Source organism: Saccharothrix sp. NRRL B-16348 (assembly GCF_001280085.1).
In the GTDB taxonomy this organism is placed as follows: domain Bacteria; phylum Actinomycetota; class Actinomycetes; order Mycobacteriales; family Pseudonocardiaceae; genus Actinosynnema.
Window position 1 is genome coordinate 1 of sequence record NZ_LGED01000210.1, and the last position, 57,671, is coordinate 57,671.

A 57,671-nucleotide genomic window follows, 5' to 3' on the forward strand; every position below is an offset into this window, starting at 1 on the left:
CAGCTGGTCGACGGCCGACCACGCCGCCATCCACCAGTGGACCGACCACAACGGCACCAACCAGCAGTTCCGGCTGGCCGACTCCGACGGCGGCTACGTCCGGCTGGTCAACCGCAACAGCAACAAGGTCGTCGAGGTGCAGGGCGCGTCCACCGCCGACGGCGCGGCCGTGGTGCAGTACAGCGACTGGGGCGGCAGCAACCAGCAGTGGCAACTCGTCCGGGTCGACGGGGGCAACGGCACCTGCGCGCTGCCGTCGACGTACCGCTGGACGTCGACCGGCCCGCTGGCGAACCCGAAGGCGGGGTGGGCCTCGCTCAAGGACTTCACCACCGTGAAGTACAACGGCCAGAACCTCGTCTATGCCACGACGCACAACACCCTCGACGGTGAGCAGGGGCGTTGGGGATTGATGAGCTTCAGCCCCTTCACGAACTGGTCCGACATGGCCACCGCCACCCAGAACACGATCCCCTTCGACGGCATCGCGCCGACGCTGTTCTACTTCGCCCCGAAGAACCTCTGGGTGCTCGCCTACAACGGGGCTTGGCCGTACAGCTTCGGCTACCGCACCTCGAGCGACCCCACCAACCCCAACGGCTGGGGCCCGCAGCAGGAACTCTTCACGACCACCCTCCCGGACGTTGTGGAGCCCGACGGCACGCGCCGGAAGGTCGGCCCCCTCGACGTGACCCTCATCGGCGACGACGCGAACATGTACATGTTCTTCGCCGACGATGAGGGCGGCATCTACCGCGCCGACATGCCCATCGGCAACTTCCCGGGCACCTTCGGTTCGTTCACGAAGATCATGAGCGACACGGCGCTCAACCTGTTCGAGGCGGTCGAGGTCTACAAGGTCCAGGGTCAGAACCAGTACCACATGATCGTCGAGGCCCAGAATTACACGGGGTACGGTCGCTACTTCCGCTCGTTCACGGCCACCAGCCTCGGCGGCACGTGGACACCGCAGCCGCAGGCCGACACCGTCACCAGCCCCTTCGCCGGCAGTGTCAACAGCGGCGCGACGGCCTGGACCAGGGACATCAGCCACGGCGATCTGGTTCGCGCCAACCCCGACCAGACCAAGACCATCGACCCCTGCAACCTCCAGTTCCTCTACCAGGGGCGCGACCCCAGCACCGACGGCTCGCCCTACGGCACCCTGCCTTACCGGCCGGGGGTGCTGACACTGCAGCGCTGACCGGTGGCGTGACGCAGGCCCGGCTCCGGTGTTCCTGACGTTCGCGGGCGACGACGTACGCCGAACCGGGTGAGCGTCACAGCGAGCGATCAGGAACGGTGGCGCTTCCGCGGGCGGGCTCGGTGCAAGGCCGAGCCCGCCCGCCACGTCCCGTCCGCCGTTTCGCCGATGTGGTGACCAGGGACCCCAATTCAGCCCCCGGGCCTCCGCCGACGCCTGCCGGGCCGCCCAATCCATGGGCGCGGTCGGCAGCTCGGCCGAGCGATCACCGGCCGGACACGGCCTGACGTCGCCTCGACACGGGGTGCGATACCGCGTCAGCGGACGGGTCCAGCCTGGTCAGTCGTGCCACACCCGGACGACGGCCGCGCGGTTCGAACCCTGGAGGTGCTCGGTGTAGAGCCGGGCGACCAGCTCGCCGCGGCTGGTCACGCCGGTCTTGCCGAAGATCGCCTTCACGTGGTCGCGGACGGTGTGCGGCGAGAGGTGCAGGCGACGGGCCAACTGCGCGGTGGACAGGCCGCGGGCGACGAGTTGGGTGATCTCCAGTTCCCGCTCGGTCAGGCCGTAGGCGGCGGTCAGCAGTGGTGCGATGTCGGCGGCCTTGGCGGGTTCCACGACGACGGCGGCCTGGGTCGGCGTCCCGTCCGCGTCGCGCAGGCAGGAGGAGTGGAACAGGAGCCACCGGCCGGCGCGGTCGCGTGCGCGGACCCGCGTGCCGTCCTCGACCAGGGCACGGGCGGCCGTGCTGTGCACCCAGGCCGGGACGTGGATGCCCAACCGGGTGGGCGCCGACGGGCCGGCCGGCAGGTCCCGCAGGAAGGCGCGGGCCTCGTCGTTGATCGACAGCAGCGCACCGGACGCGTCGAACAGCAGCAGACCGGGACCTCCCGCGTGGTCGGCCACGGGTTGCGGCGCGGGCACGGCGAACGACCGGAGCCGCTTGCCCAGCACCGGGCTCAGGCCGGCGACCGTGGCGACGTCACGCGCGGTGAAGCTATCGCGGTGGCGTTCGCGGAAGAGGCTGACCTGGCCCCACCACTGACCGTCCACGCGCAACACGGCCCGCAGCTCGTCCGCCAGACCCCGCGGCCGCAGGAACCGCCGGAAGGTGGCGCTGTGCTCGGGCTCGTCGCCGGTGCTCTCGCGCAACGCGGCGACCGGCACCGGCGCGCGGGCGAGGTCGCGGAAGAGGTTGACCTCCTCCGACAGCAGCTCGCAGTCCCAGTAGGTTTCACAGCCGTCCTCGCCCAGGTTCTCCGCGCGCATCGGCGCGGTCGGCAGGCCCGTGGCCGGGTCGGTCGCCTGCCAGACCGCCGCGTCGAACGGCACGACCCGGCGCAGCGCGGCGGACGTCCCCTCGAACAGCGCGAGCGCGTTCGACGCCCTGGCCACGGTCGGCGACAGCGTCCCGTTCCCCCTCGTCATGATCGTGATCCTCGTCCTCGTCCGGCCGACGCGACAACCCCGAGAACGAGGGATGGTCCCGGCTGTCCGGGCCGGGCAGCGTGACGGGACATGGAGATCGGAATCATCGGAGCCGGCGCGGCCGGCGTGAGCGTGCTCGACGCGCTGTCCCTGGCCGACGCGGAACCCGGCGGCGTCACCGTGTTCGAGGGTTCGCCGCGGTGGTGGCGCGGACGGGCGTACCAGCCGGACCTGGACGCGGTGCGGGTGAACGCGCCGCCGGTGATCATGTCGATCCGGCACGGCGACCGGTCGCACTACCCGCGTTGGTTGGCGCGGCGTGACGGGGACGCGGACGCGCACCAGGACGAGCTGCTCGGCGTGCCGATCGTGCCGCGGGCGGTCTACGGCGAGTACCTCGAAGCAACCGCGCTGGAGGCGATCACGCGGTTGCGGCAGCGTGGCTGGCGGGTCGACCTGGTCGGCGACCGGGTGACCGGCCACTCCCCGCCGCGCACCCCTGGCGGCGAGCACCCGGTGGACCACGCCGTGCTGTGCGTGGGCGGCGGAACCCCGGTGGACCACTACGGCCTCGCCGGCAGCCGCGGTTTCGTGCTCGACCCCTACCCGCTCGCCCGCACGCTGGCCGACGTGCCCACGGGCGGTCACGTCCTGGTGATCGGTAGCGGTCTGACCGCTGTCGACATCGTCGCCGCGCTCGCGGCCGACGGGCACACGGGGCCGATCACGATGGTGTCGCGCGGCGGCGTGCTGCCGGACGTGCAGCAGACCCCGGTCCAGCTGGATTTCCGACACCTCACCCGCGAGAACCTGCCGTCCACGCTCACCGGCCTGGTGTCCCTGATGAACGCCGAACTGGCGGAGGCGGGCCAGGACATCGCACCGCTGACCGCCGAGATCACCACCCGCGAACGCCCGGTCGACCGGCTGCGCCGCCAACTGGCCGAGGTCGACTCGCCCTACCTGGGACGGCGTATGTTCGCGGCGGCCGTCCACATGCTCGGCCCGGCCGCGTGGCGCCTGCTCTCCCTCGCCGAACGCACCGTGCTGCGCACCGAGCACTTCCGCACGATCACGAGCCTGGCCTCACCCATGGTGCCGGGCAACGCGCGAACCCTCCTGGCGCTGTTCGACTCCGGCCAACTGCGGCTGGTGCCGGGTGTGCCGAAGATCGAGCCCGGCCCGCGCGGCTTCCGGGTCAGCTCGTCGGACGACCTGACCGCGGACGTGGTGCTGAACGCGACCAACCCACCGACCGGCGGGCTGCACACCGTCGGCGCCACCACCACCGACACGTTCTTCGTCACCCCGAGCGTGCCGACCCTGGCCGCCGTCGCCGCCACGACGGTGGCGGAGATCCTCTCCACCCGACCGCCCGCGCGATAGGCCCGGGACCACGCGCGGAACGGCCCGGCGCCGGCGGTCGCTGACGCCGGGCCGGGCGCCTGCCCGGCATCGTGCGCGAGACAGTGATCCGCCTGCGGGTTCGCCACACGTGCCGGTCGTCAGGACGCGACGCAGCTGACCATCGGGGTGTACGGGTGCGGGCCGCCGGACACGGTGAAGCCGATGGTCGCGGTGTCCTGTGGCGCGAGCACGCCGTTCCAGTCGGCGTTGCGCACGTTCGCCGTCCGGCCGAGGTCGTAGGCGGCGCCGCCCCAGAGGTTGGTGACCACCTGCTCGGGCGCGAGCGTCCACTGCACGTCCCAGGTGGTGATCGGCGAGCCGGCCGTGACGACGACCTCGCCGAGCAGCCCTCCCGGCCACGTGCTGACCAGACGGTAGACGGCGGTGCACCGACCGGTCGGTGCCGGTGTGGTGGTGGAGGGCGGGTAGTCCGTCGGGTGGGTGATCGAGGAGGTGTTCGTCGGCGTGGGTTGCGCCGTGGCGCCGGACTGGCCGGCGACGACGAGTAAGCCGGCGAGAGCCGCCAGCAGCGTCAGCACGAGGCCGGCCGCTGTCGACCCGCGTCTCGGACGAGCGGAGGTGGTCATGTCGGGAGGTCCTTCCTCCGGTGGGGGATGCCGGCGGCGCATCCGAGGCGACTGTGGACCACGCTCAGGATCAAGGTGAAGTCCCGACGTCGTCAAGGGACGGGCGCGCCGAGGTCCGACGCCCTCGACTGGACCTTCGTCCGGCCCGCACGCATCGTCGACGACCGGCGAGCGGTGCCGGCATCGGCGAGAACCCAGGGCCGCCGCGGTCAGGAGCGCCGAATCAGGTCGGCCAGGCGGGCGCGGTCGATCTTGCCGTTGGCGTCGTTCACCGGCAGGACCTCGAAGTGGTGCAGCTCGGCGGGCACCACGTGGGCGGGCAGCTTGGTGCGCAGCCACAGCTCGAAGTCGGCCACCTTGGTGCCCGTGTACGCCGCCACGAGCTGGGTCCGGTCGTTCTCGGTGACCGCGATCACGGCGGCCTCGACGACGTCCGGGTGGCGTCGCAGGGCGGCTTCGACCTCGCCGAGCTCGATGCGGTGACCCATGACCTTCACCTGGTTGTCCAACCGGCCCTGGTGGACCAGGACGCCGTGCTCGCGGCGGACCCGGTCGCCGGTGCGGTACCAGTGCTCGGGGGTCACCTCGGTCTCACCGGTGTGCGGCACGATCGGGCCGCCCGGCTCCCACGACACGAACGCGCCCGCGTTCTGCGTCGGGTTCAGGTAGCCGTCGAAGCGCTGCGGTCCGCGGAAGAGCAGCTCGCCGTCGTCGGTCGGACGGCCGTCCTCGTCCAGCACGACCAGCTCCATGTGGGGGTACGGCACGCCGATCGGCACGGCGCCGTTCGAGCCGACCACCCACCGCTCCCGGTCGAGGGGCAGCCCGTGCTCGGTCACCGTGATGGTGCCCTCGGTCGGGCCGTAGAGGTCGTGGATCTCCGAGTTCGGCGCGACCTGCCGCCACAGCTCGGCGTGCTTCACGGTCACCTGCTCGGCCGCGAAGATGCTGTGCCGCAACGTCGTCGCGCGCCCGAACGGCAGGTTGCCGAAGTGCTGCGCGACGGTGATGACCGACGGCGCGGAGTACCAGTGCGTGAGGCCGCGCGAGACGATGAAGTCGACCGGCGCGTACAGGTCGGCCTTGCCCGCCACCACGACGGTCCCGCCGGTGCCCCACGGCAGGAACATGTCGATCACGGACGGGTCGAAGGTCAGCCCGAACACCTGCGACACCCGGCTGCCGGGACCGCCGGTGAAGCGGGCGATGTTGTGCGGCAGGTACCGCGCGAGGTTGCGGTGTCTGATCGGCACGCCTTTGGGCTGCCCGGTCGAGCCCGACGTGAACAGCAGGTACGCCTCCCGCTCCAGGTCCGTCGGAACCCTCGGCAGCTGCGCGGTCGAAGCGGACTCGCCCAGTTCGACCACGGTCGGCCGCAGCCGTGCGGGCAGCGCGTCGAACAGGCCCGCGACCTCCGGGGCCACCAGTGCCACGTCGACGCTCGCCCGGGTGGTGATGTCGAGGTTGCGGTCGTCCGGGTGGTCGGGCGACAGCGGCACGACGGACGCGCCGAGCCGCTGCACGGCCAGGTAGCCCACGTAGGCGTGGACCGTGCGCGGGGTGACCAGGGCGACGCGGCCCGGCGGCCGGCCGTGCCCGGCCAGGATCGCCGCCGCCTGCCCGAGCGCCGCGTCACGCAGGGCGCGGTAGGTCAGCACCTCGTCGCCGACCTCCAGGGCGGGCAGGTCGGGATACCGTTCGGCGGTGTCGGCGAACCACTCGTAGAGGGTGCGGTCCCGCATGGCCATCTCCTTGTCCGTGTGGAGCGCCCTAGCTGTCGAGCGCGTAGCCGCCGTCGATCTCCAGGCACCGGCCGGTGAAGTAGCCGCACTCCGCGACGAACCGCACCCCGGCGAAGATCTCCCGCGGTGTGCCCAGGCGGCGCAGGGGAACCCGGGTGACGTGCTCGTCGAGCCGCCGGGGGTCCATCGCGGCGAGGATGGGCGTGTCGATGAAGCCGGGTGCGATGGCGGCGGCGCGGATGCCGTGCTCCGCCAGTTCGAGCGCGAGGGAACGGGTGAAGGCGACCACGCCCGCCTTGGCCGCGGCGTAGTTGCCCTGCCCGGCGTTCCCGGCCCGGGACACCGACGAGATGGTGACGATCACGCCCCGCACACCGCCCCGCACCATGCGCACCGCGACCTCGCGCGACACCAGGAACGTCCCGGTGAGGTCCACGTCCACCACCGTCCGCCACTGGGCCAGCGGCATGGTGACGTAGTCGTCGTCCAAGGGCTTGACCACCAGCCCGTCCCGGTAGATGCCCGCGCTGTTGACCAGCAGGTCGACGTACCCGAGGTCGTCGACCGCGCGCGACACCGCGTCGGACACCTCGTCCTGCCGCGACACGTCGACCTGGTACGTGGTGAGGGCGCCGTCGCTGTCGGCGAGCAGCCGTGCCAGCCCGGCGGCGTCCTTGTCCAGCGCCGCCACGGCCGCGCCCTCCGCCAGGAGCCCGAGGCAGATCTCCCGGCCGAGCCCGCTCGCGGCGCCCGTCACGACGGCCCTGCTCTCGCCGATGTCCACCGCGCTCACCGCTTCCCACGCCGGGCCAGCGCCGCGCGCCGCGCCTGCGCCCGGTCGGCCGCGTCGGTGCGCGCCGGTTCCGCCGCCGCGCCGCCGACCAGCTCGGACATGGCCCGCACGGTGGGGCGGCGGAACAGTTCGGCCACCGCGAGGTCCAGGCCGAACGCGCTGTTGAGCGCGTCGCGCAGCCGCACGATGAGCAGCGAGTTGCCGCCCGCCTCGAAGAAGTTCCGGTCCACGTCCACGGTCCGGCCCAACAGCGCCGACCACACCTCGGCCACCCGCTGCTCGGCCTCGGTGGCCGGCGGCACGTGCCGCGGCCGCGCGGGCGCCGCCTTCGCCGCCGACCGGGCCAGCGCGTGCCGGTCCACGGTCCCGTCGGGTCGCAGCGGCAGGTCCGGCACGACCACGACCCGGCTCGGCACGAGGTAACCGGGCAGGTGCGCCCGCAGGTGCGTCTCGACGTCCGGCGGCGAGGCGGTCGAGACGACCGCCACCACCCCGTCGGTCAACGCGCACGCCTGCGTCACCGCCGGGTGGTCGAGCACCGCCGCCTCGACCACCACGGCGTCGCCGACCAGCTCCAGCCGCCCGTCGGCGGTGTGCCGCGCGCGGTCGCCGGTCGCGACGCCGTCCAGGTGCAACGCCCCTGCGACACCCGGCGGGACGGGCTGCGAGCGCTCGTCCAGCACTCGCGCCACGACCGCGCGCAGCGGCCGTCCGATCGTGACCGGCTCGTCCGGGCTCACCCGGCCGCCCACGGCGAAGACGCCCGCGACGCCGTAGACGTTGTGCACCGCCTCGGCTCCGGCGTCGTAAAGCGACCGCACCAGCGACGGGTGCAGCACGTCGCCGGTGGACAGGACCACCGGCGCGACGTCGCCCAGCCGACCGAGCAGCGCGGGCGTTCCGCAGACCAGCGTGGCCGCCTTGACGTCGTCGGTCACCCGGCCGCCCGCGGCGAGCGCGGCGAACACCTCGAACAGCGCCGTCCCGGAGGCCAGGGAGCTGATCGGCGCGGCGCACGCGACCGGCGGCAGGTCCCGCCGCGCCCACTCCAGCAGGTCGCCGAGCACCCGGTGGTCGAACTCCACGCCGCGCGACTCGCTGGTGTGCGCCACGAACGCCGCGCCGGCCGCACCGCCCACCCGGTCGTCCGGTCCGACGAGGGATGACACGAGCGTCACGGGCAGGTCCTCGAAGACGCCGCCGGAGTGGGCGTCGGACAGCACCAGTGCCGCGCCCGAGTCCCGGGCCATCGTCCGCAGCAGGTACGGCGGCAGGTCCGGGTCCAGCAGCACGCAGGTGCCGCCCGCCTTGAACACGCCGAGGACCGCCGCCACGAACTCGCCGGACAACGGCAGGCACACCGCCACGCGTGACGCCGCCGCGTGCCGTGCGACCCGGTTGGCCAGCGCCTCCACCTCGGCGTAGGTCCACACCCGCCCGCGCGCCTCGACCGCCACGGCGTCGGGGGAGCGGTCGACCTGCTCCTCGACCAGCCGGTGCGGCTCGACGCCGCGCGGGAGGTCGGGTTCTGCCCAGCTCCGCAGCTGCGCCGACTCCGCCTCGTCCGGCCGCACCAGCCGTGACACGGGCGCGTCCGGGTCGCGGCCGATCCGGCGCAGCACGGTCTCCAGCCGCGACAGCATCCGGTGGACGGTGTGCTCGTCGAACAGGTCCACCCGGTAGTCGAAGTGGGCGGCCAGGCCGTGCTCCGCCTCGGACAGCAGGACGTCCAGGTCCGCCTTGGCCGAGTCGAGCGACAGGTACGACGGTGTGAACCGCACGCCGCCGCCCCGCCGCGTGACCGGCGCGGTCTCGTAGCCGAACAGCACCTGGTAGATCGGGTCGTGCCCGGCCTCGCGCGGGATGCCCAGCGCCTGGGCCACGTCCTCGAACGGCAGGTCGGCGTGCTCCTGCGCGTCCAGCACGTCGTCGCGCACGTGCGCGAGCACCTCGGTGAACGTCGGGTCACCGGTGAACCGGGTCCGCGTGACCACGGTCTTGACCAGGTACCCGATCTGCCGCGCGCTCTCCACGGTGTCCCGGCCGGAGGTGGGCATGCCCAGCACGACGTCCGACGCGCCGTGCTGGTGCAGCAGCACCGCGCACGCGGCCTTGAGGAGCATGAACATCGACGCCCGCCGCTCCCGCGCGACCAGCCGCAGCGGTGCCACCACCTCGGGCGGGATCAGCCGCGTCGCCCGAGCCGTGCGGTAGTCGCTGGTGACCGGCCGCGGCCCCTTGAGCGGCAACGGGATCACCGGTGGGATGCCCTCCAGCCGCCGCACCCAGTGGTCCAGCGAGTCCGTCGAGTGCGGTACGTGCGGCGGCAGCGCGGGCAACGGCGACGCCTCACCGCGGGTGAACGCGTCGTACAGGGCCGTGAGCTCGTCGAGGAACAGGTCGTGGGACGCGCCGTCGAACACGACGTGGTGCACGTTGACCAGCAGCCGGTGCGCCTGGTCGCCGTCGCGCACGAGCCCGACCCGCAACAGCGGACCGCGCGACAGGTCGGACGGCTCCCGCGCGAACGCGTCCACGTCGATCGGACCGGGCGCGAGCGTGATCGGCGACGGCGGCGCCACCACCCGCACCAGGTCGCCGTCGACCTGCTGAAGGGTGGTGCGCAGCGCCGGGTGCCGCCGCACGACCTCGGTCAACGCCCGCGCCAACGCCTCCCGGTCCAGCGGGCCGTCCAGCCGCACGGAGAACGGGACGTTGTAGAACGGGTCGTTCGGCCGCAGGTGGGCCAGTGCCCACAGCCGCCGCTGGGTCGGAGTCGCCGGACCGTTCACCGCTCCACCTCGCTCAACCGGGGCCGTCGGGCCGACGCGGTGAACGCCGCCGCGGCCAGCACCAGGAACACACCCGCCACCACGATCGACACGGCCACGCCCCACAGCGAGGCCGTCACACCACCCAGCGCCACGCCGATCACCATGAAGTTGGTCATGATCGCGTTCAGCAGGCCGATACCGCGACCGCGCAGGTCGTCGGGCAGGTCACGCAGCATCGTGTTCGCCGCGGGCACCTGGAACAGCCCCGCGCCGATCCCGGTGAGCGCGCACCACGACGCGACCGCGACCAGGCCGAGGTCGGCGTGCACCCATTCGGTCGGCGCGAGCAGCACGAGCGTCGCGCCGAACAGCGCGACCGACGCCACGAGCGCCGTGCTGAACGAGCTGAACCGCCGGAGCATCGCCGGACCCACCATCGCGGCCACCACGGAACCGCCCCCGAACACCGCCTGGGCGAACCCGTACTGCTCGGCGGGCAGCTCGAACACGGTCAGCAACTGCGCGTTGAGGTTCGTGGTGAACAGCCCGAACACCAGCATGATCGGCACCATGAAGGCGCTCATGAACCGCAGTGACGGGATGGCCAGCACGCGGCGGAACCCGTCGCGCAGCGCCTGCCAGTAGCGCTCGCCGCCCTCCCGGTGGACCGGTGCGCCCTTCAGCACGGCGAGGCTGCCCAGCAGCAGCGCGGAGACCACGAACGTGCTCGCGTCCAGCACCAGGACCACCGGCACGCTGCCGACCGCCACCAGCACACCGCCCAGCGCCGGACCGAGCAGGTTGAGGGTGTGCGCGGTGCTCTGGAACAACGCCACCGCCGTCGGCAGGCTGTGCCCGCCGACGAACAGGGGGAGGGCCGCGATCCGGGCGTTCTCGAAGACCGTCTTGCCCACGCCCTGGAGCAGGATCAGCACGAGCAGCAGCCACACCGAGTCCAGCGCCGGGATCATGGCCAGTACGATCACCAGCCGGGCCAGGTCGGAGCCGATCAGCAGGGTCCGCTTGGGCAGCCGGTCGATGACCGGGCCGATGAACGCGCCCAGCACGCCCATCGGCAGCAGTTGCGCCATGACGACCAGCGCGATGACCACCGGGTTGCGGGTCAGCGTGGCGACCACGTAGATCAGCACGATCCGCGTCATCGCGTCGCCCAGGAACGACACGACGCAGGCGATGTAGTACCTGATGTACGTGGCGTCCTTCAGCAGCTCGATCACGACGAGGCCCCTCGTCGCGCGTAGCGGTCCTTCAGCTCGGTGAGGTGCTCCAGGCCGCCCAGCACGGCGTCGGGAGCCGGCCCGAAGTCGACCAGGCAGGCGATCTCGTCCACGCCGATGTCCACCAGGTCCTCGACCAGGGACTCGCACTTGTCCGGTGTGCCCAGCAGCGCGGAGTTGTCGAAGTACCGCTCGAACGCGGAGGACAGCATCGCCTCCCGCCCGGCGTCGTCGAGTAGGGCGAAGGCGCTGTCGACGTTGTCCTGCTGGGACAGGAACGTCCTCAGGTAGCCGATCAGCGGTTCCCGCACGGCCCGCTTGACGGTGTCGTCGTCGGTGCCGAGGAAGGTGTGCGCCATGACGGCGACGCGGCCGGTGTGGTCGTCGGGCAGCGCCCGCCGGTACGCGGCGATCTTGTCCGCGAGGTCGCGTGGCCGTCCGCCGACGAGCGCGGTGAGCACGTTCGCGCCGATCCGACCCGCCCGCACGAACGTGTCGACGCTGCCCTGCGACGAGATCCACACCGGCAGCCGCGGCTGGAGCGGTCGGGGCAGGGTGCGGACCTCGACGGTCACGCCGTCCGGTCGGGCCATCGGCACGGACTCGCCCGCCCACAGCCGCTGGACGGTGTCCAGGGACTCGAACATGACGTCCTTGCGACGCCGGTGCCGGTCCGGGTCGCCGCCCGGGGCGAGCAGGAAGTCGTCCGGGTGCCAGCCGGACGCGGCGGAGATCGCGACCCGGCCGCCGGACAGGTTGTCCACGACCGCCCACTCCTCGGCGATCCGGACCGGGTGGTGCAGCGGCACGGCGACGCTGCCTGCCCGGATCTCGACCCGCTCGGTGACCGCGGCGATCGCCGCCGCGACCACCGACGGGTTCGGGTACAGCCCGCCGAAGTCGACGAAGTGCCGCTCGGGCACCCAGATCGCGGTGAACCCGAGCCGGTCGGCGTGCCGGGCGCAGTCGAGCAGGAGGTCGTACTTGCCGGGGCCTTCGGCCGAGCCGTCGCCGGAGAAGAAGAACAGGCTGAAGTCCATCGCGCTGGTCTCCCGGCGGGGCCGGCGTGGCGTCGCGGCGACCGCCGGGGGAGCTGGCGGCTTCAACTCGCGCTCCCGCATCGCCCGCTCCAGCACGGCGCGTTGTCCGGGTGCGAGGGCGGCGATGCGCGCTCGGATTTCTTGCTGGTCAGCCATCGTGTCCTCGCAACCGTGCCTCGGCCTCCTCCGGCGACAGGCTCTCGACCTCGCGCAGCAGGGCTTCGAACTCGTCGGGACCACCGTCCACGGCCTGGTGCGCGCGGATGGCCGCGGCCAGGGCCGACACGGTCGGGGCCTCGAAGATCACGCTCGCCGGCATGTCCCCGTGGACCTGCCGCAGCCGCGCCATGACCTGGATCGCGAACAGCGAGTTGCCGCCCAGGTCGTGGAAATCGTCGTCCGGGCCGATCGACGGCACGCCGAGCACCTCGCGCCACACCGCACCCACACCCCGCGCCACCTCGTCGTCAGGCCACACGGCCACCGGATCCCAGTCGCCCGCCGGGGCGCGCGGCACGTCCGCGAACACCGCCGCGGTCTGCTCCGCCTGGTCGGCCACCAGGTCCTCGAAGTCCACAGTGGACACCAGGACCTGGGTGAGCCGGCTGTGCAGCACCGATTCGGCGATCGCGAGGCCGTCGGCGGCCGGGATGCCGTGGTCGCGCCGGGTGCGCTCGAACCGCTCGCGCAGCTCCGGCATCCCCGCGACCTGCCGCTCCAGCCAGTCGTCCCGGTCCCACTGACCCCAGTCGACCGACACCGCGCCGGTGGCGTGCGCGAACGCGTCGAGGAACGCGGCCGCCGCGCAGTTCTCCAACTGGCCGATGCCGCCCACCACACCGGTCGTGGACGAGGCCAGCAGGAAGAAGTCCGGTTCGTCGTCGGCCACCAGCTCGTGCAGCGCCAGCGTGGACACCACGCGCCCGGCCAGCACCGGCAGGGCCTCGGCGCGGGTCTTCACCACGGACAGGCCTGAACCGCGGGCCCCGTCGGCGTGCACGACACCCCGGATGCGGCCGAGCTCGGCACGTGCGACGGCGACGGCGCGCGCCGCCTGCCCGCGGTCGGTCAGGTCCGCGCGCACGAACGAGCCCACGCCCGGCGGCTCCTCGTCGTCCCCGACGAGCACGACCCGGGCACCCGCCCGCGCCAGGTGCTCGGCGAACACCGGGCCCGCCGTCCCCGAACCCCCCGTGACCAGGTAGCCGCCACCCGGCCGCCACGGGCTCTGCGCCGCCTCCAGCCGCACCGGCGTGAACGACCTGGTCCAGCGGCGGCCCGCTCGGTGGGCGACCAGGGGTTCGCGCTGGTCGTGCGTCAGTTCGGCGACCAGGTCCGCGGTGTCGGCGTCCAGCGGCACGTCCACGCACCGGTAGGTCGAGCCCGCGAATTCCTGGGTCAGCACGGTCGCGGCGTGGACCGTGGCGCGCTCCGGCAGCCGCACCCGGTCGCCGACCACGTCGTGCAGGTCGTTGACCAGCACGTCGCAGCGCACCGCCGCGGCGTCACCCGCCTCGGCCAGCGCCTGCGCCAGGTGCAGGAGCGTGAACAGCCCCGCGTCCTGCACGTCCTCGAACGGCGCGCGGTCGGCGTCGGTCACGCTCCACGCGTGCACGACCCGCTGCGGCAACCCGCCGTCCCGGCGCAACTCGTCCACCAGGCGGGTGAAGTGCTCGCGTCGGCCGCCGTCCAGCACGAACCCCTCCGCGTCGCGGGAGAACTCGCGACCCCGGCGCACGGCCGTCACGACGTGACCCCCTGCCCGCAAGGCTTCGGTCAGGCGTCGCGCCAGGCCGGTCGCGTCCTCGAACACCAGCCACGCCGCCCGCGGCACCGGCTCGCCGGTGAGCGGGGCCGGTCGCCACGCCGGCACGTACGTCCACCGCGCCGGGTCGTGCCGCCGCGTCCGCTCAACCTCCTCGGTTCGGGGCAGCAGGTACTCGCGCCGCTCGAACGGGTAGGTCGGCAGGGGCGTCCGGCGCCGCCGCTCACCGCCGCGCACCGCCGCCCAGTCGACCGGCACACCGTGCCGCCACAGGTCGGCCAGGCCGCGCGCCAGCGCCTCGCTCTCGGTGAACCCCTTCGGCAGCAGCGTCACGACCGGGTTGCCGTTGCGGCGCGCCGGCCCGCTCAACGCCCGTCCCGGTCCGACCTCGACCATCAGCCGGTCGGTCGCCAGCAACGTGGTGACGCCGTCGGCGAACCGGACCGGCTGCCGGGCGTGCGAGACCCAGTAGTCGGGATCGGTGGCCTGCTCGTCGGTGATCCACGTGCCCGTCACGTTGGACAGGAACGGCACCGCCGGCTCGTCCAGCGCGATCCCGCGCACCACCTCGGCCAGGCCGGGCAGCGCGGGGTCGACCATCGGCGAGTGGAAGGCGTGCGAGGTCTCCACCGCCGTGTGCGCGATGCCGCGCGCGTCGAGCCGCCGCGCCACCTCGGCGATCTCCTCGTCCGTGCCCGCGACGACGCAGGCGTTCGGCGCGTTGACGCCGGCGATCGTGCCGTGCCCGTCGAGCACGTCGGCCAGCCCGGCCTCGTCCAGCGCGACGCTGATCATCCGGCCGGGCGGCAGGTCCTGCATGAGCCCGGCCCTGGCCTCGACCACGCGCAGCGCGTCGCGCAGCGTGAAGACACCCGCCAGGCACGCCGCGACGAACTCGCCGAGGCTGTGCCCGAGCATCGCGTCCGGCCGCACGCCCCACGACCCGAGCAGCCGCGCCAACGAGTAGTCCAGGCAGAACATCGCCGGTTGCGTGTGCGCGGTCCGGCGCAGCCGCTCGCGGCTGCCCTCGTCGCGGGCGAACGCGACCTGCCGGACGTCCCAGCCGAGCAGCTCCGCGCACTCGTCCATCGCGGCGCGGAACACCGGCTCGCGCTCGTACAGCTCCGCGCCCATGCCCGGGTACTGGCTGCCCTGGCCGGGGAACAGGAACACCACCGACGGCGGCCCGTCGGTCCGCGTGGCGGGCGAGGACGCCTCCAACGCCTCGACCGCGCCGTCCAGGTCCCGGCACACGACCGCCCGGCGGTGGGCGAACGCCGTCCGGCCCACCTGGAGGGTGTGCGCCACGTCGGCCAGCTCGCCGTGGGCGCGCAGGCGTTCGGCGGCCGCCTCCGCCACGTCGACGCGCGAGGAGAGGTGGCGCACGATGGTCGCCGCCTCGGCCAGCTCGCCCCGCGTCCGCAGGTGCTCGGCGAGCCGGGCCGTGGCCGCGTCCAGGGCGGCCGGCGTGCGCGCCGACAGCGGCAGGACCCGCCACTCCCGGCCCGGGTCGGCGGCCGGGACGTCGGGCGCGGCCTCCAGCACGACGTGCGCGTTCGTGCCGCCGATGCCGAACGAGCTGACGCCGGCCCGCGGCGGGTGGTCGGACGCGGGCCAGTCCTGGCCACGCGCGCTGACCCGGAACGGGCTCGCGGCCAGGCCGGTCTCCGGGTTGGGCCGCTCGAAGTGCAGCGTGCCGGGGATGTGGCGGTGCTCCAGCGCGAGCACCGCCTTGATCAGCCCGGCCACGCCCGCCGCGGCGTCCAGGTGCCCGATGGAGGACTTCACCGAGCCCAGCACCGCCGACGCGCCCGGACCGAACGCGTCGGTCAGCGCGCGGACCTCGATCGGGTCGCCCAACGACGTGCCTGTGCCGTGCGCCTCGACGTACCCGACCGTCGCCGGGTCCACCTCGGCCACCGCGAGCGCCTCGGCGATCGCGGCCGCCTGGCCGTCCGGTGACGGCGCGGTGAACCCGACCTTGGCCGCGCCGTCGTTGTTGACCGTCGAACCGAGGATCACCGCGCGGACGTGGTCGCCGTCGGCCAGCGCGTCCTCCAGGCGCCGCAGCACGACCACGCCCACGCCGTCGCCCACGACCGTGCCACCGGCCGCGGCGTCGAACGGGCGGCAGCGGCCGTCCCGGGACAGGATGCCGCCCTCGTCGTACCGGTAGCCGCGCCGGTCGAGCAGCCGCACGGCCGCGCCGCCCGCCAGGGCCAGGTCGCACTCGTCCAGCAACAGGCTCTGGCACGCCATGTGCACGGCCACCAGGGACGACGAGCACGCCGTCTGGATCGTCATGCTCGGTCCGGTCAGGTCGAGCTTGTAGGACACCCGCAGCGCGGGCATGTCCGGGTCGTTGCCGACCGCGACCTGCAACGGGTGGAACAGCTCGCCCGCCCGCGGGTGGCGCGCGATCCGGTCGAAGCGGTAGCCGCTGGTGGCGGTGCCCGCGAACACGCCGACCCGGCCGCCGAAGTCCGCGGGCACGTGGCCCGCGTCCTCCAGCGCCTGCCACGAGGACTCCAGCAGCAACCGGTGCGCCGGGTCGGTCGTCTCCGCCTCGGCCCGGGTGAAGCCGAAGAAGTCCGCGTCGAACAGGGCCGGACCGTCGATCACCCCGGCGGAGCGGACGTAGTCCGGGTCGGCGAGCTGGTCGGCGGACACGCCCGCCTCCGCCAACTCGGCTTCGGTGAAGTGCGTGATGCCCTCACGCCCCGCCACCAGCGCCGCCCAGAACTCGTCGAGGTCGCGGGCGCCGGGGAACCGGCCGCTCATGCCGACGACCGCGATGCCCCTGGCTGGTTCGGTCACCGCTCCTCCAGGACCTTGGCGAACCCGCGCAGCGTCGGCTCGTCGAACACCATGCGCAGCGTCGCGTTCACCCCGAGCCTGGCCTTCGCCTCGGCCACGACCCGGGTCGCGAGCAGCGAGTGGCCGCCCAACTCGAAGAAGTCGTCGTCCAAGCCGACCCGGTCGACCTCCAGCGCCTCCGCCCAGATCTCGGCGAGCGCCTTCTCCAACGCGGTGCCCGGTTCGGCGAACCCCTCGACCTGCTCGGGACGCGCCCACTCGGGTTCGGGCAGCGCCCGCTTGTCGACCTTCCCGTTGGCGGTCAGCGGCAGGTGCCCCAGTGGCACGAACGCCGTCGGCAGCATGTAGTCCGGCAGCGTGCGGCGCAGGTGGTCGAGCAGGTCGCGCACGGCGAGCCGGTGGTCGCCCACCCAGTAGGCCACCAGCCTCGGCGAGTCGCCGTCGGTGCGCGCGACCACGGCGGCCGACTCGACCAGCGGGTGCCGCGCCAGCGCCACCTCGACCTCGCCGGGCTCCACCCGGTGGCCGCGGATCTGCACCTGGTCGTCCACCCGGCCCAGGTACTCCAGGTCGCCGTCGGGGTGGCGGCGGACCCGGTCACCCGTCCGGTACACCCGGGCATCCGGGGCGGTGGCGAACGGGTCGCGGACGAACCGCTGCGCGGTCAGCTCGGGCCGGCCGAGGTACCCGCGCGCCACGCCCGCGCCGCCGACGTAGAGCTCGCCGACCTCGGCCGCCCGGCCCTCGTCGTCCAGCACGTGCGCGGTGAGGTCGGGCAGCGGCCCGCCGATCATGCTGCCCGGCGCGGTGTCCGGGTCGTCGGCCGTCACGCGCCGGTAGGTCACGTGGACGGTGGTCTCGGTGATCCCGTACATGTTCACGAGCTCGGGTCGGTCCGCGCCGTGCCGGTCCAGCCACGGCCGCAGCATCCCCGGCGCGAGCGCCTCGCCGCCGAACACCACCACGCGCAACGCCAGGTCCGCACCCTGCTCCTCGTCGACCCGCATCAGGCCGCGGAACGCGGACGGGGTCTGGTTGAGCACGGTGACCCGCTCGCGGTCGAGCAGCCGGTAGAAGTCCTCCGGCGAGCGGGCGACGTCCCGGGGCACCACGACGAGCCTGCCGCCGTGCAGCAGCGCTCCCCAGATCTCCCACACCGAGAAGTCGAACGCGGTGGAGTGGAACAGCGTCCACACGTCGTGCTCGTCGAACCGGAACAGCTCGTGCGACGCGGTGAACAGCCGCGTGACGTTGCGGTGCTCGACCACCACGCCCTTCGGCGCGCCCGTCGAGCCCGACGTGAAGATGACGTACGCGACCGAATCGGGCCGCGTGCCCACGTCGCCGACCGGGACGTCCGGGTAGGCGGAGAGGTCCAGCAAGTCCACCGCGTCGTCGGTGAGGAGCACGGTCACGCCGGCGTCGGCCAGCATGTGCGCGGTGCGTTCCTCCGGGTGCGCCGGGTCCACCGGCACGTAAGCGCCCCCCGCCTTGAGCACCGCGAGCATCGCGACCACCGGCCACGGCGAGGTCCGCTCCAGCCGCAGTCCGACGAGCGTCTCCGGACCCACGCCCAAGCCGCGCAGGTGGTGGGCCAGCCGGTTGGCGAGGCGGTCGAGCCGCGCGTAGGTCAACCGCTGCGCGCCCGCGACCACCGCGACGGCGTCACCGCGCGCCGCCGCCTGTTCCTCGAACCAGTGGTGGACGAGTCCAGAGGTCAACGGTCTTCTCCTCCCACTGGCGAACCCGGTCGTTCCGCTATCCGCCGCAGTGTTCGCGCGTAGTCGTCCAGGAGCGCGCCGGCGGTGGCCGGCTCGAACAGATCGGTGTCGTACTGGAGGGTCAGGGCGAGCCCACCGCCGGACTCCTCGATGACCAGGCTCAGGTCGAACTTCGCAGTGTCCGGCGGCGAGAGCAGCCTCAGCCCGGAGGTGTCCACACCGTCGAGCACGGGCGGCGCGGTCGGGTCGAGCACGCTGAACATCACCCGGAACAACGGCATGAAGTCGCTGCTCCGCCGGGACAGCACCGCCTCGACCAGCTTGTCGAACGGCAGGTCCTGGTGCGCGAACGCGCCGAGGGTCACCCGGCGCACCCGCGAGGCGAGCTCGTGGAAGTCCGGTGCCCCGGACACGTCCGTGCGCAGCGGCACCATGTTGATCAGGCACCCGACGACGTCCTGCGACCCGGCGTGCGTGCGACCGCCGACCGGTGTGCCGACCGTGACCTCGTCCGCGCCCGCCCGCGCGCCCAGCAACGCCTGGAACCCGGCCAGCAGCGTCATGTAGAACGTCACGCCCGCACGCCTGCTCAGCGCCCGCAGCGCGCCCACCAGCTCCGCCGGCACCTCGCGGGTCACCACCGCGCCCCGGAAGCGGCGTGCCGTCGGTCGCGGCCGGTCGGTCGGCAGGTCGAGCACCGGCGGGTCCGTGCCGAGTGCCGCCCGCCAGTACGCGAGCAGGTCGTCGAGCACCTCGCCGCGCAACCACTCCCGTTGCCACACCGAGTAGTCCGCGTTCTGCACCGGCACCTCGGGCAGCGGCCGGCGGTGGTAGAGAGCGCCCAGCTCGTGGAACAGCACGTCCAGCGACCGGCCGTCGACCACGATGTGGTGCAGCACGAGCACCAGCTGGTGCTCCACGTCGGACAGCCGCAGCAGCCGGGCACGCAGCAACGGGCCCGTCGCCAGGTCGAACGGCCGCAGCGCCTCCTGCTCGACGATCGCCTCGACCTCGTGCGGCCGGGCGGCCAGGTCGGTGACGGGCAGGGGGACGGGCGCGGGCGGCGCGATCTCCTGGCGCGGTCGGCCGCGCGTCGCGGGGAACGTCGTGCGCAGCGCCTCGTGCCGGCTCACCAGGCCGTCGAGAGCCTCGCTCAGCGCCTTGAGGTCGAGCGGACCGCGCAGCGGCAGCACGACCGGCACGTTGTACAGCGACGTGCCGGGTTCGAGCTGCTCGAAGAACCACAAGCGCTGCTGCGCGAACGAGAGCGGGATCGGCCCTACCGCGCTTGACGCGGGTAGTGCTGCCGCGCTTGACGCCGGTAGCACTGCCGCGCTCGGTGGGGGCGGCAGTGCCGCGCTTCGCAAGGGTCCTCCCCAGGGGACCCCTGTTCTTATTCTACCGGCGGGGTCCGACAATTCCGGTGGCCCGCCGACGGACGCCAGGTGCGCGGCGACCGCGCGCGGTGTCGGCTGTGCCAGCAGCACGCCGAGCCGCAGGTCCGCGTCCAGCACCTCGTTCAGCCGCCCCACCAGCCGCACGGCCAGCAGCGAATGCCCGCCCAGCACGAAGAAGTCGTCGTCCAACCCCACCCGCGGCACACCGAGCACGTCCGCCCAGATCGTCGCCACCAGTTCCGCCAGCGGCGAGCCGGGTGCGGTGGCCGCGGCGATCGGCTCGTCGTCCGGCACGAGCAACGCACGACGGTCCACCTTGCCGTTCGGCGTGACCGGCAGCGCGTCGAGCACGACGAACCGCGACGGCACCATGTACTCCGGCAGCACGAGCCGCAGGTCCGCGCCGAGGTCGGCGGGCGCCGCGATCACGACGAAGGCGACGAGCCGCTTCTCGCCGTCGTCACGGGTGTCGAGCACGACCGCCGCGTCCACGACCGCGTGGTGCGCGCGCAACGCCGCCTCGATCTCACCCGGCTCGACCCGGAACCCGCGGATCTTGACCTGCGCGTCGAGGCGGCCGAGGAACTCGATCGCGCCGTCTGCCCGCCGCCGCGCCAGGTCGCCGGTCCGGTACAGCCGCGCGCCCGGCTCGGCCGCGAACGGGTCCGCCACGAACTTCGCCGCGGTCGCCGCGGGCCGGCCGAGGTAGCCGGTGGCCACCCCGGGGCCGCCGATGTGCAGCTCGCCCGGCACGCCGATCGGCACCGGCTCCAAGTGCGCGTCGAGGACGTGAACCGCGGTGTTGGCGATCGGACCGCCGATGGGCGCGGTCCTCGCCTCCGGCGGCAGGTCGGTGATCTCGAACCAGGTGGCGAACGTGGTGGTCTCGGTCGGCCCGTACACGTGGACCAGCCGCTCGGGTCGACCGTTCGCCAGGACGTCCCGGACGAACCGAGCCTCCAGCGCCTCGCCGCCCATGAGCAGCGTGTGCAGCCCGGCGAACGCGTCGGGGCGCTCGCGGGCGATCGCGTTCACCGCCGCGGTGGTCAGGAACATCGTGGTGATGCCCTTGGCGCGGATGGCGTCGGCCAGCGCGTCCGGGTCGAGCACCACCTCCTTCGGCAGGATCACCGCACGGCCGCCGTTGGCCAGCGCGCCCCACAGCTCGAACGTGAAGGCGTCGAAGGAGGCGTTGGACGCCTGCGCGACGCGGTCGTCCGGTCCGAGCCGGACGTAATCGGTGTCGCGGACCAGCCGCGTGATCGACCGGTGGGCGACCATCACGCCCTTGGGCACGCCGGTGGAGCCGGAGGTGTAGATCACGTACGCCGTGTCGCCCGCCGCGGCGGGGTTGTCCGGGCGGACCGCCGGCCGCGCGTCCACCTCCGCCGAGCCGAGCAGCACTTCCCTCGGCCCGGTGACGCGCCCCGCGGTGTTCCCGTGGGCCACCAGCACTTCCACGCCCGCGTCACCGACCATGTGCGCCAGCCGTGCGGTCGGGTAGTCCGGGTCCAGCGGCACGTACGCGCCGCCCGCCTTGAAGATGCCGAGCAGCGCCACGGCCAGGACCGGTGAGCGCTCCACGCAGACACCGACCCGGGTGCCCGGACCCACGCCCAGGTCGCGCAGGTGGTGCGCGAGCCGGTTCGCGCCCGCTTCCAGGTCCCGGTAGGACAGCCGGTGGTCACCGAGCTCGACGGCCGTCGCGTCGGAGTTCGCGTGCTCCTCCACCAGCTCGTGCACGCACCGCGTCGCCGGGAACGGGGTCGGCCCGGGGTTCCAGGCGTGCAGCACGCGGTGGCGTTCGTCCGCGCTCAGCAACGGCAGTCGCGAGACCGGCGTGGTGTCCGACCCGACCACCGCCCGCACGAGCACCTCGAAGTGCCCGGCCAGGCGCGCGATCGTGGCGGCGTCGAAGAGGTCGCCGTTGTACTCGACCAGCCCGGTCAGGCCGTCGGAGGTCTCCTCCAGGGTGACGGAGAGGTCGAACTTGGCCGTGCCGGTGTCGACCAGCGCGGGTGCGAGGCTGTGCCCGAGCACCCGGAGCGGGCGCATCGTGCCCTCGGTGACCTGGAAGACCACCTGCACCACGGACGTGTGGCCCGGGTCGCGCTCGGGGCGCAGCCGTTCGACGATCCGCTCCAACGGCACGTCCTGGTGCTCGTAGGCGGCGTGCGCGACCGCGCGCACGCGGGCGAGCAGCGCGTCGAACCCGAGGTCGCCCGCGAGGTCGACCCGCAGCGGCAGCGTGTTGACGAAGAAGCCGACCAGCGGCTCCAGGTCGCGGTGGGTCCGGTTGGCCACCGGCGTGCCCACCACGAGGTCGGTCTGCCCGGTGCAGCGGTGCAGCAGCGTCGTGAACGCCGCCAGCAGCACCATGTACAGCGTCACGTCGTGTCGGCGCGCCACGTCGGCCAGGTCGCGGCGCAGGGCGTCGTCCCAGTGGAAGCGGTGCAGCCCGCCCCGGAACGTCCGCACGGCGGGCCGACCGCGGTCGGCGGGCAGCTCCAGCAGGGGCGGCGCGCCCGCGAGGCGGTCGAGCCAGTGGCCCACGTCGTGCCGGTCGCCGTGCTCCCGCTGCCAGGCGGCGTAGTCGGCGTAGCGCAGACCCGGCTCCGCGGTCACCGCGGGCGAACCCTCGACCTCCGCCTGGTACCCGCTCTCCAGCTCGCGGAACAGGATCTCCAGCGACCAGGCGTCGATGACGATGTGGTGCGTGGTCAGCACCAGCACCCGGCTGCCGCCCCGCAGGAGCGTCGCCCGCAGCAAGCGGCCCGAAGCGAGGTCGAACGGCGCCCTCGCCGCCGCCGTGACCCGGTCGTCGAGCCGGTCGTCCGGCACGTCCTCGACCTCGACCTCCACCGGCCAGGGCGCCCGCACGACCTGCCGCGGCTCGCCACCGACCTCCAAGAACGCCGTGCGCAGCGCGGCGTGCCGGACCACCAGCGCGGTCAGCACCCGCTGGAGCACGCCGACGTCGAGGTCCTCGTTCCACGGCAACGCGTAGCCGACGTTGTAGACGGGGGAGTCGGGCAGGAGCTTCGCGAAGTACCACAGCTGTTCCTGGCCGAACGACAGCGGTGCGAGCTCGTCGTCGCGCCTGCTCGGCGGTGGGACGTCCGGGGTCGACCGCTCGGCGAGGGCGCGGCCGGCCCGAGCCACCATCGCGCCCAGCGTGTCGGCGGCCAGCAGCTCACCGAGCGGCAGCCGCACGCCCAGCGCCTCGTGCAGCCGGGACACCACGCGCATGGCCTTGAGCGAGTGGCCGCCCAGGTCGGCGAACCGGTCCTCCAGCACCACGTCGGCGACGCCGAGGACCTCGCGCCACGCCTCGGCGAGCAGCTCCGCCAGCTCCCCCGCGGGCTTCGTGCCCGCGGTGGCACGGGCGGGCGGCCGCCTGCGCGTCAGCTCGGCGCGGTCCACCTTCCCGTTGGGGCTCAACGGGAGCCGGTCCAGCACGGCCACCACGTCCGGCACCATGTACCCGGGCAGCGTCGCGGCGAGGCGGGCCCGCGCCAGGTCGGTGTCCAGCCCGCCGTCCTCGGCGACGAGGTAGCCGACCAGCTGGGTGTCCCCGGTGTCGTCGCGCCTGCCGACCACGACCGCGTCCGCCACACCCGGTTGCGCGCGCAGCGCCGACTCCACCTCGCCCAGCTCGATGCGCAGGCCGCGGACCTTCACCTGGAGGTCCATCCGGCCGAGCAGCTCGATCAGGCCGTCACCGCGCCACCGCGCCAAGTCGCCCGTGCGGTACAGGCGTTCACCGCGCACCGGGCCGTGCGACCACTCGAAGAACCGCTCCGCGGTGAGCTCCGGGCGGTCGAGATAGCCCTCGGCGAGGCCGATGCCCGCCAGGTGCAGCTCACCCGGCACGCCGACCGGCACCGGGCGGCGGTCTTCGTCCAGGACGTACGTGCGCTGGTTGGCCATCGGGCGGCCGTACGGGATGCTCGTCCAGTCCGGCAGGGGCGAGCCCGCCTCGTGGATCGTGGAGTGGATCGACGACTCGGTCGCGCCGCCCATCACGATCACCCGCACGTTCGGCTGCCAGGCGCGCAGCCGGTCCGGCAGCGTGACCGGCACCCAGTCGCCGCCGAGCATCGCGAGCCGCACGCCGTCCGGCTTGCGGCCCCCGGCCTGCTCCAGGTGCGCCACGAACAGCTCCAGCAAGGCCGGCGCGGAGTTCCACACGGTGACGCCGTGCTCCAGCGCCAGGTCGCACCAGTGCTGCGGGTCCTTGAGCCGCCCGGCGTCCGGCACGACCACCGCGCCGCCCGCGATCGTGATGCCGAGGAATTCGTAGACGGACATGTCGAAGCTCGTCGACGACAGCGCGAGCACCCGGTCGCCCGGCCCGACGTCGAAGCGCGTGTTCAGATCGAGCAGGTTGTTGACCACGCCGCGGTGCCGCAGCGCGATGCCCTTGGGCGTGCCGGTCGAGCCGGACGTGTAGATCACGTAGCACAGGTCGTCGGGACCGGCGTCGGCCGGCGGGCCGTGGTCCGGGTGTCGCGCGATGCGGTCGGCGTCCCGGTCCAGCAGCACCACCGGGCCGGTCGGCTCCGGCAGCCTCGACCGGGTCGCGGAGTCGGTCACCAGGACGGCGCACTTCGCGTCGCGAAGCATGAACTCCAGACGCGCGGCGGGGTACTCGGCGTCCAGCGGCACGTACGCGCCGCCCGCCTTCAGCACGCCGAGGATCGCGACCAGCAGGTCGGGCCCGCGCTCCAGGCACAGGCCGACCCGCACGCGCCTGCGCACGCCGAGGTCCCGCAGGTGGTGGGCCAGGCGGTTCGCGGCGACGTCGATCTCGCCGAACGTCCGCACTCGGCCGCCGTGGACCACCACCGGCCGGTCCGGTGCCGCGGCGGCCCGTGCGGCGAAGTGCTCGTGCAGGCAGGTGCCGTGGTCGAGGTCCGCGGCGGTGTCGTTCCAGTCGATCAGGATGCGTCGCTCGGTGGCCTCGGTCAGCGCGTGCCGCGACACCGTTCCGGTCATCGTCGGTGCTCCGTGGGGTGTGCGGGGCTGAACAACACCACCGGGTTCGTCGATGAACAGAAGTGCGGTTGCACGTCCGAGCGCCGTGCGTCGATCGCCAACGCGAGCGTGCCGCCCTGGTGGCGCGGCTCCCGCTCCAGCAAGTCGGCCCGCTCGGGATCGTCCGAACTCAGCGAGCGAACGTCGGTGACGTGGAGCTCCTCGGTAGCTGATTCCGGCGCTGCCCCATCGGTGGCGGTGCGGTTCACAGCCACGTGCCCGGAATACGCGTGTGCACAATTTCCCCCAGTCTCGGCACACCACAAAGGACGGCACTCGCGTGCCGGAGTCAGGTGATCCCTCCCTTGGCCCCCAGGTCGTCCGGGACGCGGCGACCCCCGCCGCAGCCCGGTAGCCGCAGGCTAAGCAGAGCGATATTCGCCGGGCAAGCACGGCGGCGACGTCGATCACGTGACAATGGAGATCACTCGATCGGCGGTGTCTCATTTCCGGTGCCGCCGCCGAATCATTGACGCCAGAATCGGGCACGAGCGGCGAATCCGCCCGGCTGGTGGCCCGACACGCGGTGCGGACCACGGTCGCCACCGTCAGCCCGTTGGCCGGTGGACACTCCGGGTAGCCCAACCCGGCCACGTTCAGCATCACGAGGAGTGATCGCCGCGACCATCCGCCGCCAGGATGTCCGTCCGGTCGGGTGGCACGACGTGGCTCCTCGTCACGTAACGCGGCTTTGGGTTGATCGGCCGACTACGGGGTGCCGCATGCTCGCGACGTGGCGTGCCGCCATGTCCCGTACATCTGGTGGAGGCACTGCGCATCTTGCCGACCGGCCGACGACTGCTTCCTGCGTCTCTGCGTACCCGACCCATTGACCTCGGTTACCACGAGGCGCGCGATGTTGTCACCGACCGCGCCGCCAGCATGGGATTCCTCAAGGCATTGGCGGATGGCCACCGGCTGCGCGAACACGTGCAGGATCTGTTGCGCACCAAGGACAGCGGCCCTGAACAGATCAGACGGGCCCTGCCGTTGCTGTTCCCGGACGATCGGTGCATGCGCGTGAGTCACGAGACCATCTACGGCAGCCTCTATGTGCAAGGCCGCGGTGGGCTGCATCGGGTTCTGGTCAAGACGCTGCGCACCGGCCGGTCTCTGCGCCGAACCCGACGCACCACCGAGCGTCGAGGACGCCTCGCCGGCATGGTCAACATCGCGTTGCGGCCGCCGGAGGTCCTGGACCGTGTGGTGGCGGGGCATCGGCACGGGGACTTGATCACGGGCAAGGAGAACAAGTCCGCCATCGGCACGCTGGTGGAGCGGTCCACCGGCTTCGTGATGTTGTCGCACTTGCCGAACAACCACGGTGCCCTCTCCGTGGGGGAAGCGAGGATCGAGGCGATGAACCGGTTGCCGCGGTCTCTGCGCCGGACCCTGACCTGAGACCAGGGGCAGGAAATTGCCCACGCGGTCGTCGCCCGGACCACCCGGCTCGACATCTACTTCTGCGATCCCCACTCGCCCTGGCACAGGGTGACGACCACGGTCGCGATCGCCCACCACAACAGCTTTCACTTGATACTCATCGCATCCCGGGTCGCGTGAAGATCACCGCTGTCACGGGGTGCGGGCACGGCCGCCGCTCCATCAGAAACCGCCCGGAGATGTCGCTCGAACATGGTCCAGGCGGGCCACATCGATGGTGCCGTGCACTTCAACGAGCCTCGCACCAGGCGAAGCCCGGCCGGTGTGACGGTGGCGGCACTGGGCGTCGTCCTCATCGTCGCCGGCACGTTCGCGACGCCGTTGGCCTCGGGCGGTTTTCTCCTGCCGGACATCACGTACACCGATCTGGGGGCGCTCCTGACGCGGATGGACGCGACCGGGCTGGACGGGATGGCCGACACCATGCCGTACGCCTCCGCCTACTTCTCCTACGCCTGGGTGCTCGGGGTCGTGCTGGTGTCCGTCCTCGGGCTCGGCGCGACCTGGCCGACCGGTCACGGTGCCCGCTCCGCCGCCAGAGGCTTCGCTTTCCTGGCGGCCCTCGGTGCGATCGGCGCGCTGCTGGCCGCCATGATGGAACTGAAGAACATCGTGACGATGGCGCCGTCGATCGGGGTACCGATCGCGGGCTACGGGCTTGTCGCCATCGCGGCGCTCATCGGCCCGGGCCGGGTGCGGCGGGCGTGAACCTCCGGCTCCGAGGCCGGGAACGGGTTGGCGCGGTAGGTCAGGTCGCCGACGCACGGGGGTCGCAGCGCGGAGAAATGCACGCGAGACACAGGAAGCGGCGGACGACTCGGCGCGACCGTGTCAGGCTCCGTCGGCGCGCGGACGGACCTAATCGTCGCCGGATCAGGTACCTCAACTCGAGGCAAGCTGCTCACGGCAGGGCAGTTCGGTGTCGAGACACGACCGGGCGAGGTCTGGCCATGCACAACGAGTTCCGTAGCCGTTGACACCGGACCGCGAATCGGTGACAGGCGAAGGGTGCGCTCACATGGGCGCCGGCGATCGAACCGCTGCACGCAGAACGCGCTTCACCGGATGATGAAGGCCGCCGAGAACACCGTCCACACCCGCGACGTCATCGACCCACACCTGCTCGATGACCGCGAGCAGCGCCTGCGTGCGCATCGGGACCGCGAGCTGCGCACCAACCAGGACGCTTACCGCGCGCTGCTCTTTCCGCAGAATTGCGTATTGATGCGCGATTCGACGTGATTTGTAACGGCTCAGACTCTCGCGCGATGATCACCCGTACGGCGCGGAAGGGTGGGCGATGGGCTCCGGAACCGGTGACACCAGCAATCTGATCTCGGATGCGGGTCATGCGAACGTGGTGCAGGCCGGGACCATCGGAAGCGTCGTGCTCCAGTCGGACGCCGTGCGGCCTCCGGTCGGACTGGCTGGGCGAGCCCTGCACCTGGTGGGCGGACGGCTGCCTGCGGTCCGCGAGATCGACCTCCTCGCGCTGCGGGTGAAACCGGCCATCGAGTCCAGTGGTGACACCGACGCGGACCTGCCTCCCTACGTCGCTCGCGACGTCGACGCCAGGCTGCGGGAGACGGTGCTGATCGGCGGGATGGTGCTGCTGCACGGACGTGCCGCCGCCGGCAAGTCGCGCACGGCGCTGGAGGTTCTTCGGGCGGTCCTGCCGGACGCGCCCCTGTTGGTCCCGCGCGACGGTCAGGCGTTGCGCGAGCTGGCGGAATCCGGATCGGTGCCCGAACGGGTCGTGGTGTGGCTGGACGACCTGGAGCGGTTCCTCAGGCCCGGCGGGTTCGACCTGGCGCTGCTGCAGCGGTTGTGCCCAAGCGGCGCTGCGCCGGCGACCCGCAGGACCGTCGTGGCGACGATGCGGGATCAGGAGCTGGCGCGCTACGACCACGCCACCGGTGGTGATCGCGACGGTGCGTCGGCGATGGTCGACCGGCAAGGTGTGGAGCTGATCGAACAGCTGCGCGGACGGCGTCGGCTCCACGTGGCACAGGTGCTGTCCCGGGCCGAGCACGAGGGCGCGGCACGGCAGGCGACCAGGGACTCACGAGTGGCGCGGGCCCTCGTCGCTGACGAGGGCTTCGCGGAGTTCCTCGCGGCCGGCGTGGGCATGGTGCGGCGCTGGTCCACGGGCGACGGCCCGCTGTTCCACGTCGGTCAGGCGCTGATCAGCATCGCGGTGGACTGCCGGCGCGCGGGGCTGCACGGCCCGATCCACACGTCGATCCTGGAAGCGCTCAAGCCGGCGTACCTCCCGCCGGTCCTGCGGCACCGCGCGGACCTGCCACCGACCCATGACGCGCTCGCCTGGGCCTGTGAACGGGTGTTGGGTGCCAGTTCGTGCCTCCAACCACGCCAGGACGACTGCTATGTCGCGGCCGACTACCTCGTCGACCACGCCCAACGGGGCGGTGCCCCGGTCGGTGACGCGCAGGTGCCCGACGTGACGTGGCTGGTGCTGCTGAAGGCCGCCTCCACCGCCCAGGCCTACGACATCGGCGTGGCCGCTCGTTCGACCGAGCGGAGGGACATCGCCGAGCTCGCCTTCCGCGCGGCCGCGGCGGCCGGTCACACCGACGCGATGTTCAGCCTCGGCGCCCTGCTCGTCCGCACCCACGGTCGGGACGAGATGCTGCGCTGGTGGCGAGCGGCGGCGCAGGCCGGTGACACGATGGTGATGAACAACCTGGGCAGCTTTCTCGAGCCCGCGGGGGAGCTGGACGAGGCGGAGCACTGGTGGCGTCTCGCCGCGGCTACTGGTCACCAGGTCGCCATGGGAAACCTCGGCGGGTTGCTGTCCGATCGGGGCGATGACGAAGAAGCCGAACACTGGTTGCACGCGGCCGGTGACGAGGGCCTGTACAACCTCGCGCGCATGAAGCTGGCGCGGGGCGACGCCGAGCAGGGCGAGCGCTACCTGCGCGAGGCGGCTCTGGGCGGGCACTCCGCGGCGATGATGAACCTCGGCGTGCTGCTCAAGGACCGGGGCGAGGGGGCGGAGGCCGAGCGCTGGTGGCTGCGGGTGGTCGACGGGGTGGGCGTCAGAGGCATCATCGAGGTGGCTCGGTCCCTCTCCATGTTCAACCTGGGAGTCGTGTGCGAGGCACGTGGGGAGCGGGAGCGAGCCGAGTACTGGTGGCGCGCGGCGGCGGACTGCGGTGACGAACAGTCGATGTTCAACCTGGCGCTGGTCGCGCTGAAGCGGGATGACCCGGTGGAGGCCGAGCGCTGGTTCCTGCACGCCGCCGACGAGGACTTCGCCGACGCGATGTTCCACCTCGGTGCCCTCTACCGGAGGCGGGGCGATGTCGTCGGAGCCGAACGGTGGTGGCGTGCCGCGGCCGGGCACGGCCACCCCGACGCGATGGTCAACCTCGCCCACTTGGCCGCGGACGATCCCGACCAGGTCCGGTACTGGTACCAGGCGGCGTCCGAGGCGGGACAGGTCGACGCGATGTTCGAACTGGCTTCACTGCACTACGGGCAGGACGAGGTGCGGTCGGCTGAGCACTGGTGGCTCCGGGCCGCCGAGGCGGGCCACGGTGACGCGATGTACAACGTCGGTGCCTTGGCCTTGAACCGCGGCGACCTGGTCCAGGCACGGCACTGGTACCACAGAGCCGCCGAAGCCCGTCATCTCCAAGCGATGGCCGCTTTGAGCGACGTGTGCGACCTGGAGGGGGATTTCGCCGAGGCCGAGCAGTGGCGCGTCACTGCGGCCACCGCCGGCCATGTCCCGTCGATGACCGACCTGGGCGTTGCGTGCCTCGACCGCGAGGACGAGACGAACGCTCGACACTGGTTCCGGCTGGCCGCCGAGGCGGGGGACACGTCCGCGATGAGCCACCTGGGCGTGTTGCTCGCCAACCAAGGGGAGCTTGCGGAGGCCCTGCACTGGTGGACCACGTCGGCCGCAGGCGGTGATTCCGTTGCGATGGCCAACCTCGGTGTGTTGGCCGAGAACGGCAAGGACACCACGCACGCTCGCCAGTGGTATCGCCGTGCGGCGGATCTGGGCCACCCCGGTGCGATGGTCAGGCTCGGCGCGTTGGCCTACCGGGAGGACGACGTGGCGGGAGCTGAGCACTGGTGGAGCCTGGCCGCGCAGGAAGGTGACACCACCGCTGCCGAACTGCTGCGGGAACTCGGCGAGCGGCAGTAGCGGATGTCGGGCAGCAACGGCGCGCCTCGGCGGGCGGGGAGCGGACCCGGCGCGGTCCACGACGTACGACACCACTACGCGCACAACCGCCACCACCCGGAGCACTTCGCCGACGGGATCAACGGTTACGACTGCTGTACCTGATGTTCGTCCGGTTGGCGCTGTTCGCTCGATTGCCGGTGATCAAGGACGTGGAGTTGGCGGTGCCGCTATTCGGTGGCCGGTGGCCGGTGTGTCGTGATACATCACCGTGGTGCACAACGTTCTGGAGTTTCCCGAGGTCCTGCGGCTGATCGAAGACCGCTCGGTCGCGTTCCGCGCCGCGATCGCGTCCGCCCCCGACCTTGACGTCCAGGTCCCGACCTGCCCGGACTGGACGCTGCGCGAACTGGCGCAGCACCTCGGTGACGGTCGCCGCCGCCAGGCCGCGATCGTCGCGGCGGGTCCGGGCGTTGCGCCCCCGGAGAGGACGGACCCGAAGGGCGCCCCGACCGCGCCCCTCGACCGCGAGGCCCTGGATGCCTGGCTCGCCGAGTCGACCGGGCTCATGCTCGACGCGATGCGCGAGGCCGGCCCGGACCGCGGCTGTTGGACGTGGTGGGGCCGTTCGCAGGCCCCGCAGACCAGCGGAGCCGTGGCCCGGCACCAGATCCAGGAGATCGCCGTCCACACCTACGACGCCCAGCTCACCCAGGGTGCCGCACGGCCGTTGCCGACGGACGTCGCGGTCGAGGGCGTCGACGAGTTCCTGACGACCGTCTCGGCGACGACCGTCCCCTGGCCGTTCACGCCGGCGACCATCGACCTGCACGCGACCGAGGGCCGCTCCTGGCGCCTGACCCTCAACGCCCACGGCGTCCGCTGCGACGACCTCGCCGCCGACGCGGAGCCGGGCGACATGGCGGTGCGCGGCGCGGCGAGCGAACTGGTCCTCTACTTCTACGCGCGCGTCCCGCTCGACGGCCTGGAGACCACCGGCGACACCGAGCCGATGGAACAGCTCGCAGACTGGGACCCGAACGCGTAAACGCACACTGGCTACGCATCTGTCGGTTGTGCGCGCACTATTGCCGGCGCCACTGAGCGCGGACATGCGCGGCTGCGGGCCTGCTGTTCAAGGACGAAAGGCGCACCTGCGGGCGGCGGTGTGGCCTGCACCAGTTGCAAACGAGCGGTGGGGCACGGCGCGGAGGGATGATCTGTGCCGACCGGTCCGCCATGCCGTGAGCGGCGGAGTGGCCGAGAGCGCCTACGTCCCCGCGTGGAGGTAGGCCGCCCAGATGTGCGGACGGTCGGGTATGCGGCGTCGTAACTGTCGGACGGTGTCGTGCAGGGCGTGGGCGGCGGTGGCGGTGTCGTTGCCTGTCATGCGGCGGTAGAAATCGCGAGTGACGTGGTTGGCGTGCGTGCTGTCGATCTCCCAGAGGGTGCCGATCACGGTGGGGAATCCGGCGAGGAGGAACGAGCTGCTGATGTGGATGGCCTCGTCGGTGAGTCGCTCGGCTGTGCGGGCGGTGCCACAGGCCGCCAGGAAGGCGAGCCGCGCCGAACCCGGCCGCGCCCGGCAGATCTCGAGGACGGACACGGGCTCACCGCTCGGCAGGTGGAGCACGGCTCCGGACGGTTCCGCCGGGTCGGTGGCCGCGTGACAGCCGAAGTGCACCCACGAGGTGCTGCCGAGTGCGGCGAGCACGGCCTCGCGGGTCGCCGCGGCGCCGACCAACGGCTCGCGCGCGCCGAGGAGTTCCGCCGCGTGGCCGGCCGCCGTCGCGACGCCGGGCAGCTCGTCCTCGGGCGAGGCGACCAGCAGGGCACTGCCGTGATCGGCGGTGTCGCGGTGCCTGGCCCGGGCACGGGCGTAGGCGAGGGTCTGGAGGCCGGGGACGTAGGACGACACCACGGCGTCGAGGGCCGCGCCGCAGCCGTCGAGTCCGCAGTCGGGTGAGGTGCACTGGGCCGCGTGCAGCGGCAGGGCGCTGAAGGGACCGGTCGGGACCCACCACACCTGCGGCCACGCGCCTTCGCCGGGAACGGGGTCCGCCGCTCCGACCAGCTCGAGCACCGGCCGCACGATCCTGTGCCACGTCCACGACAGCGTCTCGCGGACGGTGGCACCGGCGGCGACGAGCTGCGCCGGGGACGGCCTTGACGTCCCGTGCGCGTTGATGGCGTCGACGGCGTCGCGCAGCCGTCGGGCCGCGTCGGCGATGTCGTCGGCCTCGGGTTCGAGGCGGAGGGCGATGATCGACCGGTGGGTGACGACGAGGGCGAAGCAGAAGCCGCGGCCGTGGTTGAGGACGATGATGGGGCCGTCGGCCGCGAGCGCACGCAATTCCTCGGCGGCGAGCGGACGCAGGAAGCCCTCGAAGCCCGGCTGGGTGCGGATGCGCTCGACCAGTGCGTCGAGGTCGCGGGAGGCGCGGAGCCCGGCGAGCCGGGCCCACTCGGCGTGCCCGGCGGGCGTCGAGTCGGACACCTCCGGCTCGGCGACGAGCTCGTCGGTCAGCCGCTCGAACTCGGCTGCCAGCGCGGGGTGCGCCGACCGCAGGTCGGCGGTGTCGGCGCGAGCCTCGATCCGCCGGGCCAGCAGCAGGCCGCGGCCGCGTTCGAGCAGCTCGGCGGCGCGGTCGACGTCGGGTCCCTCGACTGTGCGGAGGAGGAGGGCACGGAGGTCGGGCAGAGGGTCGGGAGCACGCTGCTCCGCCACAGCCGCCTCGATGCTCTGCCGGATGTTCTCCAGGTGGGCGGGTAACCGGGCGGCGGCCTCGCGGCGGAGGATCTGCACGAGGACCAGTTCGATCACCGCCCGGATGTCCCCTTCGAACGTGGACAGGCCGTGTTCGGCGGACTGCTGGTCGCTGCCCCGGTCGGTGACCTCCGCCATGGCCTCGATGGCCGCTTCGAGGTGGGACAGGCCCTGGTCGAGCCGGGGCTCCGGCTTGCCCACCGCGCCGGCCGCGGCCGCGATCTCACCGTGGGCCCGCACCCACGCCGGCATTGCGGGCCCTGTCCACGCGGCGGGGTCCTCGATGCCGGACACGAGGGCCATCAGGGACTCGGAGAAGGACTCCGAAGAGTTCGCCTGCGGGGTATGCGGTGTCCTGGGAGACGGGGTGTTCGAGGGGGAGCGCTGAGGGAGGCGGCCATGGCCCATGCGGTCGATGAAGGTGCGCGCTATGGCGGCCAGGTCGATCGGTGACCCGTGCGGTGTCTCCTCCCTGAGGATGTTGCTCAGGTCGTCGGCCTCGGCCATGAGGCGCGCCGCACGCTCCGGCTCGGTGCCGCGGAGCGCTGCGGCACGCTGGACGAGCGCCCTGGCCAGCGTGCTTGCGATCATGGGCCGCATCGGGTGTCCGGCGGCGCACGCGGCGAACGTCGCGCGGCACCGGTGGATCACGTCGTCGGTGAGGTCGGGCTTGGGGCCGCCCCCGGGTCCCAAGGTGTCGACCAGGTTGACGTAGGCGTCGCCCATGAGGTCGTACCAGGGCGGATTGCCGCCCGCCGCCCCGGCCTGCGCTTCACCCGCGAGCTCCCGCATCCGCCGGGCGATCTGGCGGGCCCTGTCGAGCTGGGCCGGTTCGTGGCCGAACAGGTAGTTCTGCAGGGCGCTGTGGAACTCGGTCTTGGCCGACAGCATCGCCCGGTCGGTGGCGGAAAGCACCGGTTCGCCGTCCGCGGGTTCCTCCCCGTCCGTCGGCAGGGCGGTGGCGGTTGCGGCCGCCGAGGCGAGGAGTGCCGCGGCCTCGCGCGCCCCTTCCGCGTCGAAGCGGACCATGGACAGGGTGGTGAGCGCGTCGGCGAGGAACTGGTTGGACTCGGCGGGCATGTCGGGCTCGTGCGAGCGCGCGTAGCGCAGCAGTTCGACGACCTCGTCGAGTTTGGTGAAGTCGCTGTGCGTGTGGTGCTGGGCGTAGAGCGCGATGCCGAGTGCGCCGGCGAGAGGCGCCCGCAGGGCGGGATCGTCGTCTCCTACGTCCGCAAGGATTTCCCGCAGGACCTCGACGTCGGAATCGATGTGTTCGGGGTCGTCCAAGACGTCGTGCATGCGGGTCAGGAGCGAGAGCGTCTTGCGCAGTTCTTCGACCAGGTTCTCGTCTTCCGCGTCGACCGGTTCGCCGGAACGGATCGCGCCGATGATCCCCGTGGGATACTCGGACCCGATGGGGGTCGACATGATGGCCACGGGCAGCGCGGCGTCGAAACTGCCCAGCCGCAGCAGGGCCGACGCCGGGAAGTCCGCCGGGGCGGTGGCCTTCACCTCCTCGGTCAGCTCCCGGGCTTCCGTCGCGAGCAGGTCCGCCCGGGCAGGTGCGGTCTGCCGCAGCCTCTGCCCTTGCAGCCCGGTGAGCGCGGCCAGCACGGCGACGTAGGCGTAACGACCCGGCGCGTCGGCAGGGAGGGCCGCGAGGGCGGCGCGGTACCGGATGATCTGCTCGTCGGAGAGCTCATCGGCGGTCGACCCGGTCGCCAGCGCGACGATTTCGAGGTGGATGTCCAGGGGGTCGCCCGTGCGTGAGGCGTGCTGCCTGAGCTGATCTACGAGGCGGGCGGTGACCGGCCCGGGATCATCGCCGCTGCCCAGTCCCTGCCATGCCAGGTACGCGGCGACGAGTTCGGCGTCCTGCCCACTCGACCCCCCGACGGAACCGAGTAGTTCGGCCGCCTCGCGGGCCGCCTCCTCGTCGTCACGCTCGTTCGCGAACGCCGCGAGCGCCTGGCCGAGTGCGGCCGCGACCTGGGGATGGGCCGGGTGGTCGGCGGGCGTGTCGTCCAAGGCGGCGCGCAGCCGTCGCACGGCGCAGGCGATCCGGCTCGCGTCGTGCTCGCGGGCGCCCGCCTCGGCGAGGGCCGCGCCGATGCGCAGCTCCCGTTCGCCCGGCCAACCGACGGGCAGGGCGTACAACGTGCGCAGCTGGCGCAGCCCTTCTTCCGTCTCCGGCATGAGCGCACCGTCCGGTGCCGCCGACACCAGTTGCTCTACGAGGGCGAGCGAGGGCTCGCCGAGCAGCCGCGCGGCGTCCACGACCGTCCGCAGGGCGGCCCCGGCGGCCGCCAGGGACCCGGCCGGGTCGAGGAGACTCGGCTCGATGGCGGCCAGGCGCTCGCACACCGCCTGCCCGTGTCGCGCCGCCACTGCCAGCGCGTCCGGGTCCGCCGCCAGCTGAGAGCGGCTCACGTTGAGCGCGAGGGCGTGCAACGCCAACTCCACGAACCCCGCGTGGTCCTCCTCCGTCACGTACTCGATCGCCGTGTCCGACCAGGCGAGCGCCCGGTCCAGCGCGGCCACCGGCTCGGGCACCTTGTCCACGGCGTCGGCGTGCGCCGAACTCACCAGGTAGGCGAACCGGGCCTCGTGCGACGGATCGGCCGGGTCGAAGCCCTCCAGCAGGGTGTCGGGAAGTCCCGCGCTCTCGGGCAAGCGCGGGTACAGGAAACCGAAGGCGCCCAGCACGACGAACATGTTCTGCCCGGCTTCCGGGTCCTCGGCTCCCTGATGGCGGAACCAGAAGGTCCAGAAGACGGCGGCGACCAGACCGAGTTCGACCGGTTCGTCCGGCAACGGCGCCGCCTCCCGCAGCAGCGCCAGCGCCTCGACCACCGCGTCCTCATCGCGCAGCGGCGCCGGATCGCGGGCGTCCTGAGCTGCCACCAGGCGGGCGACCACTCGATCCCGAAGCTCAGTCATCGCTTCCTACAGTAAACTGACCGGTCGTCAGGCGGCAGTGGTTCTCAGGACGTTCAGGAAGGCCACCGTGGGGCACGGGTCGAAGGCGCGCAGGCTGTACGAGGACGCCGTCGAATACCTGTGCCGCAACGTCGACGAGCTGCGCGAGCTGATCGACTCCCGACTCTGGGAGGCGCACTTCGCGGTGGTGCGGAGCGCCGACCCGGCAGGCTCCGAGTGGCGGGAAGCCGTGCGCGCGCTGCACGACGCGGCCGAGGCGGCGGGTATCCCCGGCGGACTCGGGCTGCCTCCCACCATGGGCGTGGGCGACTGGCCGGGCGGCCCCACACCGCGGTCCGTGGGCTGGGTCTGCCCCACGCAGCGCTGCGCCCGGGTCGACCTGCGGGACGGCGTCACACCGGAGACGCCGACGTGCGCCCTGGCCGGGGAGCCGATGCGCCTGGTGGGTGGCTGACCGCGGTGGGACTGCTCGTAGAGCTGCAGAAGCGCATACCCGACAGGTGGTTCCTGCGGCGGCTGCTGCCCGCCGCGTTGTTCGTCGTGGTCGCGCTCGTCGGCGGCGGACAACTGGGCCACCGCCGCTGGAACGACATCGCCCTCGCCCGCGAGCGGATCGCCGGCGCGTTTCGGCTGGGCGGCGGCCTGCCCGCGGCCGGGATCGCCTCGCTCGTGCTCGTCGCGGTGTCGGTGGTGGCAGCCGCGTTCGCGGTGCCGTACGCGGCGAACGCGATCGGGGCGCTGACGTCGGGCGCCTGGCCGTGGTGGCTGATGCCGCTGGGCCGGCGGCTGGCGTCATGGCGGGCACGTCGCTGGGTCGCGCCGGACGAGCTCGCCCGCCAGTCCGTGCGGGCGCGCGATGGCGGCAGGGAACTGCGCGCCGACAGGCTCGATGCCCGCCGGGCCCGAACCGGGTCGGGCAGACCCGCTTCCCCCACCTGGTCGGGCGACCGGTTCCGTGCCACCGAGGCACACATCCGAGCGAAGACGGGCGACGACATCGCGAGCGCATGGCCCGCACTCCTGCTCTCCGCGTCCGACACATCCCGTGCCGCACTGGCCGAGGCCCGCGACGCCTACGACGCGGCCTGCGAGGCCCTCGCCTGGAGCATGGCGTTCGCGCTCCTCGGCGCTTGGTGGTGGCCCGCGGCGCCGGTCGGCATCGTCCTCGGCCTGGCCTCCTGGCGGTCGCAACGCCACGCGGTCCGGGCGCTGTGCCGCACCACCGAGGCGGCCTTCACCCTGCAGCACACAGACCAGCCGCCCGGACAGCCCTTGAGCGTGGATGGTGAGAAGTCCGTCCGGTAGGACCGGGCCAACCGGTCCCGCGGCGTTGCCAGGGTGTCGGAACCTCCATCAGGGTCCGTTGAGCCGTCATTGATCGACCCCATGGGGGCGCTGACGAGTGCCTACCGCTCGCGAGCGAGGCGGTTCGATGCGTTCACCGCGGTGGTCTGCCGGCCCGTACCGATGGGAGCGGGGACAAGGTGCTCGGTGGTGGTCGCTTGCCGACGTTCGGAGTTGACGTCTCGCCGCTACCCCTGGCCGCAGGGTCGAGCGGCCAGGGGTAGCGGTCGACGCCGAGGTATCAGGCGAGAACCGGGTCGTCCGGTCAGACCCGGATCAGTTGCCACTGCTGGTTGGCCCCGCCGTTGGCGGCCCACTGCACGACCTGCGCCCCGTCGCTCGTCGCCGCACCGTAGACGTCCGCCACCAGTCCGCTGTCGTGGCTGACGATGGTGTAGTAGCCGTTGCCGGTGGACCGCAGGTACCACATCTGGTTGGTGCCGCCGTTGGCCGTCCACTGCTGCAGTTGCAGCCCGGCCGTGCTGCTGCCGCCGTTGACGTCGAGCGCCTTTCCACTCGCGACGTACCGGAGGGTGTAGGAGCCGTCGGAGGTCGTGGCGACGGTCCAGGTGCCGGTGCCACTCTGCTGGACCACCTTGGCACCGTCCGCGGTGGAGTTGCCCGCGACAGCGAGCTGCTTGCCGCTGTTGCGATTGACGATGCGGTAGTTGCCCGGTGCGGGTCCGTCTCCGCCGCCTCCGGCGAGGTTGAAGTACTCCACCGCGTCGGTGAAGACGGGCCTGCCGGACTTCGTGGTCGACAGCTGCAGGTACACGCGGTTGCCGGTGGCCGGGGTGGTGAAGGACACCGGCTGGGTGACCCGCGATCCGAGCGGGACGGTCAGGGTCGTGCTTCCGGACGCGACGACCGCCCCGTCCGGCGCGTCGAGCCGCGCCGTCCAGGTGAAGCCCACCGAAGTGTCGGCGAAGTCGTCGTTGAAGACGGTGATGTTGCGGGTGACCGTGGCGTTCCGGGCGTAGCTGGGCACGGCCTGGGGCAGGGGGAAGGTGCCGTTCGCGTCCGAGACGCCGGAGGCCGACCAGTAGGGGAGGTCGACCGCGGCCACCGGGTTGAACGCCGCCTGCACGCGCTGGAACTGAGGGTTGCTCCAGGGGTCCGGGAGGTTGTCCGCGCCGTAGACAGGGCGACCGCCCTCCTCCGGGACGAAGTCGCCGGTGCGCACGCCGGGGATGACGCTGGCCCAAGCTGACAGCAGCGTGTACGGACGCAGGTCGGTGGCGCCCTTGCCGCGCTTGGCCAGGGTTGCCGTGGCGAACCACTCGAAGCCCTGCTTGGTGTTGCATGCCGGCCAGATGTACTCGCCCTCGCCGTCGGGCCGCCCGTTCACGGTGATCAGGCCCTCCCCGTACCTGCCGAAGCCGTCGACGTAGTGCGGGATCACCGCGAAGTTGGCGTACGTCATCCCGGGATACAGGCTGACATTGTTGCCGACGCCCACCTCGACAATGATCGGCCGGGTTCCGTCGGCGCCGTTCATCGCCGCGTACAAGTCCTTCTCGAACTGTTCGGAATCCTGGCCGCTCTGGTTCGGCTCGTTGTTCTGACTCCAGCGGATGATCGCGGGGTGGTTGCGGTCGCGCAGGACCAGCGCACGGGCGTGGTTGATCATGTTGTTGCGCCCGACGGTCTCCCTCCACTCCTGCGAGGATTGGGAGCCGCGAATCGCGACCTCGCCGATGATCATCAGGCCCATCTCGTCGGCGACATCCAACATGTACGGGCTCGCGGGCTCCTGGTGGATGCGCACCACGTTGAAGTTCAGCCGCTGGTAGTTGTCCACCGCCTGCGGCCAGCCGCCGTTGCCGGGCGACGGGGGCAGGAAGCCGGGCAGGGTGTGGTACGCGTCGCCCTTGCCGCCGTTGTTGACCCGGTCGTAGTCGGCACCCTGGAGGTTGTCGCCGCGGAAGTTCACGCGCACGCCGTTGAGGTAGTAGTAGTCACCGTTCTGGGTGGCCTCCCGGAACCCGAACCGGTACGTGGCGTCGCTGGTGCGCCCGTCATCGGCGACGGCATGCACCGTCAGCCCGTGCAGCTGCGCCCGGTAACCCGACCGGTACGGCACGTTGGGCCACCAGTACGAGGTGCTGTCGAGGTTCCACGCGACCGGCCCGACGGTCACGGTCACGGTCGAGTTGGCCGCCACGGTGACCGTGCGGCTGGGCAGTTCCGGGTAGCTGAAAGCCGTTCCGTTGATGGACGACAGCGACCCGGTCAACGTCACCGACCGGGAACTGCCCGACGTGTTGCGCACCGACACGTCGTAGCTCAACGTCTTGTTCGCCACCGACGTACGCACGAATGTGTCGCTGACGTACACCGCCGGGTACACCCGCAGGAACGCGGACCCGAAGATCCCCTGCGGGATCGCCTCGGACCACGTGGCGGCGTCGGGCACCAGGTACCGGCCGTTGGACGCCTTCAGCGCTCCGCGGCCCTTCACGTTCACCGTGATCGTGTGGGTGGTGCCAGGCGCCGCGTATGCGCTGATGTCGAAGTTCGACGGGGTGAACGCCGTCGTCTGGGTGGCGACCACGCGGCCGTCGACCGACAGCGTCGCCTGGTGGTTGACCGCCCCGAACTCGATCCACGTCGACTGCGGCTGACCCGAGTCGGGCACGGTGATGGTGCGCGAGTACACCGCCTCGTTCACGTCGGTGAAGCCCTGCTTGTACCAGCCGCCGCCGGGCACGCTGATCGACGTCGTCGCCCGGCCCGCCGGGGTGAAGCTCCACGTCCCGGCCAGGTCGACCGAGGCGATCGCGGCAACGCCGGCAGTGGCGGCCGCGGCAGCCGCGGCCGTGACGGTCGGCTGTGTTGCGACGGCCGGCTGTCCTGCGGCGGCGGGTTGTACCGTGCCGATGGTCGCGAGGAGTGTGGCGCCCGCCAGCGCTACGCCGGCGAAGCGCTGGGATAGCGTGCGAGGCCTGTTCCGACGCATCAAGAAACCCCTTTCGCGGGTGTCGCCTCAACGGCGATACACCGATCATCGGACCCATCCTCACTACCGCCGGGGTCGCCAGAACAGGGAGGTCCACTGTGGACTCTTCTGCCGGCTTCATACCCGCGGAGCAGGGCATTGGTCGGTAAGCAATCGTGGGGACGGCGCGGCCTGGTGTCACACCAATGAAACTATGGCGGACAAGAAGGGTCAAAGCTAAATGTGAGCGCTAACTTTGAGCACTCCGACCAAGAAGAGTCCGACCAGGGGTCATCACCGTGGCAGGTCGCCGGACCGGTCGGGAAGTTGCCCCGTTCGGCCCACCGGGCGACCTGTGCCGGCGAGAGGGCCTCACCGTAACCAGCCGCCGATCGGCGGTCAAACGCTGTGCCGGCTAAATATTGACGCGCTTGTTTGGCGGCCGCTGAATGCCACCTGTCGAACAAGGCCGCGCTGGTCTCGACGGTGTGGCGACAAATGTTAGCGGTAACACGATTGCACTTCGGGTAGTGATCCGGCGTGCGGACATCGACGGTGTCCCGGCCACACCGCGGGTGCCCGTTACCCGTGGTGGCTGCCTGGGCAGAGGCGGGAGGGTGGCCTCGGTTGCACGAGTTGCTGTTGGCGAGGTGCGATCGACCGGGCACGACCACCGCACCGCAGCGCCCGGGTGCGGAGTTCTGGCACCCCACAGGTCCTGGCGCGCGGATTCAGGGTAAGCCCGTCCTCCCGGTCTCCACGCTGCCGGCTGTGTCCGGCTGCCCGACCGGTGCCGGGCCGAGTTCGGCGAGTTGTCGTCGCAAGCGCTCGGCGTCGGTGTGGCGGCTCTGCTGTCGGTAGAGGTCCAGCGCTTCCTGCCAGACGGCGGAGGCCTGGGCGTGGTTGCCGAGGGCACTGTGGGGGTGGCCGAGGTTGTTCAGGGTGTCGGCGGCCTCGGTGGTGTTGCCGACGGTGCGGTACAGGGCCAGCGCCTGCTGGTAGTGGTCGATGGCCCGGTGGTGGTGGCCGGTGTGGTGCTCGATCCAGCCGAAGCTGTCCAGGGTGTCCGCCTCGCCATCGGGGTCCTCGTGGTGGCGGTAGAGGTCGAGGGCGGCCTGGCAGTGCTTGCGGGCGTAGTCGTATTCGCCCACTCGGGCGGCGTGCCAGCCCACCATGTTGAGCGCGGTGGCTTCCCACACCGGCTGGGCGAGGGCGCGGAAGAGGTCCAGCGCGTGCTGGGCGTGTTCCAGGGCTTTGTGGTCGTCGCCACGCTGCCCCCAGGCCCAGGTGAGGGCGTGATGGGTGTGGGCCTGCTGGGTGAGGTCGTGGTGCTGCCGGGCGAGGGCGAGGGCCTGGTGCAGGTTGGCGATGGCGCCGTCGTGCCGCTCCAGTTCGGCGAGGGCGTGACCGAGGAGGCGGTGGGCGAGGATTCGGGCGCCGGGGTCGGGCAGGTGGGTGGCCGCGTCGGCCGCGGCTTGCCACACGGCGAGGTCGTCGTGGATGTGCCCGCGCAGCCGGTGGAAGGAGGCCAGGGCCCACGCGATCTGCCACACGATCCGGTGGCGGCGACGGCTGGCGGCGGTGTGCTGGACGGCCAGGAGGTGGAGGTGGTGGGCGTCCATCCAGGCCAGTGCGGACGCGCGGTCGGGCAGCGGGTGGGAGTGGGTTCCGGGAGCGGGCGGGTCGAGTCGGATCGGTGGGCGGTGGGGAGTCAGGAGTCGTTCGGCGGTGTGGGCGGTGTACAGGTAGAAGTCCGTCAACCGCTCCAGCGCGGCCTCCCGCTCCGGTGCGGGCAAGTGGTCGTCGGCGGTGGTGGCGTAGGCCCGCACCAGGTCGTGCATCGCGTAGCGGCCGTGAGGGTGCCGGTCGAGCAGCGAGTGGTCCTCCAGGACGCGCAGGGCTCTGCGCGCCTCGGCCGTGGTCAGCCCGGTGAGGGAGACGGCGGCGGGCAGGTCGATGTCCGGGCCGGGCGCGATCCCCAGCAGCACGAACACCATGCGCTGCCGCGCGGTGAGGTGGTGCAGGGACCAGGACAGCACGGCGGGCAGGCTGGCGGTGACGTCGGTCTCGTGGTCGAGCATGTCCAGGCCCGGCTCGTGCAGTTCCGCGGCCAGCTCGGCCAACGGGAGCCGCGGGCGGGTGGCGGCGTGCCGCGCGGTGATCGCCAGGGCCAGGGGGTGCCGACCGCACAGGCCGACCAGCTCGTCGACGGCGTCGGGTTCGGCGTCGGTGCGGTGCTCGCCCAGGCGTGACGTCAGCAGGGCACGGGCTTCGACGGGGGTGAGCACGCCCAAGGGCAGGTGGTGCGCACCGTGCCGATCGATCAACGACGGCAGGCTGGTCCGGCTGGTGACCAGCACGGTGCACGTGGGGCTGCCCGGGAGCAACGGCACGACCTGGTCGGCGTTGGCGGCGTTGTCCAGCAGCACCAGCATCCGCCGCCCGGCCATCAGGCTGCGGTACAGCGTGCCCGGGTCTGACTGGGCGCGGTCGGGGGTGACGCCCAGGGCGGCGAGGAAGCCGCGCAGCGCGTCAGCCGGATCGATCGGGTCTCCGGTGGGGCTGAACCCGTGCAGGTCCACGAACAGTTGCCCGTCGGGGAACCGGTGCAGGTTGCGGTGCGCCCAGGACAGCGCGAGCCAGGTCTTGCCGATCCCGCCCACACCACCGATCGCCGAAATCGGCGCCGGTCCGGTCGCCGGCACGACTGCCGCGCCGCTCTCCTCGTGCGGCGCCGTGAGCAGGACGCGGTCGAGTTCGGCCAGTTCGGGGACGCGTCCGGTGAACGGCCCCGGCGCGGTGGGCAGTTGGCGGGGCACCACCGGTTGGCGGTCCGCCTCCGGGGCGGTCAGGGCGAGGTCCGCGGTCAGGATCTGCTGGTGGAGTTGCCGCAGTTCCGGTCCGGGCTCGGCGCCCAGTTCCTCGGCCAGGCGGGTGCGCAGTTGCCGGTAGTGGTCCAGGGCCTCGGCCTGACGCCCGGCGCGGTAGAGCGCGAGCATGAACTGGGCGGCCACGTGTTCGTTCTGCGGGTGCGCGGTGGCGCGATCGGTGAGTTCGGGCAGCAGCACGGAATGCCGCCCGAGCCGCAGTGCCAGGTCCAGGCGGTCGACGTCGGCGGCGAACCGCTCCCGCTCCAGCCCGTTGCGCACCGCGGTGGTCCACGGTGTGTCCAGTCCCAGCAGTGCCTCGCCCCGCCACAACCCCGAGGCCTGCTCGGCCAGTTCGAGTGCGCGGGTCTGGTCCGTCTCGGCGCGTGCGAGGGCGACCAGCCGGCGGAACCGGTGCACGTCCACCGCGTCCTCGTCGACGACCATCTCGTACCCGCTCGCCCGGTGCACGATGGCGGCCTGGCGGGTGGCGCGCAGAGCCCGGCGCAGGCGCGACAGGTAGCCGTAGAGGGTGCTCCGGCCGCCGGACGGGACCCGGTCGCCCCACGCCCGGTTGAGCAGTTGGTCCGTGGACAGCCACTGGTTGGCCTCGATCAGCAGCACCGCCAGCACGCACCGCTGCCGGGCGTGGCCCAGGTCGACCGATCGCTCGCCGATCGTCGCCTGCACCGGACCCAACACGCGGAACTCCACCGCCACCGCGAAACTCCCCTCGACGACCGGCCCCCTCGATACCGGTCTAGCAGGGGCGTTCGGCGGTTGCAGGTTTCCCGCAGGTTTTCGTTCGGTAGGTCGAGCAAGGTGGAGGACGTGGCGGTGAGCGGAACGGGACGAGCTCGTGGCACCCGCCACCCGGAAACCCCTGTCGGACGGGGCAAAGCAGGTCCGCGGGTGGCACCGGTTCCCCGTCGCACCCCGTCACGGTCACGGAGGACTTCATGCGGTTGTGGCAACGAACGGCCTGCTCGGTCGCGGCGGCCCGGCACGCGCGGACCGGCGGGCTCCGCGGTTCCGCCGGCCACTACCTGGAGAACCTGACCAAGGACAGCTCTGCGGTCGGCGGGAACGCCAACGGCGAGATCGATCTCGTGCACGTGCGCTGACGGTTTCCGGCCTCGTCCGGCCCGCACCCGCCCCACTCGAAGCAGTTCACCCCTTTCATCGTGCCCGTGGGTCGCTGACCAGCGGTTTCAGTTCGTGGAAAGGAGGTGATAACCGCCGATGCCCGACATCGCTTTCGACGCCCGTGAATTGCACTTGGACGACCTGTCCGTCACCGCGATGCGTGACGCGGTCGCGCTACCGGAGGCGGGCGCGTCCGGTGCGTCGTGCTCGTGCAACAGCTCGTGCTGCTGCCAACAAGAACCCATCCCCACCTTCGGCTGAATGGGAGTTCGTCGTGGAACTGAGCTTTGAGGTCGATGACCTGGTCGTGGACGACCTGTCCGTGACCGCGATGCGTGACGCGGTGGCGCTGCCCGAGGCGGGTGCGTCCGGCGGCGGGTCCTGCTGTGGCAGCTCCTGCTGCTGCTGCCCGGACCCCAGCTTCCGCTGAAACCAACCGAGTTAGGGAGGACATCATGGAACTGAGCTTCGAGGTCGATGACCTGGTCCTGGACGACCTGTCCGTCACGGCGATGCGTGACGCGGTGGCGCTGCCCGAGGCGGGTGCGTCCGGCGGGTCCTGCAGCGGCGGCAGCTCCTGCTGCTGCAGCGTGCAGCCGCCGGAGCCGACCTTCTGAGAAGGGCTCACGTCGTGGAGCCGACCTTTGACGTCGAGGACCTGGTCCTGGACGAGTTGGCGGTGACTGCCATCGGTGGCGCGGCCTTCACCGACGGCGCCGTCCCGGCGTCGTGCTCGTGCTGCAGCGTCGAGACACGGGCCTGAGTCGGGCCCCGCCATCTCGATCCGAGGGCCTTCGCCGGGCGCGAGGTCCTGACCCGGTGTCCGTTCGCGGGGCACGTCGGGTGTTCCACGTTGGGGGCGTCGGTTGCGGCGCCCCCAACCACCACCAGTTCTCCGGAGGAACCGCGATGGCTGGTCTGACCACCGAGCTGGCGCCCTACGCGATGGTGCGCGTGGCGGCACTGCCCCATCCCGAGCCACCGGCCGGCGCGGCGGGTTTCCGGGCGGCGATGGCCGCCGCGGTCGCCGCGCAAGCCCGGGTCCGGGAGCTCGCGCCGCAGGTGGCCGACGCGCTGTACGACAGCGCGGCCGACCACCCGCCCGAGTTCCACCGACGGGTCGTGCTGCCGCTGCGGCGCGACGTGCACAACGACCGCTCGCCCCGCCCGACGCTGCTGGCCGAGCTCGGGCGGCTGCCCGACCGGGTTCCGCTGTTGGCGCGGTGGCTGGCCGAGCGAGCCGGCCTCGACACCGCCCTCGACGCGGCGCTGGCCGGGTGGCCGGACGCGCTGGCCGCCGAACGCGCCGTGCTCGCGCAGACGTGCCGGGCCGAGCCGCTGCGGCTGGCCGGGGTGGTGACCGGCGCCGACCTGCTGCACGGCCTGGCGCGCACGGCGGAGGGAGGCGGCACACCCGATCGCAAGGCACGCAAGGCGGAGGCCACGGTGCTGCGGTACGCCTTGCGCGCCACGTCCAAGACCAGCCCGCTGTCCTGGTACACCCACGTCGGGTGGGGCACCTGGGGCGACGGGCCGTTGCCACGCCAGGAGCCGGTGTCGCACACCGAGGTGAACCGCCTGCTGCTGACCCGGTTGACCACCGCCTTCCGCGACCGCCCGCACCGGCCCGCGCCGGGACTGCGCGAACAGGACGGCCGCCTGGTGTTCCGCCGGGACGTCCCGGTCGCCGCGCCGTCCGGCGGCCTGCCGTCACGGATCCACGCCACCCGCGAGGAGCAGGTGGACGTGGCGGTGACGGGCCCGCTGCGGTTCGTGGTGGCGACCGCACGGGCCGCCGGACCCGAGGGCGTCGCGCCCGGCGCGCTGGCCGACGCGCTGGCTGTCCAGCTGACCGCGCCGGACCCGGCCACCGCCGCCCGCGCCTACGTCGACCGGATGCTCGACATCGGCCTCCTGGTGCCCATCGAGCCGGTGCACCCGCAGGACCCGGACGCGCCGATGGCGTTCGCCGAGTGGCTGCGCGAGCACGGCGAGCACGACGTGGCGGACCGCCTGACCCGGCTGGCGACGACCACCGCCGCGTTCGCCGCCGCCGACCCGCCTGCCCGGGCCGCGGCCGCCACCGAGCTGGCCGACGGTTGGCGCGAGCTCGGCGAACGGGTCGGGGTCGAGCTGTCCGGGATCTCGCCGGTGTTGGAGGACGTGGTCCTGCCGGAGCCGGTGCCGGTGCCCACCACGGGCGCCGACACGTTGACCCGCTTGACCTCGCTGCTGGTCCTGTTCGACCAGCAGGTGCTGTTGCGCAGGCTGGTGCGCAACCGGTTCGTCGAGGCGGTCGGCCCCGGTGGAGCGGCCTCGCCCGCGGAGTGCGCGGTCTTCCTGTCCGGCGCCTGGCAGGACGCCACGAAGAACATCGACGCGGTCACGGACCCGGAGATCATCGCGCTGCTGGAGATCCGCGCGAAACTCGCGGCGGCGGCTCGGGCGGACGGCGTGCTGTCGGACGACCTGGTGGAGGAGGCAGCCCACCACGTGCCGGGTTGGCTGCGTCGGCCCGGTTCGTACTCGTTCTTCGGCCAGCCGACGCGGGACGGGCGGTTGGTGGTCAACCACGTCTACTCCGGCTTCGGCAAGTTCACCAGCCGGTTCCTGGGCCTGCTCCCCGGTGCGCGGGACCAGGTGGCCGCGCAGCTGCGGCGGGTGCTCGGCGCGCGGTTCGCGCAGTACCGCCCGGTGCTCGGGTTCAACGCCAACCTGCACCCGATGCTGGGCGGGCCCGAGATCGGCGAGGACCGCCGGTGGGCCGACCTGCTCGCCGACGAGCTCCAGGTCCGGCACGACCCGCGTGCCGACGAGATCAGGGTGTTCCACCGGGACGAGCCGCTGGACGTGCTCTACCTGGGGTTCCTGATGCCGCTGGTGTTGCCCGACCGGCACATCCCGCTGTACTCGGACCTGGCGTGCGGCTGGATCCAGCTAAACGCGCTGCGGTCGCGCGAGGAGGAGGACGACGGTGTGGTGGCGCGCGGCGGGCTGCGCTACCGCGACGTGGTGCTGGCGCGCCGCTCGTGGGACTTCCCCACGGCGCCGGAGCTGCCCGCCGAGGAGTCGGTCGCACCCGCCGTGGCCCGGTTGCGCGCCCGGCACGGGCTGCCGGAGCACGTGTTCGCGGGCCCTCTCCTGCCGTCCGGGGCCGTCGATTTCCTGCAGCGCATGCTCATCTCGGCCAAGCCGCAGTACGTCGACTTCGGCAACGCCCTGCACCTGCGCTGCCTGCCCCGGCTGCTGGCCCGGTTCCCCGACGGGGCGCGGCTGACCGAGGCGCTGCCCGTGCCGGGGGCGCAGTCACCCGGCGACCGGGTGCTCGAAGTGATCGCCGAAACGTACTGGAGGGCCACGTGACCGACGTCGTCTGCTACTACTACGACCCGGTGAAGATCCCGTTGCTCCGCGACGCGGTGTTGCCCGCGCTCGCGGAAGCGCAGGCGGCGGGCGCCGAAGGGCACCTGGAGCGGCACTGGCTGCACGGCCCGCACGTCCGGGTGCGCATGGACGGCCCGGACGACGTCGTGCACGCGGTGGCCGACCGGCTGCGCGCCCACCTCGCCGCGCATCCCTCCACAGTGGACGTCACGGTTGCCGAGCTGCTGGAGCGGTCGCGGCGCAACGGCGTCACCGAGCTGGTGCGGCCACCGTACGAGCCGATCCACCCGGACAACACGGTCGTCGTGGAGCCGACCGACACCACCTCGGTGCGCGAACTGCACGGCTCGGACGTGCTGGTGGACCTGCGCACCCGCACGTTGCGGCTGGGTGTGGCGGCGGTGCGGGAGGCCGTCGCCACCGACCGCACGTCGGCCGGGCGGGTCGAGCTGGCGTTGACCGCGATGGCGGCGCACGCGTCGCGGTACCCGGGCGGTCTGGTCACCGGCTACCACTCGTTCCTGTCCCACCTGGAGGACTTCCTGACGGTCAACGACCCGGACGGCGTGATGCGCGCACGGTTCGCGGAGCTGTGGCAGCGCAATGCCGAGAAGGCCGTGGCCACGGTGCGGGCCGTGCACGACGGCGCCCTGGACACCGAGTGGACGACGTGGACCGTGCGCAGCCGTGAGCTGATCGAAGAGGTCTACGACCGCGGTGAGCTGCCCACGGTGTACAACGAGAGCCACGGCGAGGTCGCGCTGGAGCTGGGCGACGAGAAGGCGATCCGCCGCTGGCACCGGGACCACCGCAAGGACTTCAGCGAGTACCACCGGGCGATGCAGCGGGTGGACCTGGACCACCCGCTGTTCCAGCGCCCGGTCACGGTCTACCGGTTCGGCACCAACATGCTCTACCAGCTGCTGGTCGTGTGCGACGTGACGCCGGTCGAGCGCTACCTGGCGGCGAAGCTGCTGGCGGAGGCGGCGCAGCGGATCACCGGCGTCGCGTGGTCGACTCAGCTCGCGGAGCTGTCCGAGGTGGGCCGGTGAAGGGGGAGCTGCTGCGCCTGCGCCCGATCGCGCACGCCAGTCCGACGGACACCGGCCTGCACGTGCGGGGCTGGGCGTCCAGCTTCAGCCTCGGCGGCGGCAAGGGCCTGTGGACGCTCTGGCAGCGGCTGGCCGGTCCGTTGACCGCGGGCGTGCCACCGGAGCAGCTGACCGTGCCGGAGCACGCGCCACCCGCGGTGGCGGCGGCGATGGAGCTGATCATCGGTCAGCTGCACGAGCACGACCTGCTGGTCCGGGTGCCCGCCTCCTGGGACGCCGACGGTCCGCCCGAGCACATCGCGCGGTGGCTGGAGTCGGTCGCCGAGAAGCCGGCGCGGACGTGGGAACTGCTGTGCGGGGGCACGGTGGCCGTCATCGGGTCCGGGGCCTTGGCGGCGGGCGCGCACCGGGCGTTGACGGCCACCGGTCTGGCGGTTCCCCCGGTCGAACCCGGGCCCGGCCTGTTGTTGGTGTGCGGTGGGCACGCGGTGGCCGCCGGGTGTGCGGCCGACGTGGGGTTCGTCGTCGCGCCCGGCACGCGTGGGGATGTGCTGGCCGATGCCGAGGCCGTCGCCCACCGCTTGAACGGGTCGGTGGGTGAGCCGCCGGAGGCGTTGGCGGTACTGGTCGGCTCGGCCGCCGCACACCGGTTGGTGTGCGCGGTCGGCGAGCTGCCCGACCCGGCTCGCGAGGTGGTGAACATGTGGCGCGACTCGGTGCCTCCCGGTCCGGTGCACCAACCGGTGTTCGTCGCGCGGATGGACCCGTTGCGGGGGGAGTACCACCCGTGGCTGTCGGCGGTGCGCCCGGTGTTGCCCGATGGGCGGATCGTCGAGGTGTTGGGTGATGCCGAACTCGGTCCGGTGCCCGCACCGGAAACCGATGACCTGCCCCAGTTGCCGGTGAAGTTGGCGATGTCCGGTGACGCGGTCGGCTTCGGCACCACCGAGCGGTCCGCCCGCCTGGACGCCGTGCTCCGCGCCGCACACCGGCTTGCCCCTGATACCGCGGTGGTCGGAGCGGACCGGGTCCACGCCCTCGGCCTTGCGCTGCGGAACGCCGCCCGGTCGCTGCCGGGCACACCGGTCGACCCGGACACCTGGCAGACGGATCCGACCGCACGGCGGTGGTGGAAGGCCGTGGTGCTGCGGTTCGCGCTGCCCGCCGAGGTGGCGGTGGAGCGGCTCGGTGACGAGGTGGTCCGGGCCGTGGTGCGGTCGGGGGGTGTCGAGCTGTCCTGGGCGATCGAGGCAAGTGCCGCCGATGCGGTGGCCTTCGCGGCGATGGCGGCGGCGGGCCGGGCGCAGGCCGGTGGCACGAAGGTGATGGCGGACCGGGCGCGGGTGGGTGGCGCGGTGGCGGGTCGTGCCGAGGTGGAGCCAGTCGTGCTGTCCGGTGCGTTTCCGGTGGAGGAGCCGAACACCGCCGGCGTCCCCTGGACCGAACGGGCCTGGTACTGGCCGTTCGGGTTGCGTGATGAGGAGGAGGCGTTGCAAGGCCGATTGCGCCGGCTCCTGGGCGTGACCGAGGTCAAGCAGGTGGCGTTGGGACCGGTGTTGCAAGCCGCCGGGCTGGTCGCGTTCGCGGTTCCGGAGGTGGGTCGGTGAGCGTGGTGGAGTTGACCGGCTACACCATCGGCGACCTGGCACGGGTCGGGACGGACGCGGCGGTGTTGCCGATCCGGCACGACGGCGCGTTGACGCTGCTCGGCCCCGTCGTCGGAGGCGGCGGGCCGGGGGTGTGCCTGGTGTGCGCGGAGGACACCCGGCTGGCCGCGCAGAGCACCGCCGTGCCGCGCCGCGACGAGGACATGCGGCTGGGTGGCGTGCCGTCCCCGGTCCACGGCCCACTGATCGCCGCCTTGACCGACCGCGTGCTGGCCGACCCGGACGCGTACCGGGACCGCGTGCTGGCCGTGCGGACCGACCTGAGCACGGTGAGCGAGCACCGGATACGCCCCCGCCCCGACGGCTGCCCGGCGTGCGCGCCGCTGCCCGAGGACACCGCCGAATCCGCCGCGGTCGTCCGCGAACCCGTGCCCGTGTCACCAGGAACGCTGCGGGGGGTTAACCCGCTGACGGACGGTCACGCGCTGTTCGACGCACTGGTGGACCAGCGGCACGGTCCCGTGGTGGGACTGTCCCACATCGGTGATCTGTCGTTGCCCGCCGTCAGCGCGCGGGTCGTGACCGATGGTGAGGGGGTGCAGGCGGGCTTCGGCCGGACCGGGACGTTCGCGGCGTCCGAGCGGGTGGCGTTGTTCGAGTCGGTCGAACGGCTCGCCGGCATGCGTCCGCGGCGCGCCAGGACCGTGCTGGAGGCGTCGTTCGCCGAGCTGGGCCCGGGCCGGGCGGTGGAGCCGACCCGCCTCGGCCTGCCGGACATGCCGTCACCGCACGTGGTGCCCTACACCCCGGACGCGCGCACGCGATGGGTGCACGGGTGGTCCTACACGAGGAGCACCGCCGTCGCGGTGCCCGAGCACGTCGTCTACTGGGGCCGCACACCCGGACCGCGATTCGTGAGCGAGACGTCCAACGGCTGCGGCACCGGCAACAGCCTCACCGAAGCCGTGCTGTACGGGCTGTTCGAGGTCGCCGAGCGGGACGCGTTCCTGATGGCCTGGTACCAGCGGACGCCGTTGCCCAGCCTCGAAGTGCGCGACGAGCTGACGTCGCACCTGTCCGACCGGCTGGAGCAACTGGGCTACCGGCTGGAGTGCTACGACGCGACCAACGACCTGGCGGTGCCCGCGGTGCTGACCATGGCCCGCTACACCGGCGCCGGTTCGGCCGCGCCACGGGTGTTCTTCGCCGCGGGCGCGGGCACGGATCCGGATGCCGCGCTGCGGTCGGCGGCGGTGGAGGTGGCGGTGGACGTCGAGTCGGCGGCCAAGCGCGCCCGCACCGACCCGGCGGAGCACGACCGGGAACGGCTGCTGCGGATGCTGCGCGAACCGGAGCTGATCCGCACGATGGAGGACCACGTCGCGGTCAACGGACTGCCCGAGGCCGCGGACCGCCACGACTTCCTGCGCCCGACCGACCCGGTGCCACCGACCCGACCGGACGTGCCGCTGGACGACCTGGACGCGCTGCTGGAGCACTACGTGACCGCGTGGGCCGCGTTGGACCTGGAGGTGATCGCGGTGGACCTGACCGACCCGGTGGAGCGCGACCGGCTCGGCCTGCACTCGGCGAAGGTCGTCGTGCCGGGCACCCTGCCGATGACGTTCGGCGAGCGCGACCGCCGCACCCACGGCATACCCCGGCTGCGCCCGACCGGTCCGCTGCTGCCCCACCCGTTCCCGTGACCGCCGCTGACGCGCTGGCCACGGCCTACCGGCACGCTCCCGGTCGGGTCATCGCGAAAGGCCCGACGCCACGCCTGCCACCTCCCGCGCCGGCAACCCTGGTCCCGCTGACCGACCTGGCGGCCGGCAGTCGGTTCGGGGCGGCGCTGGCGCACCTGCTGACGGACGTGGCCACGCCGCAGCGGTGGGAGCCGTGGAACCAGTACAACGACCACCGCGCCTACCCGTCCGCGCGGTCGGCGTTCTCGGTGGACGTGGTGCTGGTCGCGGACGGCGGTGCGTGGGCGCTGGACCCGGTGCGCCGGGCGCTCGTCGGCGGCGCGCCCGCCCGGCTGGGCACGTCCGTCCGGCTCGACCTCGTGCGCCGTCGTGAGCGGTTCTCGACGGGGTACGGCGAGTTCGCCGACGTGCTGGTCGAACTGGAGGTCGGGCACCTCATCGCGGCTCTGGCGGACCGCGCGGGACAACTGGGCCTGCGGGCGCGGGTGGACGGCGACGGCCTGGTGGTGTCCTCGGACCGCGAGACCGGAACGCCGGGGCCGCGCCCGCCGGTGCGCAGCAGCGGGTTCGGACCGCGCGGCGTCTCCGCCGATCCCCGGCCGCTGCCCGCGTCGGCGTTCCGCGCGGTGGCCGCCGCCCTCCCGCGACCCGCGAACCTGCGGCACCGGCTGGCCGTGCACAACGTCGAGGGCGTGCCCGACGGGTGGTACGACGGGCCGCGGCTGATCGCGGAAGGGCCCGCGATGGACCAGGTCCGGGGCACCTACGGACACGCGCCGAACATCGTGGACGTCGGCAGCGCGAACCTGGCGCTGGTGATCACCGGTGACCCGGCGGCCGCCGTGGCCGCCGAAGGACCCGACGGCTACCGCGGCCTGCTCCGGGCCGCCGGCGCCTGCGCCCAACGCGTCTGCGCGGCCACCGCCGAGGCAGGCCTGTTCTGCCGCCCGGTGCGCAGCCTGCACGACGAGGACCTGGAGGCGCTGGTCCGCGCCCCGGCCGGGCACACCGTGCTCTACCTGCTGGTCGCGGGCCGTCCGCGCGCGACCGGGTTCACCTACGACCTGACCCCGCTGGAGGCGCGACCATGACGTGGACTGGGCTGCACGTGCGGCTGTCGTGGCAGACCGAGCACGTCGACGCGTTCATCGCCGACGTGCTCGCGCCCGCGATAGCCGAACACCGCACCGCCGGCCGGATCGCCGACTGGTTCTTCATCCGCTACTGGCACACCGGCCCGCACCTGCGCATCCGGCTGCGTGACGGGGCCGGGCACGCGGACCTGATCGCCGAGCAGCTGCGGGCCATGGTCGCGGCGGCGGACCACCCGGAACTGGAGCTGGACCCGGACGGCTACTACGACTCCGTCGGCACGGGACGCGACACCTGGCTGCCGCACGGCGATGTGCGGGAAGTGCCCTATGAACCGGAGGTGGGGCGCTACGGCGGCCCGGACGCGTTGCCGATCGCCGAGGAGGTGTTCTGCCGCAGCACCGACGTCGCGGTGGCGGTGCTGCGCGCGGCCCGCACACCCCAGGCCAAGCTCAGCGCCGCGGTGGAGCTGGTGATGGCCACGACCACCGCGCTGGGCTTGGACCGCCCGGCGGCGGCCTCGTGGTTGCGCAGCATGGCCGCGGGATGGCGGCTGCGCTTCGAGCCGGCCACCGCGCCGACGATGTCGTCCCACGTGGCCGCGCACGGGTTGCACGCCGCGCGTGCGGCGCACCTGAGCGCTCGGTGGGAACGCCTGGAGTCCGCGCCGACCGGTGCGGTGGCGTACTGGATGCGGCAGGTGCGCACCGACGTGCCGCGGCACGTCTGGGCCTCCCAGCTGCACATGCTGCTCAACCGGCTCGGCATCGTCCCGAGCGAGGAACGCACGCTGTGCTGGCTGGCCGCGGCGACCGCGCTCGCGCCGACCGGCGTAGCGGACTTCCACGCCGACGGCGGCGACGCGTTCGACCGCCGGTACCTGGAGGCCAGCAAGTACCGCCCGCACGCCGACGAGCAACTGCCGCACAAGGACAGCGCCCACGAACGGCCGGCGCTCCTCCCTTGGCAGCGGGTGGTGCGGCTGCCCGACCCGCCGGAGCCGACGACGTCGCTGGTGTCGGCCCTGCGGAGCAGGCGCACCGGTCGGGGCGACCAGCTGCGGGGACCGCTGGACGCCACGCGGTTGGCGGCACTGCTGTGGACCGCCCACGGCAGCATGTCCGACGGCAGCCGGCCGTACCCCAGCGCCGGCGCCCTCTACACCGCGCGACTGCGGCTGCTCGCCATGTCCGTCGACGGCCTGGCACCGGGCGTGTACGACGTGGACGAGGTCAACCGGCAGCTGGTCACCGTGACGCCCGCACCGGAGATCGGGGACGTGGAGGCGACGTCGAGTTGGTTCGGCGAGGGCGCCGCGCTCGTCGGAGGCGTGGACATCGCCACCACGCCGGCGCTGCTCGGCCTCTACGTGCGGATCGGCGAGCTGCGCCGCGACTACGGGCTGCGGGCGGTGCGCTTCGGCTTCGCCGAGGCCGGTCACCTCGCGCAGAACCTCACCCTGGTCGCGGCCGGCCTGTCGCTGTCGATGGGTGTCCTCGGCGGTTTCTACGACGACCTGGCGCACGACCTGTTCACCCTGGACGGCGTGGACGACACCCTGGTCTACCTGATGCCGGTGGGATCTGTGGGGATGTCGGAGATCGTCAGTAGGGTCGAAGCCCCATGACGTTGGCACACGGCGGAGATCCGGATCGGGATCGTCGACGCGGCCGATCAAGAGGCCGAGCTCCGGTCGTTGCACGGCCGGCTGACGGCGGTGACCGTGCCGGCTGGGTCGTTGGGCGTGTGGTCGCACAACCGGGCAGCGGCCCCGCCCGTCACCGTCGTCAGGCGGCGAAGTGCCCCTTCACGCTCGCGATCTCCTGGGCGAAAAGGGCTTCCAGGTCGTCCAGGAAGCCGGCCGGCGCGCCGGGGACCACGCGGAACTCGCGCTCCCAGTCGATGAAGCTGCGGCCCGGCTCGTTCGTGACCGGCCGGACCCGGTAGGTGGCCACGTAGTCCACGATGAACAGCACCTGCGCGACCGAGCGGTAGGTGAGCGAGCGGTCGGTCTCCGAGCGGCCGACGACTTCCTCGCGGGCCAGGTCGTGGTTGGGCAGGAGGGTGAACTCGAACGTCGACGGCACCTTCTTCGCCGAGCCGCCGTGGGTCCAGTGGGCGTTCTCGATGCCCTCGCCGAACACGATGTCGAGCAGCACCATCATGTCCCGGACCTTCGCCCAGACCTCGTCGGGGTCCGCGTCCAGGACGGCGGAGTGGTAGACGGAGTACTTCGGCGACAAGGCCATGGTGGGTCTCCTAATGCGTGGCGAGCAGCCTTCGGGGGAAGCGCCGGACGGGCGGGCTGCGGAATGCGTGCCCAGTTGACCAAGTCGTCGAACGCCGACGTCGTGTTACCGGACGCCGCTGTGATCAGTTCGTGCACTCGACCTGTCGGTCCGGGCTCGGGTTCGACACCGCCGGAAAGCGGATCCGGGTACGGGTGGGGCCCATCGCCCACGTGGTCGTCGCGGTCGACGCGCACGGTGCCACCGCAACCGGAACCCTGGACCACGCCGGAGCGCGCAGCGATACGACGGCTCACGTGAGTCAGGTCCCGGCCGTGGTCATGCGTGCAACGTACCTGCTGCTCGCGCGGATCGAGGGCATGCGGCCAGTCCAGGAGCCGCCGCACCACCGGTGGCCGGAGCTCCGGTGGAACGGTGATGCGGATCAGGCTCGGAAGATGGCCCCCGCAGGGTCCGGTCGATCGTGCCCTCGCTCCCGGCGCCGGCGCTGAAAGCGAACCTCGTGCATTTCACGTCGTAGTAGTGGTATGCCTCGGCGTCCGTGTCGTTCTTCGCGTAGTCGCCCCGTTCCAGGGCCAAGGCGTGGCAGTTGTCGTTCGACGGGTTGACCAGCACCGCCTCACCGTTGACGTAGAACGTGCCACTCGCAGCGACAGCGGTGCCGACCGTCCCGGTGGCCACCATCAGCGCCGTGGCTGCCACCACCACAACGCCGTCCGCGACGCCCTCACGGCAGTGCTCGGCCGACTGCCGAGTCGCTGCGACTGGCACTGACCTGGGACCAGGGCTCGGAGATGGCCTGCCACGACCAGATCGCGCCACTCCTGAAAGAAGGGGTGTACTTCGGCCACCCGGCAAGTCCGTGGCAGCGCGGCACGAACGAAAACACGACCGGATTGCTGCGTCAGCACTTTCCGAAACGCATCGACCTCTCGATCCACACACCGGCAGACCTCCAGGCCATCCAGGACCGCCTCGACCGCCGCCCACGCAAGACCCTCGGCTGGCGCACGCCCGCAGACGTCCTCCAAGACGTACTGGCATCATGATCCAACAACGTTGCGATGATCACTCGAATCCTCCTAGAACCCAGGCGACCACCGGGGGTCCATATTCGAGCGCCATTGACAACTTGACCACTTCCGCGCGCAGATGACCATCTGATCAGGTATCGAGGGCAGTTCCCGATCGCAACGCGCGTTAATGCCGATGACCGGACGTCTCCAGTGGCAGGAGCGTCACCGACAACGGCACAGCCCTGTCGCGGACGTTTCCTCAGGCGCAGCGGTCCCGACCCGACCGACCGCCGCCTCACACTCATTCGCCGCTCGCCGGAGGAGCGACGACCGGTCCGAGCAGGTCTGCGGTCGACGGCTGGTGGAAGTGCCGGGCCCAGTCGAGCGGGGTCACGTCGAAGTGCTGGTCGCGGAGGTCCGGATCGGCGCCCAGTTCCAGCAGCCTACGGACGAGCAGCTCCCACCCGAGATCCCGTGCGACTGCGCGGACCTTGACGAACGCGCGAAGCGCGACCGGTTCCTGGCGCACGCCGCCCTGCTGACGGTAGGCACGGCCATCGGCAGGTGGGGCTGCCGCGCTCCAGCGTGCCGCTCCGCTCGTCCCGTGTAGTCCGTCCCGTGTAGCCCTTGCCACGTGCGGGGCCGAACACCCACCCCGTCGGCGCGACGCCCTGATCGCCGGTCGAACGCCTGGTGGCCGGTACAATCGGACCGGCCACCAGGAACTGTGATCAACCCGGACCGGCTACTTGCCCTCCGGGACCTCGCCCTTGCTGGACTTGATCGTCACGAGCTCTCGCGACGTCGCGCCGGGCGCGGTGGACATGGCCGCGCCCGAGTCCGACGTGTAGGCCGTGAGTTGCCAGAGGAAGTAGTTCCCCTCACCGTTGCGGAAGAACACCCGCTCCTCCGAGCCGCCGCCGGCGGCGAACGCCGGGTCGACGATGGACTGGTCGTGGTTGGTTTGCCAGGTGCGCCACGTCGACGCGCCGGGCACCGTCTGACCGCCCC

At 72.5% G+C, this 57,671-nt stretch carries 40 protein-coding genes (1 of these 40 running past the window's edge); 22 read left to right on the plus strand and 18 right to left on the minus strand.

Features of this window, described 5'->3' with window-relative positions:
* A partial coding sequence (locus ADK67_RS26370) for a non-reducing end alpha-L-arabinofuranosidase family hydrolase (protein ID WP_053719204.1) occupies positions 1-1,204 on the plus strand: 1,204 nt, incomplete at its 5' end.
* 339 nt (positions 1,205-1,543) lie between these two features.
* Here ADK67_RS26370 and ADK67_RS26375 read toward each other — a convergent pair.
* Positions 1,544-2,632, minus strand: coding sequence for a helix-turn-helix transcriptional regulator (locus tag ADK67_RS26375; protein ID WP_053719205.1), 1,089 nt, complete (start codon positions 2,630-2,632; stop codon positions 1,544-1,546).
* Positions 2,633-2,722: 90 nt separating this feature from the next.
* Between ADK67_RS26375 and ADK67_RS26380 the strand changes: the two genes are divergently transcribed.
* Positions 2,723-4,018 (plus strand): FAD/NAD(P)-binding protein, encoded by a 1,296-nt coding sequence (locus ADK67_RS26380; RefSeq protein ID WP_053719206.1) that lies wholly within the window; start codon positions 2,723-2,725, stop codon positions 4,016-4,018.
* A 119-nt stretch (positions 4,019-4,137) separates the two neighbouring features.
* Here ADK67_RS26380 and ADK67_RS26385 read toward each other — a convergent pair whose 3' ends face one another.
* From ADK67_RS26385 to ADK67_RS52720, 10 genes are all read right to left on the minus strand, one after another.
* Entirely contained in the window at positions 4,138-4,626 is a 489-nt protein-coding gene (locus ADK67_RS26385; RefSeq protein ID WP_197289620.1) for a cellulose binding domain-containing protein, read from the minus strand.
* Positions 4,627-4,835: 209 nt separating this feature from the next.
* On the minus strand, positions 4,836-6,368 hold the full coding sequence (locus ADK67_RS26390; RefSeq protein WP_053719208.1) for an AMP-binding protein: 1,533 nt from the start codon (positions 6,366-6,368) through the stop codon (positions 4,836-4,838).
* A gap of 28 nt (positions 6,369-6,396) precedes the next feature.
* The gene (locus tag ADK67_RS26395) at positions 6,397-7,161 is read right to left on the minus strand and encodes an SDR family oxidoreductase (protein WP_053719209.1); all 765 of its coding nucleotides are present in this window, start codon (positions 7,159-7,161) and stop codon (positions 6,397-6,399) included.
* A complete protein-coding gene (locus ADK67_RS26400; RefSeq protein WP_053719210.1) occupies positions 7,158-9,953 on the minus strand; it encodes a condensation domain-containing protein in 2,796 nt (931 codons plus the stop codon). The genes ADK67_RS26395 and ADK67_RS26400 overlap by 4 nt, the downstream gene beginning before the upstream one ends.
* Positions 9,950-11,173, minus strand: coding sequence for an MFS transporter (locus ADK67_RS26405; RefSeq protein WP_053719211.1), 1,224 nt, complete (start codon positions 11,171-11,173; stop codon positions 9,950-9,952). Before ADK67_RS26405 ends, ADK67_RS26400 begins: the two co-directional genes overlap by 4 nt.
* Complete coding sequence (locus tag ADK67_RS26410; RefSeq protein ID WP_053719212.1) at positions 11,170-12,369, minus strand: MupA/Atu3671 family FMN-dependent luciferase-like monooxygenase; 1,200 nt, start codon at positions 12,367-12,369, stop codon at positions 11,170-11,172. Before ADK67_RS26410 ends, ADK67_RS26405 begins: the two co-directional genes overlap by 4 nt.
* On the minus strand, positions 12,362-16,795 hold the full coding sequence (locus tag ADK67_RS26415; RefSeq protein ID WP_053719213.1) for a type I polyketide synthase: 4,434 nt from the start codon (positions 16,793-16,795) through the stop codon (positions 12,362-12,364). The genes ADK67_RS26410 and ADK67_RS26415 overlap by 8 nt, the downstream gene beginning before the upstream one ends.
* Positions 16,792-18,516: an amino acid adenylation domain-containing protein gene (locus ADK67_RS26420; RefSeq protein ID WP_053719214.1), complete on the minus strand. Its 1,725-nt coding sequence runs from the start codon at positions 18,514-18,516 to the stop codon at positions 16,792-16,794. The genes ADK67_RS26415 and ADK67_RS26420 overlap by 4 nt, the downstream gene beginning before the upstream one ends.
* Positions 18,513-24,911: a non-ribosomal peptide synthetase gene (locus ADK67_RS26425; RefSeq protein WP_197289621.1), complete on the minus strand. Its 6,399-nt coding sequence runs from the start codon at positions 24,909-24,911 to the stop codon at positions 18,513-18,515. The genes ADK67_RS26420 and ADK67_RS26425 overlap by 4 nt, the downstream gene beginning before the upstream one ends.
* Entirely contained in the window at positions 24,908-25,165 is a 258-nt protein-coding gene (locus ADK67_RS52720) for a hypothetical protein (RefSeq protein WP_197289622.1), read from the minus strand. Before ADK67_RS52720 ends, ADK67_RS26425 begins: the two co-directional genes overlap by 4 nt.
* A gap of 547 nt (positions 25,166-25,712) precedes the next feature.
* Here ADK67_RS52720 and ADK67_RS26435 point away from each other — a divergent pair.
* The 6 genes from ADK67_RS26435 (at position 25,713) to ADK67_RS26450 (ending at position 31,600) form a co-directional block, all read left to right on the plus strand.
* Complete coding sequence (locus ADK67_RS26435; RefSeq protein ID WP_157620847.1) at positions 25,713-26,351, plus strand: IS30 family transposase; 639 nt, start codon at positions 25,713-25,715, stop codon at positions 26,349-26,351.
* 312 nt (positions 26,352-26,663) lie between these two features.
* Entirely contained in the window at positions 26,664-27,101 is a 438-nt protein-coding gene (locus tag ADK67_RS26440) for a hypothetical protein (protein WP_157620848.1), read from the plus strand.
* Between the two features lie 357 nt (positions 27,102-27,458).
* Positions 27,459-27,635, plus strand: coding sequence for a hypothetical protein (locus ADK67_RS51185; protein ID WP_157620849.1), 177 nt, complete (start codon positions 27,459-27,461; stop codon positions 27,633-27,635).
* A gap of 145 nt (positions 27,636-27,780) precedes the next feature.
* A complete protein-coding gene (locus tag ADK67_RS26445) occupies positions 27,781-30,573 on the plus strand; it encodes a tetratricopeptide repeat protein (RefSeq protein ID WP_157620850.1) in 2,793 nt (930 codons plus the stop codon).
* Between the two features lie 3 nt (positions 30,574-30,576).
* Positions 30,577-30,717, plus strand: coding sequence for a DUF5662 family protein (locus ADK67_RS55115; RefSeq protein ID WP_157620851.1), 141 nt, complete (start codon positions 30,577-30,579; stop codon positions 30,715-30,717).
* 109 nt (positions 30,718-30,826) lie between these two features.
* Positions 30,827-31,600, plus strand: a complete 774-nt coding sequence (locus ADK67_RS26450) for a maleylpyruvate isomerase family mycothiol-dependent enzyme (protein ID WP_053719236.1) — start codon at positions 30,827-30,829, stop codon at positions 31,598-31,600.
* 222 nt (positions 31,601-31,822) lie between these two features.
* Here ADK67_RS26450 and ADK67_RS26455 read toward each other — a convergent pair whose 3' ends face one another.
* Positions 31,823-36,259 carry a CHAT domain-containing protein gene (locus ADK67_RS26455; protein ID WP_157620852.1) on the minus strand — a complete coding sequence of 1,479 codons (4,437 nt, stop codon included), beginning with the start codon at positions 36,257-36,259 and terminating at the stop codon, positions 31,823-31,825.
* Positions 36,260-36,326: 67 nt separating this feature from the next.
* Between ADK67_RS26455 and ADK67_RS26460 the strand changes: the two genes are divergently transcribed.
* Positions 36,327-36,713: a hypothetical protein gene (locus tag ADK67_RS26460; protein WP_157620853.1), complete on the plus strand. Its 387-nt coding sequence runs from the start codon at positions 36,327-36,329 to the stop codon at positions 36,711-36,713.
* Positions 36,714-36,718: 5 nt separating this feature from the next.
* A complete protein-coding gene (locus tag ADK67_RS26465) occupies positions 36,719-37,564 on the plus strand; it encodes a hypothetical protein (protein ID WP_053719222.1) in 846 nt (281 codons plus the stop codon).
* 304 nt (positions 37,565-37,868) lie between these two features.
* Here ADK67_RS26465 and ADK67_RS49360 read toward each other — a convergent pair whose 3' ends face one another.
* Together ADK67_RS49360 and ADK67_RS26475 are read right to left on the minus strand one after the other, a co-directional pair.
* A complete protein-coding gene (locus ADK67_RS49360) occupies positions 37,869-40,562 on the minus strand; it encodes an RICIN domain-containing protein (protein WP_082403830.1) in 2,694 nt (897 codons plus the stop codon).
* Between the two features lie 710 nt (positions 40,563-41,272).
* Positions 41,273-44,128, minus strand: coding sequence for an AfsR/SARP family transcriptional regulator (locus ADK67_RS26475; protein WP_053719223.1), 2,856 nt, complete (start codon positions 44,126-44,128; stop codon positions 41,273-41,275).
* A gap of 239 nt (positions 44,129-44,367) precedes the next feature.
* On the opposite strand from ADK67_RS26475, the gene ADK67_RS51195 reads away from it, so the two are divergent.
* The 11 genes from ADK67_RS51195 to ADK67_RS26505 all read left to right on the plus strand — a co-directional run bounded on the left by ADK67_RS51195 (position 44,368) and on the right by ADK67_RS26505 (position 55,022).
* The gene (locus tag ADK67_RS51195) at positions 44,368-44,532 is read left to right on the plus strand and encodes a hypothetical protein (RefSeq protein WP_157620854.1); all 165 of its coding nucleotides are present in this window, start codon (positions 44,368-44,370) and stop codon (positions 44,530-44,532) included.
* Positions 44,533-44,650: 118 nt separating this feature from the next.
* Positions 44,651-44,815 (plus strand): thiazolylpeptide-type bacteriocin, encoded by a 165-nt coding sequence (locus ADK67_RS51200; RefSeq protein ID WP_157620855.1) that lies wholly within the window; start codon positions 44,651-44,653, stop codon positions 44,813-44,815.
* A gap of 13 nt (positions 44,816-44,828) precedes the next feature.
* Positions 44,829-44,984 (plus strand): thiazolylpeptide-type bacteriocin, encoded by a 156-nt coding sequence (locus ADK67_RS51205; protein WP_157620856.1) that lies wholly within the window; start codon positions 44,829-44,831, stop codon positions 44,982-44,984.
* Between the two features lie 25 nt (positions 44,985-45,009).
* On the plus strand, positions 45,010-45,171 hold the full coding sequence (locus ADK67_RS51210) for a thiazolylpeptide-type bacteriocin (RefSeq protein ID WP_157620857.1): 162 nt from the start codon (positions 45,010-45,012) through the stop codon (positions 45,169-45,171).
* Positions 45,172-45,185: 14 nt separating this feature from the next.
* Entirely contained in the window at positions 45,186-45,317 is a 132-nt protein-coding gene (locus tag ADK67_RS54760) for a hypothetical protein (protein WP_269436030.1), read from the plus strand.
* Positions 45,318-45,463: 146 nt separating this feature from the next.
* Positions 45,464-47,917, plus strand: a complete 2,454-nt coding sequence (locus tag ADK67_RS26480; protein WP_053719224.1) for a lantibiotic dehydratase — start codon at positions 45,464-45,466, stop codon at positions 47,915-47,917.
* A complete protein-coding gene (locus ADK67_RS52725; protein WP_053719225.1) occupies positions 47,914-48,990 on the plus strand; it encodes a lantibiotic dehydratase C-terminal domain-containing protein in 1,077 nt (358 codons plus the stop codon). The genes ADK67_RS26480 and ADK67_RS52725 overlap by 4 nt, the downstream gene beginning before the upstream one ends.
* Positions 48,987-50,597 (plus strand): hypothetical protein, encoded by a 1,611-nt coding sequence (locus ADK67_RS26490; protein WP_053719226.1) that lies wholly within the window; start codon positions 48,987-48,989, stop codon positions 50,595-50,597. The genes ADK67_RS52725 and ADK67_RS26490 overlap by 4 nt, the downstream gene beginning before the upstream one ends.
* Positions 50,594-52,303 (plus strand): TOMM precursor leader peptide-binding protein, encoded by a 1,710-nt coding sequence (locus ADK67_RS26495; protein ID WP_053719227.1) that lies wholly within the window; start codon positions 50,594-50,596, stop codon positions 52,301-52,303. The genes ADK67_RS26490 and ADK67_RS26495 overlap by 4 nt, the downstream gene beginning before the upstream one ends.
* Positions 52,300-53,394: a hypothetical protein gene (locus ADK67_RS26500; RefSeq protein ID WP_053719228.1), complete on the plus strand. Its 1,095-nt coding sequence runs from the start codon at positions 52,300-52,302 to the stop codon at positions 53,392-53,394. The genes ADK67_RS26495 and ADK67_RS26500 overlap by 4 nt, the downstream gene beginning before the upstream one ends.
* On the plus strand, positions 53,391-55,022 hold the full coding sequence (locus tag ADK67_RS26505) for a thiopeptide-type bacteriocin biosynthesis protein (protein WP_063797731.1): 1,632 nt from the start codon (positions 53,391-53,393) through the stop codon (positions 55,020-55,022). Before ADK67_RS26500 ends, ADK67_RS26505 begins: the two co-directional genes overlap by 4 nt.
* A 160-nt stretch (positions 55,023-55,182) precedes the next feature.
* Here ADK67_RS26505 and ADK67_RS26510 read toward each other — a convergent pair whose 3' ends face one another.
* A complete protein-coding gene (locus ADK67_RS26510) occupies positions 55,183-55,644 on the minus strand; it encodes an SRPBCC family protein (RefSeq protein WP_053719230.1) in 462 nt (153 codons plus the stop codon).
* Positions 55,645-55,962: 318 nt separating this feature from the next.
* Positions 55,963-56,352: a hypothetical protein gene (locus tag ADK67_RS52730; RefSeq protein WP_197289623.1), complete on the minus strand. Its 390-nt coding sequence runs from the start codon at positions 56,350-56,352 to the stop codon at positions 55,963-55,965.
* Positions 56,353-56,438: 86 nt separating this feature from the next.
* Between ADK67_RS52730 and ADK67_RS49365 the strand changes: the two genes are divergently transcribed.
* Complete coding sequence (locus ADK67_RS49365) at positions 56,439-56,693, plus strand: IS30 family transposase (RefSeq protein ID WP_197289625.1); 255 nt, start codon at positions 56,439-56,441, stop codon at positions 56,691-56,693.
* A gap of 268 nt (positions 56,694-56,961) precedes the next feature.
* On the opposite strand, the gene ADK67_RS26515 is transcribed toward ADK67_RS49365, so the two are convergent.
* Positions 56,962-57,189, minus strand: a complete 228-nt coding sequence (locus ADK67_RS26515; protein WP_053719231.1) for a hypothetical protein — start codon at positions 57,187-57,189, stop codon at positions 56,962-56,964.
* Between the two features lie 216 nt (positions 57,190-57,405).
* Positions 57,406-57,671, minus strand: the end of a protein-coding gene (locus ADK67_RS26520; protein WP_082403832.1) for a tachylectin-related carbohydrate-binding protein. The gene runs 2,491 nt beyond the window's last position; 266 of the gene's 2,757 nt are visible here — the last part of the coding sequence; the start codon falls outside the window, past its right edge; its stop codon occupies positions 57,406-57,408.

Coding starts and splice junctions, on each gene's coding strand:
- ADK67_RS26375 (WP_053719205.1), bottom strand. CDS start 2,632: ATGACGAGGGGGAACGGGACGCTGTCGCCGACCGTGGCCAGGGCGTCG.
- ADK67_RS26380 (WP_053719206.1), top strand. CDS start 2,723: ATGGAGATCGGAATCATCGGAGCCGGCGCGGCCGGCGTGAGCGTGCTC.
- ADK67_RS26385 (WP_197289620.1), bottom strand. CDS start 4,626: ATGACCACCTCCGCTCGTCCGAGACGCGGGTCGACAGCGGCCGGCCTC.
- ADK67_RS26390 (WP_053719208.1), bottom strand. CDS start 6,368: ATGCGGGACCGCACCCTCTACGAGTGGTTCGCCGACACCGCCGAACGG.
- ADK67_RS26410 (WP_053719212.1), bottom strand. CDS start 12,369: ATGGCTGACCAGCAAGAAATCCGAGCGCGCATCGCCGCCCTCGCACCC.
- ADK67_RS26425 (WP_197289621.1), bottom strand. CDS start 24,911: ATGACCGGAACGGTGTCGCGGCACGCGCTGACCGAGGCCACCGAGCGA.
- ADK67_RS51185 (WP_157620849.1), top strand. CDS start 27,459: ATGATGAAGGCCGCCGAGAACACCGTCCACACCCGCGACGTCATCGAC.
- ADK67_RS55115 (WP_157620851.1), top strand. CDS start 30,577: ATGTCGGGCAGCAACGGCGCGCCTCGGCGGGCGGGGAGCGGACCCGGC.
- ADK67_RS26455 (WP_157620852.1), bottom strand. CDS start 36,259: ATGACTGAGCTTCGGGATCGAGTGGTCGCCCGCCTGGTGGCAGCTCAG.
- ADK67_RS49360 (WP_082403830.1), bottom strand. CDS start 40,562: ATGCGTCGGAACAGGCCTCGCACGCTATCCCAGCGCTTCGCCGGCGTA.
- ADK67_RS51195 (WP_157620854.1), top strand. CDS start 44,368: ATGCGGTTGTGGCAACGAACGGCCTGCTCGGTCGCGGCGGCCCGGCAC.
- ADK67_RS51200 (WP_157620855.1), top strand. CDS start 44,651: ATGCCCGACATCGCTTTCGACGCCCGTGAATTGCACTTGGACGACCTG.
- ADK67_RS51210 (WP_157620857.1), top strand. CDS start 45,010: ATGGAACTGAGCTTCGAGGTCGATGACCTGGTCCTGGACGACCTGTCC.
- ADK67_RS26480 (WP_053719224.1), top strand. CDS start 45,464: ATGGCTGGTCTGACCACCGAGCTGGCGCCCTACGCGATGGTGCGCGTG.
- ADK67_RS26505 (WP_063797731.1), top strand. CDS start 53,391: ATGACGTGGACTGGGCTGCACGTGCGGCTGTCGTGGCAGACCGAGCAC.
- ADK67_RS26510 (WP_053719230.1), bottom strand. CDS start 55,644: ATGGCCTTGTCGCCGAAGTACTCCGTCTACCACTCCGCCGTCCTGGAC.
- ADK67_RS49365 (WP_197289625.1), top strand. CDS start 56,439: ATGGCCTGCCACGACCAGATCGCGCCACTCCTGAAAGAAGGGGTGTAC.